The organism is Stenotrophomonas sp. PS02289, from assembly GCF_029960115.1.
In the GTDB taxonomy this organism is placed as follows: Bacteria; Pseudomonadota; Gammaproteobacteria; order Xanthomonadales; family Xanthomonadaceae; genus Stenotrophomonas.
The window spans coordinates 1-43,574 of sequence record NZ_JASCOZ010000021.1; the positions used below are offsets into that span (position 1 = coordinate 1).

Consider the following 43,574-nt stretch of genomic DNA (forward strand, 5'->3'; position numbering starts at 1 on the left):
ACCGTGGGTCGGGCGGCCCGGGTCAGGCCACTTGGGCCAGACCGAGGACCGGCAGCGGCAGGTCGTGGGTGTTGCGGGCCTTGGCCAGCAGGTCGGCGGCCATGTCCAGGCAGGAGCCGCAGGTCGCGCCGCAGCCGGTCCGCATGGTCAGTTCGGCCACGTTCGCGACACCGTTCTGGGCGGCTTCGCGGATCTGGTGGTCGGTAACCCCATTGCAGATGCAGACGTACACGTGGCGGACTCGGCTGACAGGCCGGAATCGGCCTGTGCGCATTTGAATCGAAACGAGAATGGTTGTCAATTTCGAAACTGAATCATTCTCGATAGGATTCAGCCAGCCTGTCCACCACCCGGTTCCGTCTTCTTCCGTGGCCAGTAGCCTCCGCCGCGCTTGGGCGCAGGTGCGCGCTTGCGCGGGCGGTCATGCCCGGCGGCATTGCCCGGCATCCAGGCTTCCTGGGCCGACTTGGGCATGTTCTGCACCCCCGCCCCGGCGACCCCGCGTGCCAGCGGAGCCAGGTGGCGCAGCGCGCGGGCATAGACCCCGCGCTTGAACATCACCACGTGCTCCACCGGGTACCAGAAATCGACCCAGCGCCACTGGTCGAACTCCGGGCTGTCGGTATGGTCCAGCTTCACATGCGACTCGTCGCCGGCCAGGCGCAGCAGGAACCACACCTGCTTCTGGCCGATGCACACCTGGCGCTCATTACGACGGATGGCCCGTGCCGGCAGGCGATAGCGCAGCCAGCCCGGTGTCGCCCCAAGCACTTCTACGTGCTCGGGCAACAGGCCGGTTTCTTCCTGCAACTCGCGATACATGGCCTCGACCGGGGTTTCATCGGTATTCATGCCGCCTTGCGGGAACTGCCAGCCATCCCGGCGCACACGTCGTGCCCAGAACACCTGCCCGTCCTGCCGCATCAGCACAATGCCGACGTTCGGTCGATAGCCGTCCGGATCGATCACGATGCGGACTCCTGAATAAAATCTACTGGTTGGGACTGTGCCATGCCGACTCCCCACTCACAAGCGTGATGGAAAAGTGTTGACAGATCCCGTTTACCACCCCAGAATTACCGGCTCCCAAGGCTATGTAGCTCAGCCGGTTAGAGCACAGCACTCATAATGCTGGGGTCGGTGGTTCGAGTCCACCCATAGCCACCAAGCTTGCTTGGTTTACTTGGGAAAAAGTGCAATAATTGCACGCACATATTGCCCCGTCGCCAAGCGGTAAGGCACCTGACTCTGACTCAGGCATTCGGTGGTTCGAATCCATCCGGGGCAGCCAAACAAAAAGAAAAGGCCAGATCGAAGATCTGGCCTTTTCTTTTTGTTTGGTCGCGCACGCCACCTTAACCCCCCGCCTTCGGCGCGCCCCCTTGAACATCAAGGGGGCTCCTCTCCAGATGGGCGGCTGCGCTTTGCTCGCCTTTCGCAGCCGGGCAGAGCCCGGCTCTACGCCATGCATCTGGTTGCGCAACCCCAGAAACGACAAAAGCCCGGCGTGAGCCGGGCTTTTGCTTTTCCCAGGTGGGCTCCGGGGAGCCCACTCCAGCGCGATTAACGCTTGGAGAACTGGGTGGCGCGACGGGCCTTGTGCAGACCGACCTTCTTACGCTCGACTTCACGGGCGTCACGGGTCATGAAGCCAGCCTTGCGCAGCTCGGACTTCAGGGTTTCGTCGTACTCGACCAGCGCGCGGGCGATGCCCAGGCGGATCGCACCGGCCTGGCCGGTGGTGCCACCGCCAGCGGCGGTCACGGTGATGTCGAAGCTCTCGGTGTTCTTGGTCAGCTCCAGCGGCTGACGCACGATCATGCGAGCGGTTTCACGACCAAAGAACTCGTCCAGCGGACGGCCGTTGACGGTGATGTTGCCAGCGCCCTTGCGCAGGAACACGCGGGCAGTGGAGGACTTGCGGCGGCCGGTGCCGTAGTTTTGAGTGATAGCCATGATTAGATATCCAGAACCTGGGGCTGCTGAGCGGCGTGCGGGTGCTCGGAGCCCGAGTACACCTTGAGCTTACGGTACATGGCGCGGCCCAGCGGGCCCTTCGGCAGCATGCCCTTGACGGCGATTTCGATGACGCGTTCCGGGTGGCGCTCCAGCGCCTGGGCCAGGGTTTCGGTCTTCAGGTTGCCGATGTAGCCAGTGAAGCGGTGGTACAGCTTGTCCTGCAGCTTGTTGCCGGTGACGGCAATCTTTTCTGCATTGATGACAACCAGGTAATCACCGGTGTCGACGTGCGGGGTGTAGACCGGCTTGTGCTTGCCGCGCAGACGGCGGGCCAGCTCGGAGGACAGACGACCCAGCGTCTTGCCGGAGGCGTCAACGAGATACCAGTCGCGCTGGACGGTCTCGGACTTTGCAGTGAAAGTGCTCATGAAAGAACTCAAGTAGGTCGGGCTCATTGCGGCGGTGGAACTGCCGGAACTCTGCCACGCGTTGTGAAGAGGCGGGATTGTACCGGCCCCCTGCCCGCCATGCAAGGCGGCAGGGCTGGCGGTTGGCAGGGGCCACGGCGCGGGCGAAAATCGGAGCACCCCCGCCACCGCTGTACCCGCGCATGACCTCGACCCGTCAGATCACCCCGCTGGACCACCTGCTGACCGAAGCCCAGCGGGCGCTGGACACGGTGTTCGGCAACCCGCCGGCGCACCGCCCCTACCCGGCTGAGTCCACTCCGGATGTGGAACTGGATACCGGCGAACGTCGCCACGCGGCCGGGCTGATGCGGATCAACCATGTGGGCGAGGTCTGTGCCCAGGGGCTGTACTTCGGCCAGGCCGCCGTGGCCCGCGAGCCGGAAACCCGCGCCCATCTGCTGGAAGCGGCGCAGGAAGAGACCGATCACCTGGCCTGGTGCGCGCAGCGCCTGCGCGAGCTGGACAGCCGTCCCAGCCTGTTCAACCCACTGTGGTACGCCGGCAGCTACACCATCGGCACCCTGGCAGGACTGCGTGGCGACGGCTGGAACCTGGGCTTCGTGGTCGAAACCGAACGTCAGGTGGAGGCCCATCTGGACGAACACCTGGACACCCTGCCCCCGGCCGACCTGCGCAGCCGCGAGATCCTCAAGGTGATGAAGATCGACGAGGCCCGCCACGCGGACCATGCCGAGCATGCCGGCGCACGCCGCCTGCCGCCGCCGATCCCGGCGGTGATGGCGCTGGCCTCGAAGGTGATGAAGGGCGTGGCGTACCGGATGTAACCGGACCGCGCAGCCTTAACGAAAACAAAACGGCCCGGTGTCTTCACACCAGGCCGTTGACGGACGGGGCCGTGAAACCTCGAATCTGCGCAATCCGAGGGTCCACGCGGTCCGCTTATTCGGACAGATTGCGCCCGTGGAACAGCTCTTCGATCTCGCGCTTGAGCAGCGCTTCGATCTTCATGCGTTCCTTGAAGGACAGGTTCTTGGCCTTCTCTTCGAACAGGTACTGGTCCAGGTCGAAGTCCTTCAGGTGCATCTTCGTGTGGAAGATGTTTTCCTGGTAGACGTTGACGTCGAACATCTCGTAGCGCGACTTGATGTTCTTGGCCAGGAAGTTCTGGATCGAGTTGATCTTGTGGTCGATGAAGTGCTTCTTGCCCTTCACGTCACGGGTGAAGCCGCGCACGCGGTAGTCCATGATCACGATGTCCGATTCCAGACTCTCGATCAGGTAGTTCAGCGCCTTCAGCGGCGAGATCACGCCACAGGTGGCCACGTCGATGTCCGCGCGGAACGTCGCAATACCTTCCTGCGGATGGGTCTCCGGGTAGGTATGGACCGTGATGTGGCTCTTGTCCATGTGCGCGACCACGGCGTCGGAGATCAGCTCCTTGCCGGCCAGCTTCTTGTCGATCACCGGTTCTTCGGAGATCAGGATCGTCACCGAAGCGCCCTGCGGATCGTAATCCTGGCGCGCGACGTTGAGGATGTTGGCGCCGATGATCTCAGCGACATCGGTCAAGATTTGAGTCAGCCTATCGGCGTTGTACTCTTCATCGATGTATTCAATGTAACGCTGGCGCTCCTCTTCGGTGCGGGCGTAACACACGTCATAGATGTTGAAGCTCAGCGCCTTGGTGAGGTTGTTGAAACCCTGCAACCTCAGGCGAGGCAACGGCTTGACCACGGCGGTCGATCCTGTGTGTGGTGGGAAAGGGGGAATTATGGGGCAAACCGGCCGGGGGCGAAACTTGCATCGAGGCAAGTTCGTGTGCTGGGTTTGCCCTTCACAATGCTGATCGTTAAGCTCGCGGGATACAGCCGTGAATTCTTCATGAGCAGAGGGAGCGCCTTACCGTGTCAACTGTGCGCCTTGCTACAAGTCCATTGGCCCTGGACATCGCCACCATTGACCGGTTTCTGGCCCACAGCCACCGCCGGCGCTACCCCGCCCGGACCGACGTGTTCCGGCCCGGGGACCCCGCCGGCACCCTCTACTACGTGATCAGCGGCTCGGTTTCGATAATGGCCGAGGAAGAAGACGACCGCGAGCTGGTGCTGGGTTACTTCGGCGCGGGCGAGTTCGTGGGCGAGATGGGCCTGTTCGTCGAGTCCGACCGCCGCGAAGTGGTGCTGCGCACCCGGACCCCCTGCGAACTCGCCGAAATCAGCTACGAGCGTCTGCACCAGCTGTTCCTCGGGCCGCTCTCCTCCGATGCCCCTCGCCTGCTCTATGCCCTGGGCCAGCAGGTGTCCAAGCGACTGCTCGACACCAGCCGCAAGGCCAGCCGGCTGGCGTTCCTGGATGTCACCGACCGCATCGTGCGCACCCTGCACGACCTGTCCAAGGAGCCGGAGGCCATGAGCCACCCGCAGGGCACCCAGCTCCGGGTCTCGCGCCAGGAGCTGGCCCGCCTGGTCGGCTGCTCACGCGAAATGGCCGGCCGTGTGCTGAAGAAGCTTCAGAGCGACGGCCTGCTGCATGCACGCGGCAAGACGGTTGTCCTGTACGGCACGCGGTAACGCCCGGCGCGTTGCGCCGTCACCGCACCAACGGTGCGGTGCTACCGACGCCCGACTCCCCCCGGTAGGTGACGACCGTGGGTCGTCACGCCGTACCGCGGCCTTCACCCGGACCGGATAGGCTGGGGGCATGGAACTAGGCAGCGAATTCTATTGGTTCATCCTGATCGGCCTCGGCGCGCAGCTGGTGGATGGCGCGCTGGGCATGGCGTTCGGGCTGGTCTCTTCGTCGGTGATGCTGAGCATGGGCCTGCCGCCGGCGGCGGTCAGCGCCAGCGTGCACACGGCGGAAGTGTTCACCACCGGAGCCTCGGGGGTTTCTCATCTGGTCGCCGGCAACGTCGACAAGCGGTTGTTCCTGCGCCTGGCCCTGCCGGGCGCGGTAGGCGGCGTGCTGGGAGCCTATGTGCTGACCCAGCTACCGGGCGATGCGATCCGCCCCTTCATCTATGCCTACCTGCTGGTGCTGGCGGTGTTCATCCTGCTGCGTGCGGCCGGACGGATGGTGCCGCGCCAGGAGGTCAAGCGCGTGCCGCTGCTGGGCTTCGTGGCCGGGTTGCTCGACGCCAGCGGCGGCGGCGGCTGGGGTCCGGTCGCGACCTCGACCCTGCTCGCCCGTGGCGGGCAGGCCCGCACCACGATCGGCACGGTCAACGCCGCGGAATTCGTGGTCACCGTGGCAGTGTCGATCACGTTCCTGCTGTCGATGGGGTTGCAGTACCTGAACATCGTGGCCGGCCTGCTGATCGGCGGCATGATGGCCGCGCCGCTGGCGGCGGTACTGGTCAAGCGCGTGAAGGAGCGCTGGGTGCTGGTCGCGGTAGGCGTGCTGGTACTGGGGATCAGCCTGTTCCAGGTGGGCAGTGCCGTGAAGGGCTGGCTGGCCGGGTAATCAGGCAACATCCCCGCCGCGATCCAGGCAGCCCCAGTTGAGGATACGCGTGCCCGGCTTCAACACCTGGCGGAAATAGGCAACCTTGGAGTGCTTCGGGTTCACCACCACCGGATCCTTCGCCGCCAGCAGAAGCGGCAGGTCGGCGGTGCTGTCGGAATACGCGACGTCGATATCGCCATAGCCGCGCTCGCGCAGCATGCGCATCTTCTCTTCGTTGTGGCAGTGCCGGGTCGCGCCGACCGCACCCAGGCGCGGGCCCACCTCACTGCCGATTACCGGCACACCCTGATGCGCGACGAAGGCCAGGATGGCGCGCGCCAGTTCCGGCGGGGCTCCGGTGGCAACCACCACGCGGTCGCCCTTGGCACGGTGTTCGGCAAACACCGCCAGTGCCTGCGGCAGCAGCTTGGCGCGCAGCTGCGCCTCGTGCTTGATCACATAGGCATCGATGACGCGGTTGAACTCGCGCGCCCGATGCAGCCCGAAGGTGGCGATCCACACGTACACGGAAATGCCGGTGCGGCGGGTGGGCAGCATCGCCACCAGCGGCCCGGCAATCGGCGTGACCAGCAGCGCCGCCAGCAATCGCAGGGGATTGCGCTTGATCAGCGAAGCAAACAGATGGCTGCCGGAATCGCCGTCGTACAGGGTGTGGTCGAAGTCGAAGACCACCAGCGGGGCGTCGTCGTGCGGAGTCGGGTAGGTCGCAGTCATGCGTTGAAGAATAGCTGACGCAGGCCCTCGCCGGGTTCTTCCACCCGCATGAAGGCCTCGCCCACCAGGAATGCATGCACGCCGGCATTGCGCATCAGGGTCACATCATCGGGACCCAGGATGCCGCTCTCGGTGACCAGCAGACGATCGCGCGGCACCGCCTGGCGCATCTCCAGCGTGGTCTGCAGCGAGACTTCGAAGGTGCGCAGGTTGCGGTTGTTGATGCCCACCAGGGGCACCGGCACCTGCAGCGCGCGCTCCAGCTCATCGATATCGTGCACTTCCACCAGCACGTCCATGCCCAGCTGCATCGCCAGGTCGGACAGCTCAGCCAGCTGGCGATCATCCAGCGCAGCCACGATCAGCAGAATGCAATCCGCACCCAGCACGCGTGCCTCGTAGACCTGGTACGGGTCGATCACGAAGTCCTTGCGCAGTACCGGCAGCGTGCAGGCCTCACGCGCCTGCTGCAGGTAGACATCAGCGCCCTGGAAGAAATCCACGTCGGTCAGCACCGACAGGCAGCTGGCACCGCCGAACTCATAGCTGACCGCGATGTCGGCCGGATGGAAGTCCGGGCGGATCACACCCTTGGACGGGCTGGCCTTCTTCACTTCGGCAATCACCGCCGGGTCGCCGTTGGCGATGGCCGCCTGCAGCGCGCGGGCAAAGCCGCGCACCGGCGGGGCGCTGGCCACCTGGGCCTGCAGGGTCTCCAGCGGCACCTGCGCACGGCGCGCGGCCACTTCTTCGACCTTGCGGGCCAGGATGGTGTCGAGGATGTCGCTCATGGGGAATTCGGGTCCTTCAGGCCAGCCATGCAATCAAGCAGGCGATTATCGGCCAGCAGCGGGTGGGGCGTGAAGGCGGGCTCAGGCCGCGTCGTTCAGGCGGCGGGTGGCGGCGACGTAGTCCTGCATGCGTTGGCGGGCGCTGCCGTCGGCAATGGCCGCGCGTGCGCGGGCCAGGCCGTCGGCGATGCTGTCGGCCACGCCGGCCACGTACAGCGCCGCGCCGGCGTTGAGCGCGACGATGTCCAGCGCCGGGCCGGGTTCGTTGTCGAGGACCCCGCGCAGCATGGCGATGGACTCCTCCGGCCCGCTCACCTTCAGGTTGCGGCTGGCGGACATGGCGATGCCGAAGTCTTCCGGGTGGATCTCGTACTCGCGCACCTTACCGTCGCGCAGCTCGCCCACCAGGGTGCCCGCCCCCAGCGAGATCTCATCCATGTTGTCGCGGCCCCAGACCACCAGCGCGCGCTCGGCCCCCAGCTCGCGCAGCACACGCGCCTGGATGCCGACCAGGTCGGGGTGGAACACGCCCATCAGCACGTTGGTGGCCCCGACCGGGTTGGTCAGCGGACCGAGGATGTTGAAGATGGTGCGCACGCCCATTTCGCGGCGCACCGGTGCGACCACTTTCATCGCCGGGTGATGCATCGGCGCGAACATGAAGCCGATGCCGGTCTCTTCAATCGCGCGGGCGACCTGCTGCGGACCCAGCTCGATCACCGCGCCCAGCGCTTCCACCGCATCGGCGCTGCCGGACTTGGATGACACGCTGCGGTTGCCGTGCTTGGCCACCTTGGCTCCGGCAGCAGCGACCACGAACATCGCGCAGGTGGAAATATTGAACGTGTGCGAGCCGTCACCGCCGGTGCCAACGATGTCCACCAGGTGGGTTTTGTCCTGCACCGGCACCGCCAGCGCCAGTTCACGCATCACCGTGGCCGCACCGGCGATCTCGCCGACGGTTTCCTTCTTCACCCGCAGTCCGGTCAGGATCGCGGCGGTCATCACCGGCGAGACGTCGCCGCGCATCACCTGACGCATCAGGTCGATCATCTCATCGAAGAAGATCTCGCGGTGCTCGATCGTGCGTTGCAGGGCTTCCTGGGGGGAGAAGGTCATGCGGGGGTCCTTTGCGGTACGGGTGCGGCGCGGCTCAGCGCTGCAGGAAGTTCTTCAGCAGGGCGTGGCCATGCTCGGTGAGGATCGATTCGGGATGGAACTGCACGCCCTCGACCGGATGCTCGCGATGGCGCAGGCCCATGATTTCCTCAATGGAGCCATCGTCGTTCTCGGTCCAGGCCGTCACTTCCAGGCACGCCGGCAGCGTGGTCTTGTCGACCACCAGCGAGTGGTAGCGGGTGGCCTGGTAGCGGTCCGGCAGGCCGGCGAACACGCCCTTGCCCTCATGTCGGATCGGCGAGGTCTTGCCGTGCATGATGTTGCCGGCACGAATCACATCGCCGCCATACACCTGGCCGATACTCTGGTGACCCAGGCACACACCGAGGATCGGCGTGGTCGGGCCCAGCCGCTGGATCAGCTCCAGCGAAACGCCCGCTTCATTGGGCGTGCACGGACCGGGCGAGATCACGATGCGCTCTGGGCGCTGCGCGGCAATCTCGTCCACGCTCATCGCGTCGTTGCGCACCACCTTGACCTCGGCACCCAGCGTTTGCAGGTATTGCACGAGGTTGTAGGTGAAGCTGTCGTAGTTGTCGATCATCCACAACATGGATCAGGGTCCGTCTTGGATTAGAAAAATGGCGTACACGTTTTCGGTGTACGTGATGGGTGCTGCGGCGAGCAGTTCACCCGGAGCGGCGGCGGATCGGCCGCGCGAGCCGGTGACCTGGACCCGATCCAACGAGTTGTCGCCACTGTAGCCATAGCCGTCGCCGGAAGAACTGGCGGCTCCCCAGGTACCGGCCTGCACGCCATAGGCAAAGTTCGGAGCGACGTCGGAAATGCTGTACAAGCCGGTGATCTTCGCCCCATAGGCACCGGCGAGCCCTTTCGCGGACTCACGTGTCTGGGCAGCGGCCTGGGCCTTCAGCTCGGCGCGCAGACGCCCCTCGCCGGAATAGGTGGCGGCCGAAGTCCGCACCTGTACTTCGCGGGTAGCCTTGAGTTCGGCGAGCATCGCCTGCAGCGACTGCGCGTCGGCAAACTCAGCCTTCAGATCACGACTGACCGCCGTACCGTTGAACACTTCGTCGCCATCCCGGTAGCGGGTGGACGGTGCGATGCTCAGGTTGTCCGCACGCACGCTGCCCTCAATGGCCCCGTGCTGAGCGAACAGTTGCAGAACCCTCTCGGCGTTGGCCTGCACCCGCCGGCGCGCCACGTCGGTCTGCATGTCGATCGACTCCAGCTCTACCTTCACGGTGAAGCGGTCTGGCATGACCGTGCGGCTGGCCGTGCCTTTCACCAGCAGGTGCGGCTGCGAAGGAATGGCATTGGCCTGCGCCCATGCAGGCCCGGCCATCACGGCCAGCGTTGACGACAGCAGCAGTGCGTTCAGCAGCTTCATGCAGTATTCCTTGTCAAAGTGGTGCAGCGAGACGCCATGGCCGGAGCCAGGCACGAAAAATCAGAGGCCTTTGGCCGCCTGGGCCACGGCGCGGAACAGCGCGCGGCCCTTGTTCATGGTCTCGTCCCATTCCTTGCCCGGGTCCGAGTCATAGACGATGCCGGCACCGGCCTGCACATGCAGGCGACCGTCCTTGATCACCGCGGTGCGGATGGCGATTGCGGTGTCGGCGTCGCCGTGCCAGCCGATGTAGCCGATGCTGCCGGCGTACACGTTGCGCTTGATCGGCTCCAGCTCGCGGATCACTTCCAGCGCGCGGATCTTCGGCGCACCGCTGACCGTGCCGGCCGGGAAGGTGGCGCGCAGCACGTCGGCGTAGCTCAGGCCCGGCTGCAGCTTGCCGGTGACCTCGCTGACGATGTGCATGACGTGGCTGTAGCGTTCGATCACGAACTGCTCGCCCACTTCCACCGTGCCGGCCTGCGAGACGCGGCCGGCATCGTTGCGGCCGAGGTCGATCAGCATCAGATGCTCGGCACGCTCCTTGGGGTCGGCCAGCAGTTCGGCTTCCAGTGCGTTGTCTTCTTCCAGCGTGGCCCCGCGCGGACGGGTACCGGCAATGGGGCGCACGGTGACTTCGCCGTCCTGCAGACGCACCAGGATTTCCGGCGAGGAGCCGACCACCTGCACGTCGCCGGTGTCGAGGAAATACATGTACGGCGACGGATTGAGCGCGCGCAGCGCCCGGTAGACGTCCACCGGGCGCGCCTTGAACGGCACGCTCAGGCGCTGGCTGAGCACCACCTGGAAGATGTCACCGGCGCGGATGTATTCCTTGGACTTGTCCACGGCGGCGATGAAGCCGTCGCGGGTGAAGCCGGACACGAAGTCGTTCTCGTCCAGCACGTCGCGGGTGATCGGGGCGGGATACCCGGCACCCGGGGCACGCAGCTTCGCCACCAGCGCGTCCAGTCGGGCCTGCGCCTCGTCGAAGGCACCGGGCTGGCGCGGGTCGGCGTGCACGATCAGGTACAGGCGGCCCTTGAGATTGTCGAAGACTGCCAGGTCTTCCGAATGCAGCAGCAGGATGTCCGGGGTGCCCAGTTCATCACGGCCGCGCGGCGGAGCCAGGCGCGGCTCGATGTAGCCGATGCACTCGAAACCAAACCAGCCCACCAGGCCGCCGGTGAAGCCCGGCAGGCCGGCCAGCTTGGGCACCGAATGCGCGCTGCGCAGCGCTTCCACTTCGGCGAAGGGATCGGCCACTTCGCGGGTTTCCACCACCTGCCCGGCCTCGCGCACAGTCAGCGTATGGCCGTGGAAGGCATACACCCGGCGCGCCGGCAGGCCGATGATGGAGTAGCGCCCAAAGCGCTCGCCGCCTTCGACGGATTCAAACAGATACGTGTGGGGGCCGTCAGCGAGCTTCAGATACACCGAAAGCGGCGTGTCCAGGTCGGACAGCACTTCACGGACAACGGGGATGCGGGTGTGGCCTTCAGCGGCCTGCTGCTGGAACTGCTCGAGCGTGATCAAGACGACTTTCCTTCCGGGAAACGGTGGTGGCGGGACGGACGACGGCAACAGGCCACCATCGCCAACCACGGCGAGCGGAAGAAAGGGTATGCGGGGTCGTCAGAATGGACACCCGGGGACTGTACCCCATGCTCGGGACAAGGGGAACCCGCCCGGGCACTGTGGCTCAGGCGGGAGCGGGCCAGGGACCGTCAGCCCATGCGGCGGGCAGCGGCCTGCTGTTCCTGGTCGCGCTGGGCGGCCTCCAGGTCCTGGGACGGCTGTTTGTCGGGTGTCGCCTGGGCCAGTTGCTGGCGGTTGACCTCGGCGACCTGCTCGGTGCTGACGCTGAGCGGCTGCTCCCGACCCTGGGCGATGTCCACCTGGGCCAGCTTGCGGTGCACCGAGGTGGTGTCCTCGGTATCGACCGCGAACACCCGGGTACGGTCGGTGCTGAGCACCACGTGTTCAATCGACTCCAGCCCGCCCTGCTTGGCCTTGCAGACCAGCGCGCCGGCCAGCTGGTCGCTGCGCAGGTCCGGGGTGAGGTTATGCGCGACGTCCAGCGCATGGACACCGGCCTGTGCGCCCTTGAACAGCTTGAAGTCCGGATGGCTGGGGTCGTTGATGCCGACCACCAGGGAGGTCGGCTCGCTGACCAGGCTGGCCTGGCGGCCGTCGTTGGGGTGCTGGATGCGCTGGTGCTGCTCGACCAGCTGGCGGGCGGCGGCTTCCTGCTTGGCCAGCTCAGCGTCGAGGCTAGGAATGACGGTTTCGGCCATGCCATGGCGCGCAGTTGCTTCACCAAAGGAAGCACCGAGCCTCTCGTACAACTCGCGGGTCTGCTCCAGATTGGACGCGTTCCTTGCGGCCACCGCCGGCGGACCAACAGGCACGTGAGTTTTCGCAGCCGTGACCACCCCTGCTGCAACGGCACCATGGGCAGCCAACACCGCAGGGGCATGCGAAGTGATTCCTTTTACCTGCGCCCCAGCGAAATCGTAACCGCGGTCCGCATAGGCCCCTGCGGTGGCAAAGCCGTTCTGCAGCTTGCCGGCCGCCCATTGGCCGTTGTGGTCGATACTGGCGGCGCGTCGTTCACCCCCGGCCCTAATCGCATCGGCATCGGAGTGCGCTTGACGCGTGGCGTGCTGGGCGCGCTGTGCCCCCGTCTCGCTCGCACGTTCAGCAGCGCTGGACAACCGATCAGCCAAACCGTCGAAGCCCAGCGTGCCGGCCGCCCGGGAAAACGCCGAATACGGCGCGGACTGTGCAGCGGCCTCGACCCGATGCATGCTGGCGTCAATCCGACCCAGCAGTTCGCGTCCCTGCGCCATCATGGTTGAAGTCGACCGCACGCTCACCTGCATCGTGGTCGATCCCATTTCGACCACCTGACCAATGAGCATGCCCTCGGTTCTGAGAACCTTCTCAGCGCCGTCCCCTACCCTGTCCAGCACGTGGGCCCCGGCAGCACCGGCGCGCGCCAACTGCTCACCGACCAGCCGACCGCCCCGCGCACCATAGCCGATACTGTGCGCCACCTCAGAAATCGGACCGGCCAACTCGGCTACCTGACTGGGTGCGGCGACCTTGGGGCGGTTCACGATGTTTTCGTGCTTGGCATCCCACATCTTGGGTTCCAGCACCAATTCCTGGCGGCCTGCAGCGACGGGGAAGTTGCGTAGCGCTTCCTGCCCGGACGTGGTGGCCAGGCGTTCCACGAACTGCGCCGCGGTCGTCTGCGCGCCTGGAGGCATCATCTCGCGCAGCTTGTCGCCCACCAGCTTCTGCATGGCAGGCTCCTTCAGCAACATGCCCACCTCGTTGGCAAGCACGCCGTAGCCGCGACGCTGCTCCTCACTCAAGCGCTGCATGCCGTTCTGGGCGTCATTCAACACTTCCCCTGCAGTCTGGTAGGTGTGTACGGTCTGCTGCGGATTGAAGGTGGGCAGGCCATTTTCTTTGGCGAAACGCGCGGGTGTGTCCGGATGTAGACCCGCGGCGTTGAAGGTGGTCGCGCGGGCACCGGTGACGGCTGAGGCGGCGGAGGCCATGCCGCCGCCGAGGGAGTGGCCGGCGATTTCGAAGCCTCCTGGGACCGCTTTGTTGACAACAGTTGCAAGACGCATGGCACGATCGTAGTAATCGCTACGCATACCGATGCCTTGCTGACCATTGTTGAGAAAGTCTTCTCCGCCGGACTCGCGTCGCCCTCCTGGGGCAGATGGGTCGACAATTTCCCCTGTGGAGCCCTTGTAAACAATTACCGGCTTCGCACTCTCACCGAAGACTGCCTTGTCTGGAAGATATATCTCTGCTCGGAACCCCGAGTCCCTGGGCTCCAACAGCTCCTTGAGATCGGAATCAGAAATGTTCAGGCCCGCAGCGCGCAATGCCGCCGGATCACTGCTGGCACGTGTCCAGCCATCAGGAGGACTCCCTTGTTTGTTGGCCGAGAGATACACGTCAGAGGCCAGCCCGGACATTTCACGTGCGTGATAGGTTTCCTGAAGGCGATATGCCGCTTTGTCATTGCCGCTGTCTCGCAGTTGCTGGACCAGCTGGTTCTGTTCCTGGATGACACGGGCACGCGCCTCGATATCCGGACCGCTCATGGCAAGCTCCATTGCTCAGTGAAGGACGCGGCCCCTGACCCGCGATGCTTATCGAATAACAGAACAGTTTGCTAATGTCACCCCATCAGGGGTTTCACATCAGGACGATCATGCGCTCCAGTCTTCACAACTTGATGGCGAAAACGCTCATAAGTGCGGCATGGATCACACTTTTCCTTACGAGCGGCTGTGCCGCCTCCTCTGCACACGGGGCCGGCGACTACTTCGATGGACGCGCACTGCAGCTCGCAGTGGCCTCTGAAAGTGGCGATTCCGACACCATCACACGCTTGGTAAAAGAGGAAGGCGTTGATCCAGACAAAACCTTCGCCCGCCGCGATGGCATCCCAGTACTTGCGTGGCCACTACGCGCTCGCAGTCTTGAGGGGCTACAGGCGTTGCTTGAGGCGGGCGCTGATCCCAATGCGCGCGAATCCAAGCACATGAATGGGGAGATGATCCACTTCAACAACGCCATGGTCTACGCAGCCAAGATGGATGACCCTCGCTATCTTGAGCTCCTGCTCAAACATGGCGGCAATCCAAACACGCGAAACATCAATAACGAAACCCTTCTACTTCAGGCATTTCTTAGTGGAAATCAGTGGAAGAACATCCAGATCCTGATTGAGAACGGGGCGGCCATCAACGAATCGAGTCTTCGCATGGGAGATGACACTGTTCTGAGCTGGTACACGGGACGCGGCGGATTTGATTCGGCGTACTGGCTACTCGAACACGGAGCGGACCCTACTGTCGCGCAGACAGAAGACAATCAATCGGATGCTCCCCCGAGAATGAAAATGGTGGAGGATATCTATTGGGAGGTCACCACTCCCGACCTGCTTCCATGGCAGAAGAAGTGTCAGCAGTGGCTGGCTGAGCGCAACATTGCTCGCCCAACGATGCCTGAGCATATCCGCCGGAAGCGGGAAGCATTTGGCTTCCCCACTGATGAGAAAGACATTCCGCTACTGTGAAGCAGCCGGGCAGAGCCCGGTTCTACGGAGGCTGTGATGCGCAAGGCAATGAATGCGGCTGTGGTGGGGATGGGGATGGTGCTTGCGGGGTGCGCGTCGACGTCGCAGCCGCAGGTGACCGGCCCCGCTGTGGGTATGGCCAATCCGGCGTCGGTGTATTGCATTGAGCGCGGCGGCAAGAGCGTGATCGAGACCGATAGCGCGGGTGCGCAGACTGGGTTCTGCCATCTTCCGGATGGCACGAAGACCGAGGAATGGGCGTTGTACCGGCGGGATCATCCGGCGCGTTGATCGACTGGATCTGGGGTCCAAGCCCCCTGAGTAAAACGATGTATTACTGAAAGTTGCAACCGGTGTGGCGTGCCAGGATGCCCGCCCACATTCTGCGCCTGCTGGACCGCCATGCTCGCTACTTTCTGCTCAGCAATTGCCAGGCCTTTAAGGGCATTGTGCTGTCTCCCAAGAGCACCTGATCAACCCGATCAGACGAGAGGAGCGTGTACGCTTGAGAACTTGATGAACGCTCCTCCTTCGTGCGCCCCACGCGAGATGTGTGCCACGGATTGGGATACGTATGACAAGCACAAAGACGCACTCATCCTCCTTGCGCTGGTAAATGTGCGTACCGGTCATGTAAGGAATTCCTCCGAGTACGATGATATTACGCAGCTGTTGCGCGGCCACGCGTGGGCCATGGCCAATCGAACGCGTCTTGCGGAAGCCGATCTTTGGTTGAAGGTCATGGCAAACGCTGCCCGCAGCCACTGCGACCCAGGATGGGCAGAACTGGAGATTGATCGAAGCTGCCGGGGGCCGGCGACGATGCCATTTAGCGATGAGCTTTCCAACGTTGAGATAGGGAAGCGTGTCCTGGCTGGGGTGCTCTTCGCTCGACTGTTGGAAGTGGGCTCCCTGCCTGCGCAGCCACCAGAATGTTATCCGCCGACAAGCACAGAACTGGGGGCTTGGGGTATCGGATCACTTTCCCGCTCGGCCTCCGGTGCCCTGGTTGAGCAATTGGTTCAACGCATTGCCGAAGCCGATACCGCCGAGCAGATACGCTCCGCGTTGATCGCGTTTGAGCATAGCTTTGAACGCGCAGGCCAGGCCCTCCCATCCGGCCGACTTCCGGTACTGGATGTGGCACGGGAGCTCATTGGGCTCTGTGATACGTTTGATGTGGAGGAAGCAGGCGCGGTTATACGGGCGGCAAGTGCACATCAGCCGAGCCACGGCATCGGCTAGCCACGAAAGCCCCAAGGCTAGCCCCGCAAAAGCTCACTGTCGTGCGGCAGGTGCATGCGCACACGGCCGGGTACGCAGTCGATGCGGAAGTGGCGCGCCTTGACCGGCTCGCCGTCCAGATTCAGCGTCATCGGCTGATCGGCGTCGATCTCCACCCATTGCGCGCGCGTGCGTTCGGCCACCTGTTCGAGCGCGCCACGCTTGCCGCCCTTGACCAGCGCGGCAAACGTGGACATGACCTCGCCGCTGAGCTCGGGAATGATGGTCAGGTCGAGCAGGCCGTCGTTGATCACCGCCTCTGGGCACAGCACCTGGCCTCCGCCGGCCTGACGGCCGTTGCCGATGCCCAGCGCGATGAAGCCGCCCTGCCAGTGGAAGTCCCCGGCGCAAACGCGCGCCTGGATCGGCTCGATTTTGCCCAGCCGCGAGATGCCGGTGACCAGATAGGCCAACCCACCCAGCACCTTCTTCAGGCCTTCATCGGTCTCTACCGTGACTTCGGTACCGAAGCCGCCACTGGCGACGTTGGCGCACCACCACGGCTTGCCGTCGGCGTCGATGCGCAGCAGGTCGACCGGGCGCGGCGACTGCTGCTCGATCAGGCTCAGCGCGGCCAGTGGTTCATCGGGGATGCCGGCGGCGGTGGCGAAGTCGTTGGCGGTGCCCAGTGGCAACAGGCCCAGCGAGGGCAGCACATCGGCGGCCTCGTCGCGGTGCGCGAGGGTCTCGGCGACCTCGCTCAGGGTGCCGTCGCCGCCGGCGGCGATGATGGTGTCCACGCCATGGTCGATGGCCTCGGCCACGTAGCGCTCGGCGTCGCCCCCTTCCCAGGTGACACGGACGTCCAGGGCGATGCCGCGTTCGCGCAGGATGTGCACGGCCTCTCGCACATCGGCGTTGCCGGTGGACTTCCCGTTCAGGATCAGACGCCAGCGGGCACGGCTCATGCAGAAATTCCATCGGTGGGGACGCGCAGGCTAGCAGCGCGGTGTTTCAGCCGTGGTGAACGTCATCAAACGGTCACCCGGCACCCGGAGAATGGAAGGCCATAGCAGGGATGATGGATGGAGGCAGGATCAGCCTCCCGCTGTTCCCGGGGCTGCGTCCATCAGGGCGTGGCCCTTTTTTTTGCCGCACGATGCTGTGTCTCTAGGGGGCTCGCGTGAGTGTTCCGGCCCAACGCTGTGCCGAGGCGTAGCCGAGCCTGTAGCCCTCCACGAAATGAGGGTGCAGGTGCTCAATGCGCACCAGGGCATTTGCTGCACCGTGCTCATAGCCTTGGAACTGCCCCTCCAGAAACAACGCGTCAAGCGCGGGCTGGTTCAGGGTGGGCCACGCCGTGTCACCCGCCAGTGGGCGGGCCGGCTCAGACCGCATCGTCTCCAGCGCGATCCAGGTCAGCGCTGCCCTTGCCAGAAACTGCAGACAGGGTGACCACATGTCTTCGCCGGTATATGCGCCTACTTGCGTACGCTCACGATAGGCATCGGGCGCAGAGGGCAAGGTCAATGCCGTTGACGATTCCGCGTTTACAACCGTCATCAGCATGGAGCGCAACGCCGTGGCCGCAAGGTCCGCGGCGTAGGGCATCAGGGCCCTGGCGGAAGGGCCGACCAGCGCCAGCGCATGCGAAGGCTCGACGTTGGCCACGTAATCAATCGCGCGGCACGTGCCCGAAACCGCCATGTCCGTCGCACGCGACGCCAGGGCAGTCGTGGCGTTGGCGAGAGCGAGCGCCACCGGATAGGGCATCGGAACCTCACGATCATAAAAGGGAGCGCCGATTATGCGTGCGCCCCCCAAAGGCACCAGAGGCAATAGCGACAGCGAGAAACTGTCACATCAACTTCAGCGTCCTACCCCTGGGCGAACGCCCTCAACGCATCCCCTTCCAGACGATAGACCGTCCATTCGCTCTGCGGGCGCGCGCCGGCAGCTTCATAGAATTTGATGGCCGGCTCGTTCCAGTCCAGCACCGACCACTCGAAGCGGCCGCAGCCTTCAGCCACGGCCTGTCGCGCGATGTGCTGCAGCAGCGCCTTGCCGGCCCCGCTGCCGCGGCTGGCCGGGCTGACGTACAGGTCTTCCAGGTAGATGCCGTTGCGGCCCAGCCAGGTGGAATAGTTGTAGAAGTACACCGCGTAGCCGATGGCCGCACCGTCGGCTTCGCAGATCAGCGCGCGCGCTTTTGCACCAGCACCGAACAGGCTTTCACGGATGCCCGCCTCGTCGGTCTGCACCGACGATTCAGCCTTTTCGTAGATCGCCAGCTCACGGATGAAACGCAGGATCAGCGTCGCATCGTCGGCGGTGGCTTCGCGGATCAGCACGCCGGTGGCTGCCATGATCAGCCCCGCGCCTTGGCCACGTTGCGACGCATCTGTTCGATGACGTCCTTGTAGCTGATCGGTGCATTGAAGATGGCCGAGCCGGCCACGAAGGCGTCAGCACCGGCGGCCGCGATCGCGCCGATGTTGTCGGCCTTGACCCCGCCGTCGATCTCCAGGCGGATGTCGCGACCGCTGGCATCGATCTTCTCGCGCACCACGCGCAGCTTGTCCAGCGCCGAGGGAATGAAGGCCTGGCCGCCGAAGCCCGGATTGACCGACATCAGCAGCACCAGATCGAGGTCATCCAGCACCCAGTCCAGCACGTCCACCGGGGTGCCCGGATTGAGCACCAGGCCCGGCTTGCAGCCCAGCGAGCGGATCAGCTGGATGGTGCGGTGCACGTGGCGGCTGGCTTCGGGATGGAAGCTGATGTAGGTGGCCCCGGCCTCGGCGAAGTCGGGAATGATCCGGTCAACCGGCTCCACCATCAGGTGCACGTCGATCGGTGCGGTGATGCCGTGCTTGCGCAGCGCCTGGCAGACCATCGGACCGATGGTCAGGTTGGGCACGTAATGGTTGTCCATCACGTCGAAATGCACCCAGTCGGCACCGGCGGCAAGCACGTTGTCCACTTCCTCGCCGAGGCGGGCGAAGTCGGCGGACAGGATGGAGGGGGCGATGATGCAGTTGGACATGGCCAGGGCCTTGCAGAAGGAAGAAGGGATGGCAGCGCTAGCTGCGCTTGCGCAGGGTCTTGATGCGGTCGTAGGCGGCATTGAGCTGGCGCGACTTGCGCTCGGCCTGCTGGCGCAGCTCCGGGGCGGCCCCCACCACCTTGTCCGGGTGGTACTGGGAGATGAGCCGGCGATAGGCCAGGTCGATCTCGGCGTCGGTGGCCTCGGAGGTCAGCCCCAGCTCGCGGTAGGGGTTTTCCCTGTTCAGCCGGAACCAGTCGGCGTCAAAGGCATGGCCGATGAGCAGGCCGATCACCGCCCCGAACAGGGGATTGGGCCGGAACAGCAGGGCTCCAGCGATGAATCCGAGCAGTTTTCCGTACCAGCGCATGGTCGTCGGGGCGGCCGCTTGAAAAAGGTGCTCCATTTTACGTCACAGCGGGCCCAACCCGCTTTACACTAGGCCGCCCGCTGTCTGGCGGGCCCGTCACCGGGTGCCCTGGACAGCTGTCTCGACGAAGCCTCAGGAGTGCCCGTGCCGACCACGTTGTTGCAATCCGATCTCCCCGGCCTGCCCTTGCGCCATCGCGGCAAGGTGCGTGATGTTTTCGACATTCCGCGCGACCGGCTGCCCGCCGGCACCCCGCCGGGGGAGTACCTGCTGATGGTCGCCACCGACCGTCTGTCGGCCTTCGACGTGGTGCTGCCGGACCCGATTCCCGGCAAGGGCGAAATGCTCTGCCAGGTCTCGAACTTCTGGTTCGCCAAGACCGCGCACCTGATGCCCAACCACCTGACCGGCATTGATGTCGCCAGCGTCCTGCCCGAAGGCGTGGACCCGGCGCTCTACGCCAAGCGCGCGGTGGTCACCCGCAAGCTCAAGCCGGTGCCGGTGGAAGCCATCGCCCGCGGTTACCTCATCGGCAGCGGCTGGAAGGACTACCAGCGCACCGGCAAGGTCAGCGGCATCGAACTGCCCGACGGCCTGCGCCAGGCCGAGCAGCTGCCGGAGCCGATCTTCACGCCGTCGACCAAGGCGGCGGTGGGCGACCACGACGAGAACATCGACTTCGACGCGATGGTCAAGGCGGTAGGCGTGGACCTGGCCGAGCGCGTGCGCGATGCCACCCTGCGCATCTACAAGTTCGCAGCGGATTACGCCCGCGAGCGCGGCATCATCCTGGCCGACACCAAGTTCGAGTTCGGCACCGATGAAGACGGTCGCCTGTACATCATGGACGAGATGCTGACCCCGGATTCGTCGCGCTACTGGCCGGCCGATCAGTACGAGGTGGGCACCAGCCCGCCGAGCTACGACAAGCAGTTCGTCCGTGATTACCTGGAAACGCTGGACTGGGGCAAGACCGCCCCGGGCCCAAGCATTCCGGCCGACATCATCGAACGCACCCGCGCCAAGTACGCCGAGGCGCTGCAGCGTCTGGCCGGCATCAGCGTGGATTGACGGAAGCCACCATGTCCACCACCACTACCCAGGTTGTGCGGCCAGTTGACCGCTACTTCGCCAGCTACTCCGACGACCACCGCAATGTGCTGAACCAGCGCATCCATGTGGTCGCGGTGCCGGCGATCCTGTGGTCGGTGGTGGGCCTGCTGTGGTGCATCCCGCCGCTGATCACCTGGTTCCAGCACGGCGTCTGGGCCGGCCTGGCGATGTTCACCGCCTGGTGCTTCTACAACCGCCTGTCGCGCCCGCTGGGCATCGCCATGCTGGGTCAGCTGTTCGTGTGCGGCTGCGTGTGCCGCCTGCTGGAAGCGCAGATCGGCCTGGCCGGTCTGGGCTGGACCGCACTGGGCGTGTTCGTGGTGGCGTGGATCGCGCAGTTCATCGGCCACAAGTTCGAAGGGCGCAAGCCCAGCTTCCTCACCGACCTGACCTATCTGCTGATCGGTCCGGCCTGGGTGATGGCCAAGCTGTTCCGGCAGATGGGCTGGAAATACTGAGGGGAGTGCCGGGCCATGCCCGGCATCCCAACCTGAACGAAAACGATCATCACTGGCGCTGCACGGCATCGCGCCCAGCATCGCCGTGGGTGATCCTTTTCCGACACGGCCCATTCATGTCCAGGCCAGTCGGCGTGTGCTCGGAGGCCCTGCCACTGCTGGGCCGGAGCGCTCGCAATGAACAACCCGGGGCCAGATGCGGCAAAGCGGACGTGATTGTCCATACGGGTTTGACGGGTGCCGAATGGGGTCGATTTCGGCACTGAAAAAATGAACCACGCACGTTACCTGCAGTTGCTGGCGTATTCGGGTATATCGGCGACAAATGACCGCCTGTTAGACTGAACAACCTGCTCGTGAATCGCGCATTCCCTGCATGAATCCTGCCCTGCTCCTGCTGCTGGCCCTGCCCTTCGTGATGGCGGCCGTCGTGGCCACATTCCGCACCAGCTCCCGTGCCACCGCCGCATGGCTGGCCGCCGTCGCCCCGTTGGGCGGGCTGGCCCTGCTGGCGACGATGAGCCCGGCCGTGATGCATGGCGAGGGGGTGCGCAGCTTCAGCGAATGGCTGCCGCAGATCGGCCTGGCCTTCTCGCTGCGGCTGGACGGACTGGCCTGGATGTTCGCCGGGATGGTGCTGGCGATCGGCGCTCTGGTGGTGATGTATGCGCACTATTACCTGAGTGCCCGCGACAGCGCGCATCGCTTCTACTGCTATCTGCTGCTGTTCATGGGAGCCATGCTGGGCATGGTCCTGTCGGGCAACCTGTTGCTGCTGATGGTGTTCTGGGAAATGACCAGCATCAGCTCGTTCCTGCTGATCGGCTTCTGGTCGCACCGCCAGGACGCCCGTGAAGGGGCGCGCATGGCGCTGGTGGTCACCGGCGGTGGCGGCCTGGCCCTGCTCGGTGGCGTGCTGCTGATCGGCCGCATCGTCGGCAGCTTCGAGCTGGATGTGGTGCTGGCCGCCGGCGATGTGATCCGCAGCAGCCCGCTCTACCCCTATGCGCTGTTCCTGGTCCTGGCCGGCATCTTCACCAAGAGTGCGCAGTTCCCGTTCCACTTCTGGCTGCCGCATGCCATGGCGGCACCGACCCCGGTCTCGGCCTACCTGCACTCGGCGACCATGGTCAAAGCCGGCGTGTTCCTGCTGGCGCGGCTGCACCCGGCGCTGGCCGGCACCGACCTGTTCTTCTACACGGTCAGCGGAATCGGCGCGCTGACCCTGCTGATCGGTGCGTGGAACGCGATTTTCCAGCACGACCTCAAGGGCCTGCTGGCGTACTCCACCATTTCGCACCTGGGCCTGATCACCCTGCTGTTCGGCCTGTCCACGCCCATGGCGGTGGTCGCCGGCGTGTTCCACATCCTCAACCACGCGACCTTCAAGGCGTCGTTGTTCATGGCCGCCGGGATCATCGACCACGAAACCGGCACCCGCGACATGCGCAAGCTGGGCGGACTGCGCCGGCTGATGCCCTTCACCAGCGCGCTGGCGATCATCGCGTCGCTGGCGATGGCCGGCATTCCGCTGCTCAATGGCTTCCTGTCCAAAGAAATGCTGTTCGCCGAGGCGATCACCGCGCAGGGCCCGGAGCCGATGCGCATCGCGGTCTCCATCGCCGCGCTGCTGGCCGGCGTGTTCGGCGTGGCCTACAGCCTGCGCTTCGTGCACGACACCTTCTTCGGCAAGGGTCCGCATGACCTGGACCGGGTCCCGCATGAGCCGCCGCGCTTCATGAAGGTGCCGGTGGAGATCCTGGTGGTGGTCTGTCTGGCGGTGGGTATCGCCCCGGCCATCACCATCGCGCCGGTCCTCGACACCGCCGCGCGTTCGATCCTGGGGCCGGCGATGCCGACCTTCAGCCTGGCGGTCTGGCACGGCGTCAACATGCCGTTGCTGATGAGCATCGCCGGCGTGCTCGGCGGTGTGGCGCTGTACTTCGGCCTGCGCAGGTTGATCAACCTGCATGCGGTGGTGACCCGAACGATCGGACGCAACCTGTTCCACAAGCAGCTGGACCTGGTGTTTGGCTTCGCCCACGGGCTGACCCATGCGCTGGCCAACGGCAGCCTGCAGCGCATGCTGATGGCACTGGTGGTGGTGGCCATCGTGGTCGCGGCCGCGCCGTTCGTCGCCAACCCGGTGTCACCGAACTGGCCGTCGCCGCAGCCGATTCCGCTGCTCGGCTGGGTGCTGTGGGCGGTGATCGTGGTCTGCTCGTTCGGCGCGCTGTTTGTGTACCGGCAGCGCCTGCTGGCAGTGCTGGTGGTTGGCGGCGTCGGACTGATGGTCTCGCTCACCTTCGTGTTCCTGTCCGCGCCGGATCTGGCGTTGACCCAGCTGCTGGTGGAAATGGTCACCCTGGTGCTGATGCTGCTGGGCATGAACTATCTGCCGGCGCAGTCGCCGCCGGAGAAATCGCGCTGGCGCAAGCGTCGCGACGCGCTGATCGCCATTGTCGGCGGTGGCGGCCTGGGCGCCATGGCCTACAGCGCGATGACCCTGCCGCCCAACACCATGGCCGGGGAGATGCTTGCCCGCGCCCTGCCCGAGGCCTACGGCGAGAACGTGGTGAACGTGATCCTGGTCGACTTCCGTGGCTTCGATACCTTCGGTGAGATCACCGTGTTCGGCATTGCCGCGCTGGTGGTGCACGCGTTGCTGCGGCGCTCGCGCATGGCCCCCGAGCAGATCATGCCGGGCCCGCCGATCAAACTGCCGGTGCCCGCCGACCTGGCCCAGATCATGTTCCCACTGACGCTCACCGTGTCGATCTTCCTGTTCCTGCGCGGTCACAACGCGCCCGGCGGCGGCTTCATCGCCGGCCTGGTGCTGGCGGTGCCGCTGCTGATCCAGTACGTGATCCAGGGCACGGAGTCGGTCGAGTCGCGCTTCGGCTTCGACTACATCCGCTGCATCGGCGTGGGCCTGCTCATCGCCATCGTCAGTGGCTGTGCGTCGATGCTGTTCGGGGTGCCGTTCCTGACCAGCGGCCACATCGACCTGGAGCTGCCGCTGATCGGCACCGTTCCGCTGGCCAGCGCGATCGGCTTTGACACCGGCGTCTATCTGGTGGTGTTCGGTGGCGCGATGCTGATGCTGTCGATGATGGGCACGATCAAGCCGCACCGCACCCGCAATGCCCGCAAGGGCGAGATCGATCCCAACCGCCGTTCGGCCCTGACCGGGGAGATGCACTGATGGAACTGGCCCTGGCAAGTGCGATTGGCGTCCTGGCCACGATCGGCATCTACCTGCTGCTGCGCGCACGCAGCTTCGATGTCATCCTGGGCATGACCTTCCTGTCCTATGCGACCAACCTGCTGATCTTCGCCGGCGGTCGGCTGGTCAGCGGCAAGGCCCCCGTGTTGAAGGAAGGTGTGGCAACCAACCTGGGCAACTACACCGACCCACTGCCGCAGGCGCTGGTGCTCACCGCCATCGTGATCGCCTTTGCGATGACCGCCGTGAGCATCGTGCTGGCCATGCGCAGCCGCAGCGACAACCACAGCGACCATGTGGACGCGCACGAGGAAGAACCGGCACCTGACACCGCACTGGGCCGGGAGGGCGGCGCATGAACCACGCGGTGATCCTGCCCATTCTGATCCCCTTGATCGGCGCGGCGCTCTCGCTGTTCGTGGAACACCGGCGTTATGGCCCCAAGGTGCAGCGCACGGTCGCGTGGACCACGCTGGCAGCACTCGCGGCCGCCGTCGCGCTGCTGTTCTCGCGTACCGCCGATGGCAGCATTGCCGTCTATCTGCTGGGCGACTGGCCCTCGCGCCTGGGCATCGCGCTGGTGGCCGACCGGCTCTCGAGCTGGATGCTGCTCACCACCCTGCTGCTGTCCATTGCCTGCCTGCTGCATGCCTGCTCGGGCTGGGACCGGCGTGCGCCGCACTTCCACGCGCTGTTCCAGTTCCAGCTGGTCGGTTTGAACGGTGCGTTTCTGACGGGCGACATCTTCAACCTGTTTGTGTTCTTCGAGGTGATGCTGATCGCCTCGTATGGGCTGCTGCTCAGCGGCGGCCGCAGCCTGCGCATGCGCATCGGCCTGCACTACGTGGTGTTCAACGTCACCGCCTCGACGCTGTTCCTGATCGCCCTGGGGCTGCTGTACGCCACGCTGGGTTCGCTCAACATGGCGGAGCTGTCGCAGCGCATCGCCGAGGTGCCGGCCAGCCACCTGACCCTGACCAAGGCCACGCTGGGCCTGCTGCTGCTCGTCTTCTGCAGCAAGGCGGCGCTGATGCCCCTGTACCTGTGGTTGCCGGAAGCGTACGCGCGCGCGCCCGCCGCCGTGGCGGCGCTGTTTGCGATCATGACCAAGGTCGGCCTGTATGCGGTACTGCGGGTCAGCTCGCTGTGGTTCGGGGAAGGTGCCGGCCCGATGGCGGGCTACGGCAGCCAGTGGTTGCTGTGGGCCGGCGTGGCCACGTTGATCCTGGGCGGGCTGGGCGTGCTGGCGGCTGCGCGTCTGCGCGTGCTGATCTCCTATCTGGTGGTGGTCTCGGCAGCGACCCTGTTCATCGCCTTTGCGATCCGCACCCCGCAGGTGCTGTCTGCCGGCCTGTATTACCTGCCGCACAGCACCTTCGTGGCCGCTGCTCTGTTCCTGATCGCCGACTTGATCCGCCGTCGTCGCGGTGGGGCCAGTGACCGCAAGGAAGTGATCGCGCCGATGCCCGGCAAACAGACCCCGGCGGTGCTGTTCCTGATTGCCGCGGTGTCGGTGGCCGGGCTGCCGCCGCTGTCCGGCTTCCTGGCCAAGGCCGCGCTGCTGGCCGGCATGCCGGCGCAGTACACCGCGCTCGTGTGGAGTGCGGTGCTGATCAGCAGCCTGATGGTGATCGTGGGCATCACCCGCGGCGGCGTGCGCCTGTTCTGGCGCGTGCCGGTCGCTGAAGAGGGCGTGCCCGCCCCGCGCAAGGCCCCGACCCGCACCGTGGAGCTGTTCGCCGCCAGCCTGCTGCTGGTCTACGGCATCGGCATGGCGGTGTTTGCCAACCCGCTGATGGGGTACACCGACGCCATGGCCACCCAGCTGCTGCAGCCTCAGGACTACGTGGGTGAGCTGCGCGCGACCACGCCGGAGATCCGCCGCCCATGAGCCGCCGTCGCCCGTTGTTCCGCCGCCTGATTCCCTCGCCGATGCTGAGCGTGACCGTGCTCGCATTCTGGGTGCTGATGTCCGACAGCTTCACCTTGGGACAGATCCTGCTCGGCATGGTGCTGGGCGTAGTGGTGCCGTTGTTCGCGGCGCGCCTGGACCGCGAGTTCGCCCGGATCGGATCACTGCGCCCCATTCCCAAGCTGCTGTGCGTGACCCTGTGGGACATCCTGATCTCCAACATCCGCGTGGCGATCCAGGTGCTGGGGCCGGAGCGTCGCATCCATCCCGGCTTCATCTGGCTGCCGCTGGACATCGCCAACATCCATGGCATTGCCGCGCTGACCAGCATGATCACGTTGACGCCCGGCACGGTGTCGGCGGCGCTGTCGGACGACCGCCGTTACCTGCTGGTGCACGTGCTGCACCTGGATGACCCGGACGAACTGATCCGGCAGATCAAGACCCGTTACGAAGCCCCGCTGATGGAGATCTTCCCATGACCGGATATGTGTTCATCCAGACCACTTTGGTGGTGTGCATGCACGTCGTCGGACTGGCCATGCTGCTGGCGACCTGGCGTCTACTGCGCGGCCCGACCGTGCCGGACCGCATTCTCGCGCTGGATACCTTGTCGGTGACCGCGATTGCCGAGCTGATGCTGTTCGGCATGTACCTCAACTCGGCGGTGTATTTCGAGGCGGCACTGGTGATTGCGATGCTTGGCTTTGGCAGCACCGTGGTGCTGAGCAAGTTCGTGCTGCGCCGGGACATCGTCGAATGATCACCTTCATCCAGATCCTGCTGTCGCTGCTGCTGCTGTTTGGCTGCTTCTTCATCCTGGTCGGCGCACTGGGACTGGTGAAACTGTCCACGTTCTTCAAGCGCCTGCACGCGCCGACCAAGGCCAGCACGCTGGGCGTGGGCTGCGTGCTGGCCGGCTCGGTGGCGTATCACATCTTCCTGGGTGAAGATCCGCAGCCGCGTGAGCTGTTGATTACCGCCTTCCTGTTCATCACCGCGCCGATCAGCGCACACATGATGGCCAAGGCAGCGCTGTCGCTGATGATGGAGAAGCGCCCGAGCCTGCCGGGCAATGACAAGGCCGAAGAAGAACAGTTGCCGCCCCCGCAGCCGCGCCAGGTGACCGATGGGCGCCCATCCGAGGAACGCGTCGCCACGCGCCCGGATCCATCCGCCCCCCCGGAACAAAGGCTCTGATGCGTCCGTAGCGCCACGCCCTGCGTGGCTGCGACCAAGTCAGGCACCGCGAAGCCACGCAAGGCGTGGCTCTACGGATTCACCCGGCGATCAACGCCAGCTCCAGCACCACCCAGCCCACAAACGCCACCAGCAGAATCCCGCCCTCGCGCCGGCTCACGGTGAGGTCCCCACGCAGCATCGGGTACAGCACCAGCACGAAGGCGATCGCCGCGGGCAGTTCCAGCTTCACGAACGACTCCGGCAGCGCAATCGGTCGCAGTGCGGCCATGCCGCCCACCACCACCAGCAGGTTGAACAGGCTGGAACCGATCACATGGCCGAGCACCATGTCACCCTGCCCCCGCCGCGCGGCGGCGATGGCCGCCGCCACCTCCGGCAACGCGGTGCCGATGGCCACCGGCAGCAGGCCCACCAGCAGCGGTGACCAGCCCAGCCCCGCACCCAGCACCGGCGCAGCGTCGACGATCCAGCGCGCGCCGTAGTACAGCGCCACGCCCGCAAACAGCACGCGTAATCCATTGAGCAGCAGCCCGGTGCGGGTCATCGCATAACCGGCGATGGCCTCGCGCACCGGTTCGGTCTCGCGCCGGGAAGCGCGCAGCAGGAAGACCAGCACGCCGACGAAGCCGAGCAGCAGCACGCCGCCTTCCCAGCGCGCGATGACCCCATCCAGTCCGAACACGATCAGGGCCAGGCCCGCCACGGCCAGCAGTACCAGCAAGGGGGACAGCAGGCGCGCGCGAACCAGCAGCGGTGCCGCCAGCGCGGCCAAGCCCAGGGTCAGGCCGATGTTGACGATGTTGCTGCCCACCGCATTGCCGAGCGCAAGGTCTTCCGCTCCCACCACGATCGCGCGCACGTTGACCACCAGCTCCGGCAATGACGTGCCGAACGCCACCAGCAGCAGACCGGCCACGAAGGGCGACGCGCCAAAGCGCTGGGCCAGTCCGGAGGCGGCCTTGACGATGGAATCTCCCCCCAGTGCCAGCAGCACCAGGCCCAGTACGAACCAGACGGCAGCAGCGACCATTGGTGCCTCCCCATGATGCCGGGCATGGCCCGGCGTTCCCATGTGCCCGGACGGGCACCTTCCGGCGACTACGCTACCTCAACTGCAGCCTTCCACGTAGTCCACCTGCGGGGCCCGACCCACCCGCCACGCGGTGACCGTGCCGTTGCCCCCGATCTCGAAGTTCAGGATCGCCCCACCCTCGCTCGCCGGCCGCACCCGCAGGTTGTGGCCGTTCTGCTCGTACTTGTGCGGGGTCAGGTCGGCGCGTTCGGGATACAGCGCCTGCAGTTCGCCCAGGGTCATACCAACCTTGCCGCCACCGGGCGCGGTGGTGCGGTCGTTGCGCACGTCGTAGCGGACCAGCTTGCGGCCTTCGATCATGAAGATCACATCATCGGCCTGCACGCCCTGCGGGCGCAGCGCATGGCAGTCGTCATCCGGCACGTCACCCTGCAGCGGCTCGTTCCACGCGGTTTTGAGCGCGTCCAGCGATGCGCCGAGAGTGGCCGCCCCGTAGCCGTCCAGACGCGCAGGGCCGCCGCCCGTCGTCGCGCCCTCCTGTGTCGTGGGCATCGGTGCCGGTGCGGCCGGCTCACCGGCGGCGGCGGGACGTGCTTCGTCGGCGGGGACCACCGCCGGTGGCCGCCGATCGCAGGCGGCCAGGGACAACGCGATACCGATGACCAGAACGCCTCCCAGCTGTTTCATGAGCTCACCTCCTCCAGTCAGTGCGGGCAGCGTAGCTCGCCCGGCGTGCAGCCCATGCATGCGGGCAGCGACTGTCATCACGGTTTCACCTCGCCCGTTCAGGCTCGGCGTGCACCGCCTCGACCCCTCTCCCCATGCAACCGCGCAAGACCGACCTCGCCCGCGACGCCCTGCAGGCTCACCGCGCGCCGCTGGACATGCGCCAGCGGCGGCTGCTGATCATGTGTGACGGCGAGCGTGACATCGCCCAGCTCACCGCCCTGATCGGGCCAGAAGCCCCGGCGATGGTGATCCAGTTGATCCAGGCCGGGTATCTGGTGTCTGCGCCTGAACCGGCGGTCGCGGCCGTGCCCGCCGCGGCGGCAGCGACGGCTCCCGCCACGCCCGAGCCGGCACCGGAACGCCGCCGCTCATTGGTGGCCGCGCGGATCTATCTGCTGGGGATTCTGGAACTTCAGCGCAATCCGCAGGCCGCTGCGTTGTACCGCGACCTGCAACTGGCGCGCGCCGAGCCGGATGTGGTCGCCCGTCTGCGCGCCGCGTTGGACGCGTTGCCGGGCATGACCTCCGAAGGCTACTCGCAGCGGGTGCGGCAGCGCGTGCTGGAGGCGCTGCCGCTGGAGCATTGCGAGGCGGTCACGCCTTGAAATGCTTCTTCAACCCCTGCCAGCACTGCTGGTAACCGCGCTGGCGGTGCGCGGCCTCCATGGCCTGCGCAATCGGGCGGATCACGCCGCGCGTTTCGAACATGAAAGCCATGGTGTCCTTGATCACGTCCGGCCGGCTCAGATCTGCCGCCGAGGCCTTCTCAAACGTGGCCGCGTCCGGCCCATGCCCGCTCATGCAGTTGTGCAGCGACGCGCCGCCGGGGACGAAGCCCTCGGCCTTGGCGTCATAGGCACCGTGAATCAGGCCCATGAACTCGCTGGCGATGTTGCGGTGGAACCACGGTGGGCGGAACGTATCCTGCGCCACCAGCCAACGCGGCGGGAAGATCGCAAAGTCCATGTTGCTGGTGCCTGCGGTGTCGCTGGGCGAATGCAGCACCAGGAAGATCGACGGGTCCGGATGATCGTGGCTGATCGAACCGATGGTGTTGAAACGGCGCAGGTCATAGCGGTACGGCGCGTAGTTGCCATGCCAGGCGACCACGTCCAACGGCGAATGGTCGATGTCGGCGCGCCACAGCTGGCCCTGGAACTTGGCGATCAGTTCAAACGCCCCTTCCACGTCTTCAAATGCGGCATGCGGCGTTTCGAAATCGCGGGGGTTGGCCAGGCCGTTCGAGCCGATCGGCCCCAGGTCCGGCAGCTTCAGCAGCGCGCCGAAGTTTTCGCAGACGTAACCGCGCGCTTCACCGTCGGGCAGCTCCACCCGGAAGCGCACGCCACGCGGCATCACCGCGATCTGCTGCGGTTCGATCTCGATCACGCCGAACTCGCTGAGCAGGCGCAACCGGCCCAGCTGCGGCACGATCAGCAGTTCGCCGTCGGCGTTGTAGAAGTAGCGCCCCTGCATGTCCGCATTGGCGGCATACAGGTGGATGCCCACGCCATGATGGGCATCGGGTGCGCCATTGCCGCCCATGGTGTACAGCCCGTCGACGAAGTCGGTCGGCGTGGTCGGCAACGGCAGCGGGTCCCAGCGCAGCTGGTTGGGTGACGCCGCGCCGTGCGCGAAGTCGCTGTGCAGATGCGGCTGCGCGTACGGGACGAATTCGCCGTGGGTCACCGCCGGACGGATCCGGTAGACCCAGCTGCGGCGGTTGCTGCCGCGCGGCGCGGTGAACGCGGTGCCCGACAGCTGTTCGGCATACAGCCCCCGCGCCACGCGTTGCGGTGAGTTGCGCCCAACCGGAAGGGTATCCGGCAGGGCTTCGCTCGCGAATTCGTTGCCGAAACCGGTTTGATAGCCGCGTGAAGCGATGGACGGGGACATGATCGGGCTCCGGTTACAGTACGCCGCGCTTGATCTGGTCGCGCTCGATGCTTTCGAACAGCGCGGTGAAGTTGCCTTCGCCGAAGCCTTCGTTGCCCTTGCGCTGGATGATCTCGAAGAAGATCGGGCCGATGCAGTTCTGGGTGAAGATCTGCAGCAGCTTGCGCTGCTTGGTTTCCGGATCGGCGTCGATCAGGATCTTGTTCTTCGCCAGACGGGCCACGTCTTCGCCGTGGTTGGGCACGCGCTGGTCGATCACATCGAAATAGGTTTCGGGCGTGTCGAGGAATTCCACGCCCTGGGCGCGCATGGCCTCCACGGTGTCGTAGATGTTCTCGGTGAAGCAGGCGATGTGCTGGATACCTTCACCCTTGTAGGCATCGAGGTATTCGTTGATCTGGCTCTTCGGGTCGGACGACTCGTTCAGCGGAATGCGCACGATGCCATCCGGGGCGGTCATCGCCTTGGACACCAGGCCGGTTTTCAGGCCCTTGATGTCGAAGTAGCGGATCTCGCGGAAGTTGAACAGACGCTCGTAGTAATCCGACCACTGCTGCATGTTGCCGAAGTACAGGTTGTGGGTCAGGTGGTCGATGAAGGTCAGCCCGAAGCCAACCGGATGCTGATCCACGCCCTCGATCGGCGCGTAGTCGGTGTCGAACATACTGCCGTTGGCACCGTAACGGTCCACCAGGTAGAGCATGCAGTCGCCGATGCCCTTGATGACCGGTGCCGGCACCGCCTTGGACTCCGGCTTGAAGTCGATGGCTTCGGCCCCGTTGCCCAGCGCCATCTGGAACACCTGCTCACCCGGCTTCTGGAAGCGGATGGCGAAACCGCAGGCGCAGGGGCCATGCTTGGCGGCGAAGTCGGCGGCGAACGAGTCCGGGTCTTCGTTGACCAGGAAGTTCACGTCGCCCTGGCGGTACACCGTGATGGCGCGCTGCTTGTGGCGCAGCACCGCGGTGAAGCCCATCTTGCGGAAATAGTCATGCAGCTCGGCACCACGTCCTGCGGGCGCTGCGAATTCAACGAACTCGAAACCGTCGATTCCCATCGGGTTTTCGAAGGTGGTCACCTGCATGCCCGGGTTGGGGGCGTGAGTGGCGGTGCTGGGCTGGCTGCTCATGACGTGGCTCCAAAACTGGCCCCCCTCTGAAAAAACCAGATGACGGGCGGAAGGCAGACCCGCGAGAATGCGGAGTCCGGAATGAAGGTTTATAGTTTCATATGAAACCACCATCAAGGTGCACTGCAGCATGAATCCGCCCGATCCCGCCAGCCAGCGCATCCGCGCCTCGCACGCCCTGCTCGACCTGGAGCAGTTCCTGCCTTATCGGCTCAGCGTCCTGTCCAACCGGGTCAGTGGCAACATCGCCAAGCTGTACGGCGACCGCTACGGGCTGGCGATCCCGGAATGGCGGGTGATCACCATCCTGGCGCTCTACCCGGGTTCCTCGGCCAGCGAGGTCTCCGACCGGACGGCGATGGACAAGGTCGCGGTCAGCCGCGCCGTGGCCAGACTGCTGGAGCGGGGCTTCATCAAACGTGAAACCCACGGCGACGACCGCCGCCGGTCGGTGCTGGCGCTTTCCGCGGCCGGTTTCGAGGTGTACGAGACCATCGCCCCGCTGGTGATCGAGATCACCCGCAAGCTGATGTCGGTGCTCAGCGAAGAGGAGGAGCAGCTGCTGGAGAAGCTGATCCTGCGGTTGGCCGGGGACGGCCTGCAGCGGATGGATGAGGGTTGATCGGTAGGTGACGACCGTTTGTCGTCACCCCATCACCTCAGATGCTTCTTCCGCGCGTGCACCCACGGTGCCGCCAGTGCCCCGATCGCGCCGGCGGCCAGGCCCAGTGAGGCCGCCACAGCGGCGGCCTCGACCGCATTGGGCAGGGCCAGTGCGGCGATCACCAGGATGGCCGACGGCAGGCCGATGAAGGTCGCCATGAAGTAGCGCCAGCGCGGCACCCAGGTGCCGACCTGGAGCAGGCTCACCGGCATCCAGGTTTCGCCGGAGGCGTCTTCGGCCACCTTGGCGGCGGTCTTGACCAGGTCCACCTCCACCGGCCCCTTGCCCTGGCGGACGGTGGCCAGCATCTGCGCCACCTCCTCCACTGGCGGATACGACGCGGGCCAGAGGGTCGGCGCGGGAACGCCATAAGCGGTCAGCAGCGGCACGCTCAGCCACGGGGCCAGCAGCGGGCGCAGCTTGCGCCGACCCAGCACGCACCAGACCTGCGCAGTGCCGTGCGCCACCACGCTGTACAGCGCCAGCTCGCCCGGCTCCGGGTAGGGCAGCACATGCACGCGCGCGGCCATGCTGTCGTAGCCCATCTGGCGCAGGAAGCCGGGGCGGGTGCGCCCTTCATGCGCCCAGGCCAGTCCAAGCGCGGCGACCAGATAGGCACCGGCCGGATCCTTGGCCCCAGCACTGGCGCGGTCGTCGCTGGCCAGGAAGAACGCCAGCGACTTGGGTTCGGCCACATCGGCGTGTTCCCAGCGGCCGCTGTCGCCAATCACGTGCTTGAGCGGCAAGCGCGCCGGCTGGGTGTCGGCCGCGGCCGTGTTGTGCAGATAGGGCAGCACCGACAGCATGAAGGCCTGCAGGTCCACGCCACGGTTACCGGAGCCTTGCCACTCGCTGGGCAGCAGGCCGGCCAAGGCCGGATTGCGGGAAAGACGGTCCAGCTGTGCCTTCTGCTCCACCAGCTTCTGCACGGCCGCCTTGAGCAGCACGTTGTCCGGCACCGAAATCAGCGGGAGACGATAAAGCGTGGAGCCCGGCGACGGCGCGTCCGCTTCGCTGCCCAGCGCGTCAGGCGCGGAGTGGTCGTCCAGCAGCACCTCCGCCGGCGGCAGCGCAACGCCCGCCACGGCCGCCGCTGCGGTTTCGGAAACGGTGTCGCTGGTGCCGGGCTGCATGCGGAGTCGGTCCTCAAGGGTGCGCCACAGATGGGTGCGGCGTCAGGTCCTTGGGGGTAACGGCAGTGCGTGGACGAACTGTAGGGCCGAGCGTTGAAGATGTGACACACCGCGCCCTTTTCATGGCAGTCTGCTGCGTTATCGCAGTGAGCAGGAAGCGCGTGTGTCAAAAAGGATGTCGTGGGTGTGCTGCACCCTGTTGGCTGGACTACTTACCCCAGGATGGGCAATGGCTTTTTCAAAGACGCTGACGCTGTTTTCCGAAGTCGAAGGCACCGTGGTGATGGACGGACAACCGGTCGCCGGCGTGCAGGTCGAGCAGGAGCATCACTGGCACTGGAAGGACCAGCGCGGCACCGTCACGGTGACCACCGATGCGCAGGGCCGCTTCCGCTTTCCCGCCGTAACCGCCACTTCGTGGACCGCCGGGCTGCTGCCACATGAGCCGGTGATCGGCCAGCGCATCACGCTGCGCTACCAGGGCAAGACGCACAAGGGCTGGGTGATGAGCAAGCGCAACTATGACGCCCAGGGCGAGGTGCCCGGGCGTGCATTGCGGTTGATCTGCGACCTGGGCGAGGAGCCGGTGGCGCACCCGGAGACGGAGACGTTCGGGGTGTGCCGGTTGGTGTAACGCGTCGCTGGCTCAGCGCGAGGTTACGGTGCCCAGGCCTGTACGAAGGCGAGGAAGCGTTCGCGGTTGTAGCCCTTGGGCTGGCCCTTGTCCGCTTCCAGTTCGCCGGTGAACTGCGAGTGCAGCAGCTTGCCGTCGGCATCGAGCACGAACAGGTGCGGATAGCCCTTGATCGCCGGGAACTGCGACAGGAAGGCCGCGTTCTCGTTGTCTTCGCTGTAGTTGACCTTCATCCACACGTATTTGGCATCAACCAGCGTGCGGACGTCGGCATCCCCTTCGATGAAGGCATCCAGCAAGTGGCACCACGAGCACCACTCGCCGCCCACATCGAGCACGATGCGCTTGCCGCTGCGGCGGGCTTCGGCCTGCGCGACCGCCAGGTCGGCGGCCGGGTCACGGGCGGGATCGAAGCGTGTGTTGAGCGCGGCCACGTCGGCGGCCACCAGTGCGCTGGTTCCAGCGACCGGTGGCTGCGTGGCGGCAGGCGACGGCGCAGCAGCCGGGGCCGGCGGTGAAGACGGCGAACAGGCACACAGCAGCCCGGCCATGATCAACGACGAACACCCGATCTTCATGCGCATCGCAGACCTCACTTGACGCCGTGCATCAGCTTGTTGATGAACGGTGCGAGCAGGAACAGCACCACACCGGAAATCATCAGCACCCAGAAGCCCAGCGTATAACCCTTCAGTGCTGATTCCACCGACATGCCGGTGGTGCCGCTGATGTACTCCGAGAAGATGCCGGACAGGTTGTTGCCGATGCCGGTGGACAGGAACCAACCGCCCATGCCGAAGCCGACCAGGCGCACCGGGGCCAGCTTGGTCACCATGGACAGGCCGATCGGCGACAGGCACAGCTCACCCACCGACTGGATGACGTAGACCATGAACAGCGTCCAGAACGGGATCTTGCCGTCCACCACCATGCTCGACAGGGCCAGCATCAGCAGCGCGAAGGCCGCGCCATTGAACAGCAGGCCCAGGCCGAACTTGCGCGGGATCGACGGATTGGCGCTGCCCATCTTCACCCACACCCAGGCCACGATCGGTGCCAGCGTGATGATGGCCACCGAGTTCACCGACTGGAACCATGCGGTGGGGAACTCCCAGCCGCCGAGGTTGCGGTTGACGATGTTGTCGGCCAGGAAGGTGAAGGAACTGCCGGCCTGCTCGAAGAAGATCCAGAACAGCACGTTGAAGGCGAAGATGATCAGCATGGCGAACACGCGGTCGCGCTGGACCTTGCCTTCACGGATACCCTCGACCAGCAACAGCACCGACAGCGCGATGAACATCACGGCGAGGATCCAGGCCAGCGCCTTGGAACCGGCAGACAGCAGGAAGTAGGCGACCGGAATGGCGACCAGCGCACCGATGAACACGGTGACGACACGGCCGAAGCCCTCGGCTCCAGCCGGCGGTGCACCGATTCCCTTCAGACCCGCACGGCCGAAGTAGAACCACACCAGGCTGAGCAGCATGCCCACGCCGGAGGCGATGAACACGACCTTGTACGACGGCAGGCCGTCGGTACCGAACACCTTGCGGGCCAGGTACTCGGTCAGCACCGGTGCGATCATCGCGCCGATGTTGATGCCCATGTAGAAGATGGTGAAGCCCGAGTCGCGGCGTTCGTCCTTCAGGCCATACAGCTTGCCGACCATGGTCGAGATGTTCGGCTTGAACAGGCCGTTGCCCACGATGATCGTGGCCAGACCCAACTCAAAGATGTTCTGGTTCGGGATGGAGATCATGAACAGGCCGGCCGCCATGATCAGCGCACCGGTCAGGATTGAACGCTGGTACCCCAGCACCCGGTCGGCCACGTAGCCACCGAAAATCGCCGCGGCATAGACCAGTGCCAGGTAGGCACCATAGGTCAGGCCGGCCGCCCCCTGGCCCGCCGCGTTGCCCTCGTAGAACTGCGCCACGATGTACAGCACCAGCGCCCAGCGGATGCCGTAGAACGCAAAGCGTTCCCAGAACTCGGTCATGAACAGCATCCACAGCGGACGCGGATGGCCAAGGGTGGTCTTGAACTCCGGCAACGCCGGTTCGGGAACGGATTTCGCGGCGTCTACGCTCATGCGGGATTCCTGGGTTCGGTGGAAGACATGCACGTCCGATGTGCGAAACAACCCGGGAGAATCCCAGAACTTGGGCGTTCACGTCAAATAAACACTTCTCCCGGTTTGCCTGAATAGGCACTCACTCCGGCGGCAACGGGTCGTCGTTGCGGATCGTGGTGCGCACCTGGAACAGCTCCGGGAAGAAGGTCAGTTCCAGCGCCTGGCGCAGGAACCCCACCCCGCTGGAGCCGCCGGTGCCGCGCTTGAAGCCGATCACCCGCATCACCGTACGCATATGGCGGAACCGCCACAGCTGGAAGGCGGTTTCCAGGTCCACCAGGTCCTCGCACAGCGAGTACTCGCGCCAGTAGCGGTCGGTGTTCTCGTAGATGCGCTCAAACACCGGGTGCAGGGCGTCGTCGGCCACATGCGAGGTCTGCCAGTCCCGGTGCTGGTACACCTCGGGGATGGCGTGGCCGAAGCGGGCCAGGTAGCGCAGGAACTCCTCGTACAGGCTGGGCGCGTCCAGCACCTGCTGCAGCTGGGCCTGCCCGGCGGGGTCGTGCGAGAACACCTGCAGCATCTGCGCGTTCTTGTTGCCCAGCAGGAACTCGATGTAGCGGTACTGCAGCGACTGGAAGCCCGAGGAGGGCCCCAGCACGTCGCGGAAGCCCATGTACTCCGAAGGGGTCAACGTCTCCAGCACCGACCACTGCTCGGTCAGCTGGCGCAGCACCTGCTTGCTGCGGGCGAGGACCTTGCGGCACTGCCAGACCTCGTCGCGCTGCAGGAAGCCGATCGCCGCGCGCAGCTCGTGCGCGAGCAGCTTCAGCCACAGCTCGGAGGTCTGGTGCTGGATGATGAACAGCATCTCGTCGTGGTGCGGAGGGTTGGACAGCGGCTGCTGGGCGCTGAGCAGCTGGTCCAGGCGCAGGTAGCCCCCGTAGGTCAGGCGGCCCTCCAGGTCGGTGTGGATGCCGGCTTCCAGATCGCGTTGGTTCTTTTCGACAGACATGGCGGTGACCGCAGGAGGGGGGGCAAGCGTAGCGCAGCGGCCGCCCTACGGTGGCGTGTGGTCGGCCCGTTCAGCGCGGCAGCGGCTGCGACCCATTGCCGCGCCCGCCCCGGCCAGCGAACGCTCATGCGCCGTTGCGGCAACTGAATACGTTGATGTTATTGGCCTTTCCGGCCTGACAACGGTATACCCGGAGGCGGCCAGGCGGTTTCCTTGTTGCGCCGCAGGACGGCTTTTTCGTACGCCTTCCTTAACATGGCAATTCATATCATTTGTAACTTCCTGTCGAAGGTGCAGTACGCAATGACGGTTGCCGCTGAGTTCAAGATCGAATACCTGCAGTACCTGGACACGGACGGTAACCTCGTCCGCGATGACCTGCCCGAGGCCCTGCGCGACCCCAAGGCGCTGCTGCCGATGTTCAAGCAGATGCTGTTCGTGCGCGTGTTCGACGGCAAGTCGATCGCGCTGCAGCGCACCGGCAAGCTGGGCACCTACGCGGCCTGCCTGGGCCATGAGGCCGCGCACGTGGGTATTGGTGCTGCAATGCAGAAGGACGACGTGTTCGCGCCGTCCTACCGCGAGTACGGCGCGATGTTCATGCGCGGTGTGCGTCCGCGTGACGTGCTGATGTACTGGGGCGGCGACGAGCGCGGCAACGACTACGGCGGCAACGCGGCCAAGGACTTCCCGTTCTGCGTGCCGATCTCCACCCAGTGCCTGCATGCCGCCGGTGCCGCGCTGAAGTTCAAACTCAACAACGAGAAGCAGATCGCCGTGGCCGTGTGTGGCGACGGTGGCAGCTCCAAGACCGACTTCTATGCGGCGCTCAACTCGGCCGGTGCCTACAAGCTCCCGCTGATTCTGTGCATCGTCAACAACGGCTGGGCCATCTCGGTGCCGCGCTCGGCCCAGACCGGTGCCGAAACCCTGGCCCAGAAGGGTCTGGCCGGTGGCCTGCACTGCCTGCAGGTGGACGGCAACGACCTGATCGCGGTGATGGCCGCCATGCTGCAGGCGCGCGAGCGCGCCCTGGCCGGCGACGGCGGCACCGTGCTGGAACTGATGACCTACCGCCTGTCCGACCACACCACCGCCGACGACGCCCGCCGCTACCGCGACGACGCGGAGGTGAAGGACGCCTGGCTGCTGGAACCGATGCTGCGCCTGCGCAAGTACCTGACCAACGCCGGGGTCTGGAGCGAAGCGGAAGAAGCCGCTTGGACCGCCGAGTGTGGCAAGCGCGTGGACGAAGAAGTGAACCTGTACCTCAACACGCCGGTGCAGCCGGTCGAGGCGATGTTCGATTATCTGTACGCCGACCCGCCGCAGGACCTGCTTGCCCAGCGCGCGCAGGCGATTGCCCTGGAGCAGCGTCATGGATGAGCTCAAGCACGTTTCCAGCACCACCGCGCAGACCCACGCCGCCGACAGCGCCGCCCTTGCGCGCGGAGAACAGACCATGACCAGCACCCCCATCACCCTGATCGAAGCCATCACCCAGGCCCTGGCGTGGGAGCTGGAGCACGACAAGTCGGTGCTGGTGCTGGGCGAAGACGTGGGCGTGAACGGCGGCGTGTTCCGCGCCACCGCCGGCCTGCAGCAGCGCTTTGGCGCGGACCGGGTGCTGGACACCCCGCTGGATGAAACCACCATCGCCGGCCTGACCATCGGCCTGGCCGCACAGGGCATGAAGCCGGTCGCCGAAGCCCAGTTCGACGGCTTCATGTATCCGATGGTCGACCACATCGTCTGCCATGCCGCGCGCCTGCGTTACCGCACCCGTGGCCGCCTGAACTGCCCGATGGTGCTGCGCGTGCCGTGGGGCGGTGGTATCCGCGCGCCGGAACACCACAGCGAAGCCAACGAAGCCATCTTCACCAACGTGCCGGGCCTGCGCGTGGTGCTGCCGTCGTCGCCGCAGCGCGCCTATGGCCTGCTGCTGGCCGCGATCCGCGAACCGGATCCGGTCATCTACATGGAACCCAAGCGCATCTACCGCCAGTACAAGGAAGTGGTGGTCAACGACGGCGAAGCCCTGCCGCTGGACGTCTGCTTCGTGCTGCGCGACGGCACCGACGTGACCCTGGTGACCTGGGGCGCGCAGGTGAAGGAAGCGCTGGAAGCGGCCGACAAGCTGGCCGGCGAAGGCATCAGCGCCGAAGTCATCGACGTGGCCACGCTGCGTCCGCTGGACTTTGCCACCATCGCCGAGTCGGTGGCCAAGACCGGCCGCTGCGTGATCGTGCAGGAAGCCCCGAAGACCGCCGGTTTCGGTGCCGAAATCGCCGCACGCCTCGCCGAGGAATCGCTGTACGACCTGCTGGCTCCGGTCGAACGGGTCACCGGCTACGACACCCACATTCCGCTGTTCCGCCTGGAAATGAAGTACCTGCCGAGCGTGGACCGGATTGTGAGCGCGGCCAAACGCGCGGTGGCGGCAGGCTGACATGCGGGCCCGACTTCTAGGCCCGTACCGCAGCCAGTACCCCAACCCGCTCCGGTTCCGCACCGGTCAGATCGTCGAACTGGGTGTTCGCGACGAGGAATGGCCGGCGTTTGCCTGGGTGCGCACCGACGACGGGCGCGCCGGCTGGGCACCGGTGGCATGGTTGCAGGTACTGGATGAAGGTCGCGCGGAGGCCCTGCGCGACTACGACGCCCGCGAACTGGACGTTGAGAGCGGTGAACTGGTCAAACTGCATCATGAACACGGCGGCTGGTGGTGGTCCGAACGCGCGAACGGCGCGACGGGCTGGCTGCCGGCCCGCGATCTCGAACTGCTTGAAGAGAACTGCACATGAGTGAGAACAAGAACTTCAACCTGCCCGACCTGGGCGAGGGCCTGCCCGACGCCACCATCGTCGAGTGGTTCGTCAAGGAAGGCGACGTGATCCGGCTCGACGAGCCGCTGGTGTCGATGGAAACCGCCAAGGCCGTGGTCGAAGTACCCTCGCCGTTCTCCGGCAAGGTGCTGAAGCTGTCCGGCGGCCCCGGCGACATCATTCCCACCGGCAGCGTGCTGGCCCAGTTCGAACTGGACCCGAACCTGCCGCAGCGCGCCGACGGCCAGGACACCGGCCACAGCCACGGCCATGCCGCGCCGGCTGCGGCCCCTGCACCTGCAGCACCTGCGCCCGTTGCCGAAGCGCCAAAGCCTGCCGCTGCCGAGCGCGATGACGCCGGCACCGTGGTCGGTGCGATGCAGAGCTCCAATGCCGTACATGCCGAGCAGGCCTTCGCCGTGGGCGGGGTCAAGGCCGTTCCGGCGGTACGCGCCACCGCACGCAAGCTGGGCGTGGACCTTACCCGCGTGCGTGCCACCGGTGCTGACGGCGCGGTGACCATGGCCGACGTCAAGCAGGCCGCCGCCGATGGCAGCGCGAAGATCGGCAGCGCGCCGGCTCCCGGGGCTGCACCGGTTGCCGCCGCTGCACCGGCCCCGGTGCGTCAGGCCGAAGCCCGCACGGCGATGTCCGCCGCCGGCAAGCCAATGCGTACCCAGCCGCCGGGTGTGGTCGCCAAGGGCCAGCCAGAACCGCTCAAGGGCGTGCGCCGCAACATGGCGCGCGTGATGGCCGACGCGCATAGCAAGGTCGTGCCGACCACGCTCAACGATGACGCCGACATCCACGCCTGGCTGCCCGGCAATGACGTCACCGCCCGCCTGGTGCGCGCCATCGTGGTCGCCAGCCAGAAGGTCCCGGCCATGAACGCGTGGTTCGATGGCGATGCGCTGACCCGCACCCTGCATGCCCAGGTCGACATCGGCATTGCGGTGGACACCGACGACGGTCTATTCGTGCCGGCGCTGCGCAATGCCGACATGCTGGACGCACGCGGCATCCGTGAAGGCGTGAACCGTCTGCGCGAGCAGGTCGAGTCGCGCTCGATCGCCCCGTCCGAGCTCAGTGGCTACACCATCTCGCTGTCCAACTTCGGCATGTTCGCCGGCCGCTATGCCACTCCGGTGGTGGTGCCGCCGTGCGTGGCCATCGTCGGTGCCGGCCGTGCCCGCCACCAGATGACCCCGGTGATGGGCGGCGTGGAAGCGCACAAGGTGATTCCGTTGTCGGTCACGTTCGACCACCGCGCCGCCACCGGCGGCGAGGCAGCGCGGTTCCTGCGCGCGATGATGGACGATCTGGCCCTGGCCCAGTAACCACCCATCGTTGGTCGGCAATCCGACTGATTCACAACAACGGCCACCTGACGGTGGCCGTTATTCGTTGGGTATCGCCTGCAGCATTACGAGGTCACCGATTGCAGTTGACTGCAACGCATGTGAAATGAGTTCTACCGAGGTGCCCGTTGTCTGTTGCCTGTCGGAACCAGCGCCGACGGCCCCCGCATCGCCACCGGGGGTCAGCAGGATCACCCGATCCAGCAAGCGCGAACCTGAACCGATGGGCCCTCGCCACAGTACAACCTGCATGGCTGCCGCATCCGCGGCTGCGGAGCCTGAATGCTCCACAATATCCAATTCAAGCGTGTATCCGTCGTCCTTGTTGCCAATCGACAGCTGGACCGGCCCCTCAGCAGTCATCTGCACCGACGGCGACATCACCAGCCGGCCCTCATCCATGACGCGCAAGGAGAGGTGATGAACACCCGGGCCTGGGGTTGTCTCTGCTTGAGCGGCGCTGATGACACCAATCGTGAGCAGGAACGCGACACGCGCCATCATTCGAACGTAAATTCCGAGCACTTGTGAAGCCTCGCTTGTTCATGACAAGGAAACGAGGCTAGAGGTCTAAAGGCATGCTCGTCCCTGAAAATCGTCCGAATATGCTCCCAGGACTGCTCGCACTTCGTGGTCAACCATCCAAGTCCAAATCACACCAACTGATCAGCTTCCACGCTACGCACGCCAGCTTTGGGGTTGATCGCCGCTTCCACCATGGTGGCAGCGATGTTTTCCGCAGGGTTGATCCGCCAGCTACGCGGCAGCACGGGTCTCAGCGCCCTCAGCACCGCGCTGGCCAGCTTTTCCCCGCGTCGGTGCTCGGCCCGCTCGCCGCCGATCAGACCCGGTCGTACCAGGGTCAGGGACGGATAACCAAGGCCGCGCAGGTCCTGCTCGAGCGCCCCTTTGACCCGGTTGTAGAAGAACCGCGACTGGGGATCGGCCCCCTTGGCCGAATTCAGCACGAACGTTGACGCCCCGTGAGAGCGGGCCAGCCGGGCCACATGCAGCGGGTATTGATGATCCACCTGGGCAAAGGCCTCACGGCTGCCGGCCTGCTTCAGGGTGGTGCCGAGCGCGCAGATCACCGCATCCACCGCCCACCAGTCCGCGCTTTCCGGCAACCGGGCGAAATCCACCACCGGATTGAGCAGACGGGCATCAGCCAGCGCCAGGGGCCGCCGGGTGGGAGCGATCACCGCCTGGCAGCGCGGATCATCCAGCAGTTGCCGGAGCACGTGGCTGCCGACCAGGCCGGTGGCACCGACCAGCAGGATCTTCATGGGCGTTTCCGTATTTGTGTAGGGGGCGTCTTCAAGACGGCCGGTCCAGCGCCGATACTGTTCCCACCTACCCTACTCCATCTTCACCCCAGGACCCGCCGCATGACGGACCGCCCCGACGCTTCCTCCAGCCCAGGTACTGCCGTAGGCCGGTTGCTGGCGCGTCGTGCCGCGGCCGCGCCGGCGCGGGTGGAGGCCGCCTCCGCCCCTCGCGCCAGCGGCGGCGACAGCGCGGGCCTGCAG

At 65.6% G+C, this 43,574-nt stretch carries 48 protein-coding genes and 2 tRNA genes; 23 read left to right on the plus strand and 27 right to left on the minus strand.

Features of this window, described 5'->3' with window-relative positions; genetic code table 11:
* Positions 1-22 precede the first annotated feature (22 nt).
* A complete protein-coding gene (locus tag QMX83_RS04975) occupies positions 23-232 on the minus strand; it encodes a bacterioferritin-associated ferredoxin (protein ID WP_282295553.1) in 210 nt (69 codons plus the stop codon).
* A gap of 98 nt (positions 233-330) precedes the next feature.
* Entirely contained in the window at positions 331-969 is a 639-nt protein-coding gene (locus tag QMX83_RS04980; RefSeq protein WP_282295554.1) for an RNA pyrophosphohydrolase, read from the minus strand.
* Between the two features lie 121 nt (positions 970-1,090).
* Between QMX83_RS04980 and QMX83_RS04985 the strand changes: the two genes are divergently transcribed.
* Both QMX83_RS04985 and QMX83_RS04990 read left to right on the plus strand, forming a co-directional pair.
* Positions 1,091-1,167 (plus strand) — tRNA-Met (locus QMX83_RS04985).
* A 49-nt stretch (positions 1,168-1,216) separates the two neighbouring features.
* Positions 1,217-1,291 (plus strand) — tRNA-Gln (locus QMX83_RS04990).
* A gap of 272 nt (positions 1,292-1,563) precedes the next feature.
* Here QMX83_RS04990 and rpsI read toward each other — a convergent pair.
* Together rpsI and rplM are read right to left on the minus strand one after the other, a co-directional pair.
* The gene (rpsI, locus tag QMX83_RS04995) at positions 1,564-1,956 is read right to left on the minus strand and encodes a 30S ribosomal protein S9 (RefSeq protein ID WP_125360306.1); all 393 of its coding nucleotides are present in this window, start codon (positions 1,954-1,956) and stop codon (positions 1,564-1,566) included.
* A gap of 2 nt (positions 1,957-1,958) precedes the next feature.
* Positions 1,959-2,387: a 50S ribosomal protein L13 gene (rplM, locus tag QMX83_RS05000; RefSeq protein ID WP_282295555.1), complete on the minus strand. Its 429-nt coding sequence runs from the start codon at positions 2,385-2,387 to the stop codon at positions 1,959-1,961.
* 182 nt (positions 2,388-2,569) lie between these two features.
* Here rplM and coq7 point away from each other — a divergent pair, with 182 nt between their 5' ends.
* Positions 2,570-3,214 (plus strand): 2-polyprenyl-3-methyl-6-methoxy-1,4-benzoquinone monooxygenase, encoded by a 645-nt coding sequence (coq7, locus tag QMX83_RS05005; RefSeq protein WP_282295556.1) that lies wholly within the window; start codon positions 2,570-2,572, stop codon positions 3,212-3,214.
* A 115-nt stretch (positions 3,215-3,329) separates the two neighbouring features.
* Here the strand turns inward: coq7 and speD are convergent, their stop codons facing one another.
* A complete protein-coding gene (gene speD / locus QMX83_RS05010; RefSeq protein WP_005411315.1) occupies positions 3,330-4,124 on the minus strand; it encodes an adenosylmethionine decarboxylase in 795 nt (264 codons plus the stop codon).
* Positions 4,125-4,294: 170 nt separating this feature from the next.
* Between speD and crp the strand changes: the two genes are divergently transcribed.
* The gene (gene crp, locus QMX83_RS05015) at positions 4,295-4,960 is read left to right on the plus strand and encodes a cAMP-activated global transcriptional regulator CRP (protein ID WP_125360303.1); all 666 of its coding nucleotides are present in this window, start codon (positions 4,295-4,297) and stop codon (positions 4,958-4,960) included.
* Between the two features lie 130 nt (positions 4,961-5,090).
* Positions 5,091-5,852, plus strand: coding sequence for a sulfite exporter TauE/SafE family protein (locus tag QMX83_RS05020; RefSeq protein ID WP_282295557.1), 762 nt, complete (start codon positions 5,091-5,093; stop codon positions 5,850-5,852).
* Here QMX83_RS05020 and QMX83_RS05025 read toward each other — a convergent pair whose 3' ends face one another.
* The 7 genes from QMX83_RS05025 to QMX83_RS05055 all read right to left on the minus strand — a co-directional run bounded on the left by QMX83_RS05025 (position 5,853) and on the right by QMX83_RS05055 (position 14,023).
* Positions 5,853-6,569, minus strand: coding sequence for a haloacid dehalogenase-like hydrolase (locus tag QMX83_RS05025; protein ID WP_282295558.1), 717 nt, complete (start codon positions 6,567-6,569; stop codon positions 5,853-5,855).
* The gene (gene trpC / locus QMX83_RS05030) at positions 6,566-7,360 is read right to left on the minus strand and encodes an indole-3-glycerol phosphate synthase TrpC (protein ID WP_282295559.1); all 795 of its coding nucleotides are present in this window, start codon (positions 7,358-7,360) and stop codon (positions 6,566-6,568) included. Before trpC ends, QMX83_RS05025 begins: the two co-directional genes overlap by 4 nt.
* Before the next feature lie 81 nt (positions 7,361-7,441).
* Positions 7,442-8,479, minus strand: coding sequence for an anthranilate phosphoribosyltransferase (trpD, locus tag QMX83_RS05035; protein WP_282295560.1), 1,038 nt, complete (start codon positions 8,477-8,479; stop codon positions 7,442-7,444).
* A gap of 34 nt (positions 8,480-8,513) precedes the next feature.
* On the minus strand, positions 8,514-9,092 hold the full coding sequence (locus QMX83_RS05040; protein ID WP_282295561.1) for an aminodeoxychorismate/anthranilate synthase component II: 579 nt from the start codon (positions 9,090-9,092) through the stop codon (positions 8,514-8,516).
* Between the two features lie 3 nt (positions 9,093-9,095).
* The gene (locus QMX83_RS05045; RefSeq protein ID WP_282295562.1) at positions 9,096-9,890 is read right to left on the minus strand and encodes an SIMPL domain-containing protein; all 795 of its coding nucleotides are present in this window, start codon (positions 9,888-9,890) and stop codon (positions 9,096-9,098) included.
* 60 nt (positions 9,891-9,950) lie between these two features.
* Complete coding sequence (trpE, locus tag QMX83_RS05050) at positions 9,951-11,426, minus strand: anthranilate synthase component I (RefSeq protein ID WP_282295563.1); 1,476 nt, start codon at positions 11,424-11,426, stop codon at positions 9,951-9,953.
* A 191-nt stretch (positions 11,427-11,617) separates the two neighbouring features.
* A complete protein-coding gene (locus QMX83_RS05055) occupies positions 11,618-14,023 on the minus strand; it encodes an XVIPCD domain-containing protein (RefSeq protein ID WP_282295564.1) in 2,406 nt (801 codons plus the stop codon).
* Between the two features lie 110 nt (positions 14,024-14,133).
* Between QMX83_RS05055 and QMX83_RS05060 the strand changes: the two genes are divergently transcribed.
* From QMX83_RS05060 to QMX83_RS05070, 3 genes are all read left to right on the plus strand, one after another.
* Positions 14,134-15,003 carry an ankyrin repeat domain-containing protein gene (locus QMX83_RS05060; RefSeq protein WP_282295565.1) on the plus strand — a complete coding sequence of 290 codons (870 nt, stop codon included), beginning with the start codon at positions 14,134-14,136 and terminating at the stop codon, positions 15,001-15,003.
* Positions 15,004-15,039: 36 nt separating this feature from the next.
* Positions 15,040-15,294, plus strand: coding sequence for a DUF333 domain-containing protein (locus QMX83_RS05065; RefSeq protein WP_282295566.1), 255 nt, complete (start codon positions 15,040-15,042; stop codon positions 15,292-15,294).
* A gap of 225 nt (positions 15,295-15,519) precedes the next feature.
* The gene (locus QMX83_RS05070) at positions 15,520-16,248 is read left to right on the plus strand and encodes a hypothetical protein (RefSeq protein ID WP_282295567.1); all 729 of its coding nucleotides are present in this window, start codon (positions 15,520-15,522) and stop codon (positions 16,246-16,248) included.
* Positions 16,249-16,265: 17 nt separating this feature from the next.
* Here QMX83_RS05070 and yegS read toward each other — a convergent pair whose 3' ends face one another.
* The 5 genes from yegS to QMX83_RS05095 all read right to left on the minus strand — a co-directional run bounded on the left by yegS (position 16,266) and on the right by QMX83_RS05095 (position 19,643).
* Positions 16,266-17,195, minus strand: coding sequence for a lipid kinase YegS (gene yegS, locus QMX83_RS05075; protein WP_282295568.1), 930 nt, complete (start codon positions 17,193-17,195; stop codon positions 16,266-16,268).
* A gap of 202 nt (positions 17,196-17,397) precedes the next feature.
* On the minus strand, positions 17,398-18,000 hold the full coding sequence (locus QMX83_RS05080) for a hypothetical protein (protein ID WP_282295569.1): 603 nt from the start codon (positions 17,998-18,000) through the stop codon (positions 17,398-17,400).
* A gap of 104 nt (positions 18,001-18,104) precedes the next feature.
* Positions 18,105-18,593 carry a GNAT family N-acetyltransferase gene (locus tag QMX83_RS05085; RefSeq protein WP_282295570.1) on the minus strand — a complete coding sequence of 163 codons (489 nt, stop codon included), beginning with the start codon at positions 18,591-18,593 and terminating at the stop codon, positions 18,105-18,107.
* A 2-nt stretch (positions 18,594-18,595) separates the two neighbouring features.
* Positions 18,596-19,273, minus strand: coding sequence for a ribulose-phosphate 3-epimerase (gene rpe, locus QMX83_RS05090; protein ID WP_125360582.1), 678 nt, complete (start codon positions 19,271-19,273; stop codon positions 18,596-18,598).
* A gap of 37 nt (positions 19,274-19,310) precedes the next feature.
* Positions 19,311-19,643, minus strand: coding sequence for a DnaJ domain-containing protein (locus tag QMX83_RS05095; RefSeq protein WP_282295593.1), 333 nt, complete (start codon positions 19,641-19,643; stop codon positions 19,311-19,313).
* A gap of 144 nt (positions 19,644-19,787) precedes the next feature.
* Here QMX83_RS05095 and QMX83_RS05100 point away from each other — a divergent pair, with 144 nt between their 5' ends.
* The 8 genes from QMX83_RS05100 to QMX83_RS05135 all read left to right on the plus strand — a co-directional run bounded on the left by QMX83_RS05100 (position 19,788) and on the right by QMX83_RS05135 (position 27,552).
* Entirely contained in the window at positions 19,788-20,714 is a 927-nt protein-coding gene (locus QMX83_RS05100; protein ID WP_282295571.1) for a phosphoribosylaminoimidazolesuccinocarboxamide synthase, read from the plus strand.
* Between the two features lie 11 nt (positions 20,715-20,725).
* Positions 20,726-21,214, plus strand: a complete 489-nt coding sequence (locus QMX83_RS05105; RefSeq protein WP_282295572.1) for an Mpo1-like protein — start codon at positions 20,726-20,728, stop codon at positions 21,212-21,214.
* Positions 21,215-21,590: 376 nt separating this feature from the next.
* A complete protein-coding gene (locus tag QMX83_RS05110) occupies positions 21,591-24,419 on the plus strand; it encodes a monovalent cation/H+ antiporter subunit A (protein ID WP_282295573.1) in 2,829 nt (942 codons plus the stop codon).
* Positions 24,419-24,799, plus strand: a complete 381-nt coding sequence (locus QMX83_RS05115) for a Na+/H+ antiporter subunit C (protein WP_282295574.1) — start codon at positions 24,419-24,421, stop codon at positions 24,797-24,799. The genes QMX83_RS05110 and QMX83_RS05115 overlap by 1 nt, the downstream gene beginning before the upstream one ends.
* A complete protein-coding gene (locus tag QMX83_RS05120) occupies positions 24,796-26,331 on the plus strand; it encodes a monovalent cation/H+ antiporter subunit D (protein WP_282295575.1) in 1,536 nt (511 codons plus the stop codon). The genes QMX83_RS05115 and QMX83_RS05120 overlap by 4 nt, the downstream gene beginning before the upstream one ends.
* Positions 26,328-26,834, plus strand: coding sequence for a Na+/H+ antiporter subunit E (locus tag QMX83_RS05125; RefSeq protein WP_282295576.1), 507 nt, complete (start codon positions 26,328-26,330; stop codon positions 26,832-26,834). Before QMX83_RS05120 ends, QMX83_RS05125 begins: the two co-directional genes overlap by 4 nt.
* Positions 26,831-27,115 (plus strand): K+/H+ antiporter subunit F, encoded by a 285-nt coding sequence (locus QMX83_RS05130; RefSeq protein WP_125360575.1) that lies wholly within the window; start codon positions 26,831-26,833, stop codon positions 27,113-27,115. The genes QMX83_RS05125 and QMX83_RS05130 overlap by 4 nt, the downstream gene beginning before the upstream one ends.
* Positions 27,112-27,552: a Na+/H+ antiporter subunit G gene (locus tag QMX83_RS05135; protein ID WP_282295577.1), complete on the plus strand. Its 441-nt coding sequence runs from the start codon at positions 27,112-27,114 to the stop codon at positions 27,550-27,552. Before QMX83_RS05130 ends, QMX83_RS05135 begins: the two co-directional genes overlap by 4 nt.
* Positions 27,553-27,631: 79 nt before the next feature.
* Here the strand turns inward: QMX83_RS05135 and QMX83_RS05140 are convergent, their stop codons facing one another.
* Positions 27,632-28,585, minus strand: coding sequence for a sodium:calcium antiporter (locus tag QMX83_RS05140; RefSeq protein WP_282295578.1), 954 nt, complete (start codon positions 28,583-28,585; stop codon positions 27,632-27,634).
* A 78-nt stretch (positions 28,586-28,663) separates the two neighbouring features.
* On the minus strand, positions 28,664-29,275 hold the full coding sequence (locus QMX83_RS05145) for a hypothetical protein (RefSeq protein WP_282295579.1): 612 nt from the start codon (positions 29,273-29,275) through the stop codon (positions 28,664-28,666).
* 134 nt (positions 29,276-29,409) lie between these two features.
* On the opposite strand from QMX83_RS05145, the gene QMX83_RS05150 reads away from it, so the two are divergent.
* On the plus strand, positions 29,410-29,922 hold the full coding sequence (locus QMX83_RS05150) for a hypothetical protein (protein WP_282295580.1): 513 nt from the start codon (positions 29,410-29,412) through the stop codon (positions 29,920-29,922).
* Here the strand turns inward: QMX83_RS05150 and hmgA are convergent.
* Both hmgA and hppD read right to left on the minus strand, forming a co-directional pair.
* Positions 29,912-31,213, minus strand: a complete 1,302-nt coding sequence (gene hmgA / locus QMX83_RS05155) for a homogentisate 1,2-dioxygenase (RefSeq protein ID WP_282295581.1) — start codon at positions 31,211-31,213, stop codon at positions 29,912-29,914. The two genes, QMX83_RS05150 and hmgA, sit on opposite strands and share 11 nt — an antisense overlap.
* Before the next feature lie 13 nt (positions 31,214-31,226).
* Positions 31,227-32,342, minus strand: a complete 1,116-nt coding sequence (gene hppD, locus QMX83_RS05160) for a 4-hydroxyphenylpyruvate dioxygenase (RefSeq protein ID WP_282295582.1) — start codon at positions 32,340-32,342, stop codon at positions 31,227-31,229.
* 130 nt (positions 32,343-32,472) lie between these two features.
* Here hppD and QMX83_RS05165 point away from each other — a divergent pair, with 130 nt between their 5' ends.
* Positions 32,473-32,964: a MarR family transcriptional regulator gene (locus tag QMX83_RS05165; protein WP_125360569.1), complete on the plus strand. Its 492-nt coding sequence runs from the start codon at positions 32,473-32,475 to the stop codon at positions 32,962-32,964.
* Positions 32,965-32,996: 32 nt separating this feature from the next.
* On the opposite strand, the gene QMX83_RS05170 is transcribed toward QMX83_RS05165, so the two are convergent.
* The gene (locus QMX83_RS05170; RefSeq protein WP_282295583.1) at positions 32,997-34,139 is read right to left on the minus strand and encodes a hypothetical protein; all 1,143 of its coding nucleotides are present in this window, start codon (positions 34,137-34,139) and stop codon (positions 32,997-32,999) included.
* A 229-nt stretch (positions 34,140-34,368) separates the two neighbouring features.
* On the opposite strand from QMX83_RS05170, the gene QMX83_RS05175 reads away from it, so the two are divergent.
* Entirely contained in the window at positions 34,369-34,773 is a 405-nt protein-coding gene (locus tag QMX83_RS05175) for a DUF6795 domain-containing protein (protein WP_282295584.1), read from the plus strand.
* A gap of 23 nt (positions 34,774-34,796) precedes the next feature.
* On the opposite strand, the gene QMX83_RS05180 is transcribed toward QMX83_RS05175, so the two are convergent.
* The 3 genes from QMX83_RS05180 to QMX83_RS05190 form a co-directional block, all read right to left on the minus strand.
* Entirely contained in the window at positions 34,797-35,357 is a 561-nt protein-coding gene (locus QMX83_RS05180) for a thioredoxin family protein (protein WP_282295585.1), read from the minus strand.
* Positions 35,358-35,365: 8 nt separating this feature from the next.
* On the minus strand, positions 35,366-36,865 hold the full coding sequence (locus QMX83_RS05185) for an oligopeptide:H+ symporter (RefSeq protein WP_282295586.1): 1,500 nt from the start codon (positions 36,863-36,865) through the stop codon (positions 35,366-35,368).
* 121 nt (positions 36,866-36,986) lie between these two features.
* Positions 36,987-37,862, minus strand: coding sequence for a tryptophan 2,3-dioxygenase family protein (locus QMX83_RS05190; protein ID WP_282295587.1), 876 nt, complete (start codon positions 37,860-37,862; stop codon positions 36,987-36,989).
* 303 nt (positions 37,863-38,165) lie between these two features.
* On the opposite strand from QMX83_RS05190, the gene pdhA reads away from it, so the two are divergent.
* Genes pdhA through QMX83_RS05210 form a run of 4 tightly spaced genes read left to right on the plus strand, consistent with a single transcriptional unit; the run spans position 38,166 to position 42,024 of the window.
* Positions 38,166-39,248, plus strand: coding sequence for a pyruvate dehydrogenase (acetyl-transferring) E1 component subunit alpha (gene pdhA, locus QMX83_RS05195; RefSeq protein ID WP_282295588.1), 1,083 nt, complete (start codon positions 38,166-38,168; stop codon positions 39,246-39,248).
* Entirely contained in the window at positions 39,241-40,311 is a 1,071-nt protein-coding gene (locus QMX83_RS05200) for an alpha-ketoacid dehydrogenase subunit beta (RefSeq protein ID WP_125361934.1), read from the plus strand. The genes pdhA and QMX83_RS05200 overlap by 8 nt, the downstream gene beginning before the upstream one ends.
* A gap of 1 nt (position 40,312) precedes the next feature.
* Positions 40,313-40,666: an SH3 domain-containing protein gene (locus QMX83_RS05205; protein WP_282295589.1), complete on the plus strand. Its 354-nt coding sequence runs from the start codon at positions 40,313-40,315 to the stop codon at positions 40,664-40,666.
* Positions 40,663-42,024: a dihydrolipoamide acetyltransferase family protein gene (locus tag QMX83_RS05210; protein WP_282295590.1), complete on the plus strand. Its 1,362-nt coding sequence runs from the start codon at positions 40,663-40,665 to the stop codon at positions 42,022-42,024. Before QMX83_RS05205 ends, QMX83_RS05210 begins: the two co-directional genes overlap by 4 nt.
* Positions 42,025-42,084: 60 nt before the next feature.
* Here QMX83_RS05210 and QMX83_RS05215 read toward each other — a convergent pair whose 3' ends face one another.
* Both QMX83_RS05215 and QMX83_RS05220 read right to left on the minus strand, forming a co-directional pair.
* Positions 42,085-42,549, minus strand: coding sequence for a hypothetical protein (locus QMX83_RS05215; RefSeq protein WP_282295591.1), 465 nt, complete (start codon positions 42,547-42,549; stop codon positions 42,085-42,087).
* Between the two features lie 149 nt (positions 42,550-42,698).
* Positions 42,699-43,331 carry an NAD-dependent epimerase/dehydratase family protein gene (locus tag QMX83_RS05220; protein ID WP_282295592.1) on the minus strand — a complete coding sequence of 211 codons (633 nt, stop codon included), beginning with the start codon at positions 43,329-43,331 and terminating at the stop codon, positions 42,699-42,701.
* Positions 43,332-43,574: the final 243 nt, after the last annotated feature.

Excerpts from the sequence above, each read along its gene's own strand:
- rpsI (WP_125360306.1), bottom strand. The coding sequence starts at position 1,956 with ATGGCTATCACTCAAAACTACGGCACCGGCCGCCGCAAGTCCTCCACT.
- rplM (WP_282295555.1), bottom strand. The coding sequence starts at position 2,387 with ATGAGCACTTTCACTGCAAAGTCCGAGACCGTCCAGCGCGACTGGTAT.
- coq7 (WP_282295556.1), top strand. The coding sequence starts at position 2,570 with ATGACCTCGACCCGTCAGATCACCCCGCTGGACCACCTGCTGACCGAA.
- QMX83_RS05020 (WP_282295557.1), top strand. The coding sequence starts at position 5,091 with ATGGAACTAGGCAGCGAATTCTATTGGTTCATCCTGATCGGCCTCGGC.
- QMX83_RS05025 (WP_282295558.1), bottom strand. The coding sequence starts at position 6,569 with ATGACTGCGACCTACCCGACTCCGCACGACGACGCCCCGCTGGTGGTC.
- trpC (WP_282295559.1), bottom strand. The coding sequence starts at position 7,360 with ATGAGCGACATCCTCGACACCATCCTGGCCCGCAAGGTCGAAGAAGTG.
- trpD (WP_282295560.1), bottom strand. The coding sequence starts at position 8,479 with ATGACCTTCTCCCCCCAGGAAGCCCTGCAACGCACGATCGAGCACCGC.
- QMX83_RS05040 (WP_282295561.1), bottom strand. The coding sequence starts at position 9,092 with ATGTTGTGGATGATCGACAACTACGACAGCTTCACCTACAACCTCGTG.
- QMX83_RS05045 (WP_282295562.1), bottom strand. The coding sequence starts at position 9,890 with ATGAAGCTGCTGAACGCACTGCTGCTGTCGTCAACGCTGGCCGTGATG.
- QMX83_RS05055 (WP_282295564.1), bottom strand. The coding sequence starts at position 14,023 with ATGAGCGGTCCGGATATCGAGGCGCGTGCCCGTGTCATCCAGGAACAG.
- QMX83_RS05060 (WP_282295565.1), top strand. The coding sequence starts at position 14,134 with ATGCGCTCCAGTCTTCACAACTTGATGGCGAAAACGCTCATAAGTGCG.
- QMX83_RS05065 (WP_282295566.1), top strand. The coding sequence starts at position 15,040 with ATGCGCAAGGCAATGAATGCGGCTGTGGTGGGGATGGGGATGGTGCTT.
- QMX83_RS05070 (WP_282295567.1), top strand. The coding sequence starts at position 15,520 with ATGAACGCTCCTCCTTCGTGCGCCCCACGCGAGATGTGTGCCACGGAT.
- yegS (WP_282295568.1), bottom strand. The coding sequence starts at position 17,195 with ATGAGCCGTGCCCGCTGGCGTCTGATCCTGAACGGGAAGTCCACCGGC.
- QMX83_RS05080 (WP_282295569.1), bottom strand. The coding sequence starts at position 18,000 with ATGCCCTATCCGGTGGCGCTCGCTCTCGCCAACGCCACGACTGCCCTG.
- QMX83_RS05085 (WP_282295570.1), bottom strand. The coding sequence starts at position 18,593 with ATGGCAGCCACCGGCGTGCTGATCCGCGAAGCCACCGCCGACGATGCG.
- rpe (WP_125360582.1), bottom strand. The coding sequence starts at position 19,273 with ATGTCCAACTGCATCATCGCCCCCTCCATCCTGTCCGCCGACTTCGCC.
- QMX83_RS05095 (WP_282295593.1), bottom strand. The coding sequence starts at position 19,643 with ATGCGCTGGTACGGAAAACTGCTCGGATTCATCGCTGGAGCCCTGCTG.
- QMX83_RS05105 (WP_282295572.1), top strand. The coding sequence starts at position 20,726 with ATGTCCACCACCACTACCCAGGTTGTGCGGCCAGTTGACCGCTACTTC.
- QMX83_RS05110 (WP_282295573.1), top strand. The coding sequence starts at position 21,591 with ATGAATCCTGCCCTGCTCCTGCTGCTGGCCCTGCCCTTCGTGATGGCG.
- QMX83_RS05115 (WP_282295574.1), top strand. The coding sequence starts at position 24,419 with ATGGAACTGGCCCTGGCAAGTGCGATTGGCGTCCTGGCCACGATCGGC.
- QMX83_RS05120 (WP_282295575.1), top strand. The coding sequence starts at position 24,796 with ATGAACCACGCGGTGATCCTGCCCATTCTGATCCCCTTGATCGGCGCG.
- QMX83_RS05125 (WP_282295576.1), top strand. The coding sequence starts at position 26,328 with ATGAGCCGCCGTCGCCCGTTGTTCCGCCGCCTGATTCCCTCGCCGATG.
- QMX83_RS05130 (WP_125360575.1), top strand. The coding sequence starts at position 26,831 with ATGACCGGATATGTGTTCATCCAGACCACTTTGGTGGTGTGCATGCAC.
- QMX83_RS05135 (WP_282295577.1), top strand. The coding sequence starts at position 27,112 with ATGATCACCTTCATCCAGATCCTGCTGTCGCTGCTGCTGCTGTTTGGC.
- QMX83_RS05140 (WP_282295578.1), bottom strand. The coding sequence starts at position 28,585 with ATGGTCGCTGCTGCCGTCTGGTTCGTACTGGGCCTGGTGCTGCTGGCA.
- QMX83_RS05145 (WP_282295579.1), bottom strand. The coding sequence starts at position 29,275 with ATGAAACAGCTGGGAGGCGTTCTGGTCATCGGTATCGCGTTGTCCCTG.
- QMX83_RS05150 (WP_282295580.1), top strand. The coding sequence starts at position 29,410 with ATGCAACCGCGCAAGACCGACCTCGCCCGCGACGCCCTGCAGGCTCAC.
- hmgA (WP_282295581.1), bottom strand. The coding sequence starts at position 31,213 with ATGTCCCCGTCCATCGCTTCACGCGGCTATCAAACCGGTTTCGGCAAC.
- hppD (WP_282295582.1), bottom strand. The coding sequence starts at position 32,342 with ATGAGCAGCCAGCCCAGCACCGCCACTCACGCCCCCAACCCGGGCATG.
- QMX83_RS05165 (WP_125360569.1), top strand. The coding sequence starts at position 32,473 with ATGAATCCGCCCGATCCCGCCAGCCAGCGCATCCGCGCCTCGCACGCC.
- QMX83_RS05170 (WP_282295583.1), bottom strand. The coding sequence starts at position 34,139 with ATGCAGCCCGGCACCAGCGACACCGTTTCCGAAACCGCAGCGGCGGCC.
- QMX83_RS05175 (WP_282295584.1), top strand. The coding sequence starts at position 34,369 with ATGGCTTTTTCAAAGACGCTGACGCTGTTTTCCGAAGTCGAAGGCACC.
- QMX83_RS05180 (WP_282295585.1), bottom strand. The coding sequence starts at position 35,357 with ATGCGCATGAAGATCGGGTGTTCGTCGTTGATCATGGCCGGGCTGCTG.
- QMX83_RS05185 (WP_282295586.1), bottom strand. The coding sequence starts at position 36,865 with ATGAGCGTAGACGCCGCGAAATCCGTTCCCGAACCGGCGTTGCCGGAG.
- QMX83_RS05190 (WP_282295587.1), bottom strand. The coding sequence starts at position 37,862 with ATGTCTGTCGAAAAGAACCAACGCGATCTGGAAGCCGGCATCCACACC.
- pdhA (WP_282295588.1), top strand. The coding sequence starts at position 38,166 with ATGACGGTTGCCGCTGAGTTCAAGATCGAATACCTGCAGTACCTGGAC.
- QMX83_RS05200 (WP_125361934.1), top strand. The coding sequence starts at position 39,241 with ATGGATGAGCTCAAGCACGTTTCCAGCACCACCGCGCAGACCCACGCC.
- QMX83_RS05205 (WP_282295589.1), top strand. The coding sequence starts at position 40,313 with ATGCGGGCCCGACTTCTAGGCCCGTACCGCAGCCAGTACCCCAACCCG.
- QMX83_RS05210 (WP_282295590.1), top strand. The coding sequence starts at position 40,663 with ATGAGTGAGAACAAGAACTTCAACCTGCCCGACCTGGGCGAGGGCCTG.
- QMX83_RS05215 (WP_282295591.1), bottom strand. The coding sequence starts at position 42,549 with ATGATGGCGCGTGTCGCGTTCCTGCTCACGATTGGTGTCATCAGCGCC.
- QMX83_RS05220 (WP_282295592.1), bottom strand. The coding sequence starts at position 43,331 with ATGAAGATCCTGCTGGTCGGTGCCACCGGCCTGGTCGGCAGCCACGTG.